Source organism: Nocardia sp. NPDC047654, assembly GCF_043205035.1.
In the GTDB taxonomy this organism is placed as follows: Bacteria; Actinomycetota; Actinomycetes; order Mycobacteriales; family Mycobacteriaceae; genus Nocardia.
In genome coordinates this window covers 1-57,216 of sequence record NZ_JBIDDF010000026.1, presented here as the reverse complement: position 1 = coordinate 57,216, position 57,216 = coordinate 1, and the positions used below count along the sequence as shown (strand labels likewise).

The 57,216-nt window shown below is 67.1% G+C and carries 49 protein-coding genes (1 of these 49 only partly in view); 20 read left to right on the top strand and 29 right to left on the bottom strand.

Annotated elements, in window-relative coordinates:
- Nucleotides 1-574: the 3' portion of a hypothetical protein gene (locus ACGF7Y_RS34890; protein ID WP_393241716.1), read on the top strand. Its footprint begins 371 nt before the window's first position; only the last 574 of its 945 coding nucleotides appear in the window; the start codon falls outside the window, past its left edge; the stop codon is at nt 572-574.
- Between the two features lie 82 nt (nt 575-656).
- Here the strand turns inward: ACGF7Y_RS34890 and ACGF7Y_RS34885 are convergent, their stop codons facing one another.
- Nucleotides 657-1,073, bottom strand: coding sequence for a VOC family protein (locus ACGF7Y_RS34885; RefSeq protein ID WP_393241713.1), 417 nt, complete (start codon nt 1,071-1,073; stop codon nt 657-659).
- Nucleotides 1,074-1,215: 142 nt separating this feature from the next.
- Nucleotides 1,216-1,701: a DoxX family protein gene (locus ACGF7Y_RS34880; protein WP_393241744.1), complete on the bottom strand. Its 486-nt coding sequence runs from the start codon at nt 1,699-1,701 to the stop codon at nt 1,216-1,218.
- A gap of 816 nt (nt 1,702-2,517) precedes the next feature.
- Between ACGF7Y_RS34880 and ACGF7Y_RS34875 the strand changes: the two genes are divergently transcribed.
- On the top strand, nt 2,518-2,901 hold the full coding sequence (locus ACGF7Y_RS34875) for a group 1 truncated hemoglobin (RefSeq protein ID WP_393241742.1): 384 nt from the start codon (nt 2,518-2,520) through the stop codon (nt 2,899-2,901).
- A gap of 299 nt (nt 2,902-3,200) precedes the next feature.
- Here ACGF7Y_RS34875 and ACGF7Y_RS34870 read toward each other — a convergent pair whose 3' ends face one another.
- Together ACGF7Y_RS34870 and ACGF7Y_RS34865 are read right to left on the bottom strand one after the other, a co-directional pair.
- Nucleotides 3,201-3,665, bottom strand: a complete 465-nt coding sequence (locus ACGF7Y_RS34870; RefSeq protein ID WP_393241710.1) for a YybH family protein — start codon at nt 3,663-3,665, stop codon at nt 3,201-3,203.
- Nucleotides 3,666-3,675: 10 nt separating this feature from the next.
- Nucleotides 3,676-4,260, bottom strand: a complete 585-nt coding sequence (locus ACGF7Y_RS34865; RefSeq protein WP_393241707.1) for an NADPH-dependent FMN reductase — start codon at nt 4,258-4,260, stop codon at nt 3,676-3,678.
- A gap of 134 nt (nt 4,261-4,394) precedes the next feature.
- Here ACGF7Y_RS34865 and sigJ point away from each other — a divergent pair, with 134 nt between their 5' ends.
- Nucleotides 4,395-5,285, top strand: coding sequence for an RNA polymerase sigma factor SigJ (gene sigJ, locus ACGF7Y_RS34860; RefSeq protein ID WP_393241704.1), 891 nt, complete (start codon nt 4,395-4,397; stop codon nt 5,283-5,285).
- Between the two features lie 101 nt (nt 5,286-5,386).
- Here the strand turns inward: sigJ and ACGF7Y_RS34855 are convergent, their stop codons facing one another.
- Both ACGF7Y_RS34855 and ACGF7Y_RS34850 read right to left on the bottom strand, forming a co-directional pair.
- A complete protein-coding gene (locus tag ACGF7Y_RS34855; protein WP_393241701.1) occupies nt 5,387-6,049 on the bottom strand; it encodes a response regulator in 663 nt (220 codons plus the stop codon).
- Nucleotides 6,046-7,128 (bottom strand): sensor histidine kinase, encoded by a 1,083-nt coding sequence (locus ACGF7Y_RS34850; protein ID WP_393241698.1) that lies wholly within the window; start codon nt 7,126-7,128, stop codon nt 6,046-6,048. Before ACGF7Y_RS34850 ends, ACGF7Y_RS34855 begins: the two co-directional genes overlap by 4 nt.
- 194 nt (nt 7,129-7,322) lie before the next feature.
- On the opposite strand from ACGF7Y_RS34850, the gene ACGF7Y_RS34845 reads away from it, so the two are divergent.
- Together ACGF7Y_RS34845 and ACGF7Y_RS34840 are read left to right on the top strand one after the other, a co-directional pair.
- The gene (locus tag ACGF7Y_RS34845) at nt 7,323-7,667 is read left to right on the top strand and encodes a DUF6223 family protein (RefSeq protein ID WP_393241695.1); all 345 of its coding nucleotides are present in this window, start codon (nt 7,323-7,325) and stop codon (nt 7,665-7,667) included.
- A 122-nt stretch (nt 7,668-7,789) separates the two neighbouring features.
- A complete protein-coding gene (locus tag ACGF7Y_RS34840) occupies nt 7,790-7,960 on the top strand; it encodes a hypothetical protein (protein WP_393241692.1) in 171 nt (56 codons plus the stop codon).
- Between the two features lie 172 nt (nt 7,961-8,132).
- Here the strand turns inward: ACGF7Y_RS34840 and ACGF7Y_RS34835 are convergent, their stop codons facing one another.
- Nucleotides 8,133-8,990 carry a LysR family transcriptional regulator gene (locus ACGF7Y_RS34835; RefSeq protein WP_393241689.1) on the bottom strand — a complete coding sequence of 286 codons (858 nt, stop codon included), beginning with the start codon at nt 8,988-8,990 and terminating at the stop codon, nt 8,133-8,135.
- A gap of 97 nt (nt 8,991-9,087) precedes the next feature.
- Here ACGF7Y_RS34835 and ACGF7Y_RS34830 point away from each other — a divergent pair, with 97 nt between their 5' ends.
- Both ACGF7Y_RS34830 and ACGF7Y_RS34825 read left to right on the top strand, forming a co-directional pair.
- The gene (locus tag ACGF7Y_RS34830; RefSeq protein ID WP_393241686.1) at nt 9,088-9,813 is read left to right on the top strand and encodes an SDR family oxidoreductase; all 726 of its coding nucleotides are present in this window, start codon (nt 9,088-9,090) and stop codon (nt 9,811-9,813) included.
- Between the two features lie 430 nt (nt 9,814-10,243).
- Nucleotides 10,244-10,612: a MerR family transcriptional regulator gene (locus tag ACGF7Y_RS34825; RefSeq protein WP_393241683.1), complete on the top strand. Its 369-nt coding sequence runs from the start codon at nt 10,244-10,246 to the stop codon at nt 10,610-10,612.
- A gap of 82 nt (nt 10,613-10,694) precedes the next feature.
- Here the strand turns inward: ACGF7Y_RS34825 and ACGF7Y_RS34820 are convergent, their stop codons facing one another.
- Entirely contained in the window at nt 10,695-11,804 is a 1,110-nt protein-coding gene (locus ACGF7Y_RS34820) for an FAD-dependent oxidoreductase (protein ID WP_393241680.1), read from the bottom strand.
- Between the two features lie 66 nt (nt 11,805-11,870).
- On the opposite strand from ACGF7Y_RS34820, the gene ACGF7Y_RS34815 reads away from it, so the two are divergent.
- On the top strand, nt 11,871-12,551 hold the full coding sequence (locus tag ACGF7Y_RS34815) for a TetR/AcrR family transcriptional regulator (protein ID WP_393241677.1): 681 nt from the start codon (nt 11,871-11,873) through the stop codon (nt 12,549-12,551).
- 79 nt (nt 12,552-12,630) lie between these two features.
- Here the strand turns inward: ACGF7Y_RS34815 and ACGF7Y_RS34810 are convergent, their stop codons facing one another.
- A complete protein-coding gene (locus ACGF7Y_RS34810) occupies nt 12,631-13,182 on the bottom strand; it encodes a dihydrofolate reductase family protein (protein ID WP_393241675.1) in 552 nt (183 codons plus the stop codon).
- A gap of 318 nt (nt 13,183-13,500) precedes the next feature.
- Between ACGF7Y_RS34810 and ACGF7Y_RS34805 the strand changes: the two genes are divergently transcribed.
- The 4 genes from ACGF7Y_RS34805 to ACGF7Y_RS34790 all read left to right on the top strand — a co-directional run bounded on the left by ACGF7Y_RS34805 (nt 13,501) and on the right by ACGF7Y_RS34790 (nt 22,232).
- The gene (locus ACGF7Y_RS34805; protein WP_393241673.1) at nt 13,501-18,039 is read left to right on the top strand and encodes a HAMP domain-containing protein; all 4,539 of its coding nucleotides are present in this window, start codon (nt 13,501-13,503) and stop codon (nt 18,037-18,039) included.
- Entirely contained in the window at nt 18,039-20,417 is a 2,379-nt protein-coding gene (locus ACGF7Y_RS34800; protein WP_393241670.1) for a SpoIIE family protein phosphatase, read from the top strand. The genes ACGF7Y_RS34805 and ACGF7Y_RS34800 overlap by 1 nt, the downstream gene beginning before the upstream one ends.
- Nucleotides 20,418-20,884: 467 nt before the next feature.
- Entirely contained in the window at nt 20,885-21,274 is a 390-nt protein-coding gene (locus ACGF7Y_RS34795) for a MerR family transcriptional regulator (RefSeq protein WP_393241668.1), read from the top strand.
- Between the two features lie 115 nt (nt 21,275-21,389).
- Nucleotides 21,390-22,232 (top strand): dienelactone hydrolase family protein, encoded by an 843-nt coding sequence (locus ACGF7Y_RS34790; RefSeq protein WP_393241665.1) that lies wholly within the window; start codon nt 21,390-21,392, stop codon nt 22,230-22,232.
- 110 nt (nt 22,233-22,342) lie between these two features.
- Here the strand turns inward: ACGF7Y_RS34790 and ACGF7Y_RS34785 are convergent, their stop codons facing one another.
- Both ACGF7Y_RS34785 and ACGF7Y_RS34780 read right to left on the bottom strand, forming a co-directional pair.
- A complete protein-coding gene (locus tag ACGF7Y_RS34785) occupies nt 22,343-23,458 on the bottom strand; it encodes a hypothetical protein (protein WP_393241662.1) in 1,116 nt (371 codons plus the stop codon).
- Nucleotides 23,459-23,837: 379 nt separating this feature from the next.
- Nucleotides 23,838-24,215, bottom strand: a complete 378-nt coding sequence (locus ACGF7Y_RS34780; RefSeq protein WP_393241659.1) for a hypothetical protein — start codon at nt 24,213-24,215, stop codon at nt 23,838-23,840.
- Between the two features lie 358 nt (nt 24,216-24,573).
- Between ACGF7Y_RS34780 and ACGF7Y_RS34775 the strand changes: the two genes are divergently transcribed.
- On the top strand, nt 24,574-25,746 hold the full coding sequence (locus tag ACGF7Y_RS34775) for a type III polyketide synthase (protein WP_393241656.1): 1,173 nt from the start codon (nt 24,574-24,576) through the stop codon (nt 25,744-25,746).
- Nucleotides 25,747-26,071: 325 nt separating this feature from the next.
- Here the strand turns inward: ACGF7Y_RS34775 and ACGF7Y_RS34770 are convergent, their stop codons facing one another.
- On the bottom strand, nt 26,072-26,377 hold the full coding sequence (locus tag ACGF7Y_RS34770; RefSeq protein WP_393241654.1) for a hypothetical protein: 306 nt from the start codon (nt 26,375-26,377) through the stop codon (nt 26,072-26,074).
- 367 nt (nt 26,378-26,744) lie between these two features.
- On the opposite strand from ACGF7Y_RS34770, the gene ACGF7Y_RS34765 reads away from it, so the two are divergent.
- Nucleotides 26,745-32,210, top strand: coding sequence for a carboxyl transferase domain-containing protein (locus tag ACGF7Y_RS34765; RefSeq protein WP_393241651.1), 5,466 nt, complete (start codon nt 26,745-26,747; stop codon nt 32,208-32,210).
- 103 nt (nt 32,211-32,313) lie between these two features.
- Here the strand turns inward: ACGF7Y_RS34765 and ACGF7Y_RS34760 are convergent, their stop codons facing one another.
- The 3 genes from ACGF7Y_RS34760 to ACGF7Y_RS34750 are packed head-to-tail and all read right to left on the bottom strand — an operon-like array spanning nt 32,314 to nt 36,241.
- Nucleotides 32,314-33,552, bottom strand: a complete 1,239-nt coding sequence (locus ACGF7Y_RS34760; RefSeq protein ID WP_393241649.1) for a VWA-like domain-containing protein — start codon at nt 33,550-33,552, stop codon at nt 32,314-32,316.
- Nucleotides 33,549-34,790, bottom strand: a complete 1,242-nt coding sequence (locus ACGF7Y_RS34755) for an AAA family ATPase (protein WP_393241646.1) — start codon at nt 34,788-34,790, stop codon at nt 33,549-33,551. Before ACGF7Y_RS34755 ends, ACGF7Y_RS34760 begins: the two co-directional genes overlap by 4 nt.
- A 59-nt stretch (nt 34,791-34,849) precedes the next feature.
- Nucleotides 34,850-36,241 carry a hypothetical protein gene (locus ACGF7Y_RS34750; RefSeq protein ID WP_393241643.1) on the bottom strand — a complete coding sequence of 464 codons (1,392 nt, stop codon included), beginning with the start codon at nt 36,239-36,241 and terminating at the stop codon, nt 34,850-34,852.
- 177 nt (nt 36,242-36,418) lie between these two features.
- Between ACGF7Y_RS34750 and ACGF7Y_RS34745 the strand changes: the two genes are divergently transcribed.
- The gene (locus tag ACGF7Y_RS34745; protein ID WP_393241640.1) at nt 36,419-36,712 is read left to right on the top strand and encodes a hypothetical protein; all 294 of its coding nucleotides are present in this window, start codon (nt 36,419-36,421) and stop codon (nt 36,710-36,712) included.
- On the opposite strand, the gene ACGF7Y_RS34740 is transcribed toward ACGF7Y_RS34745, so the two are convergent.
- The 3 genes from ACGF7Y_RS34740 to ACGF7Y_RS34730 form a co-directional block, all read right to left on the bottom strand.
- Complete coding sequence (locus ACGF7Y_RS34740) at nt 36,680-38,170, bottom strand: glyceraldehyde-3-phosphate dehydrogenase (RefSeq protein ID WP_393241739.1); 1,491 nt, start codon at nt 38,168-38,170, stop codon at nt 36,680-36,682. The genes ACGF7Y_RS34745 and ACGF7Y_RS34740 overlap by 33 nt on opposite strands.
- A 181-nt stretch (nt 38,171-38,351) precedes the next feature.
- A complete protein-coding gene (locus ACGF7Y_RS34735) occupies nt 38,352-38,999 on the bottom strand; it encodes a hypothetical protein (RefSeq protein ID WP_393241637.1) in 648 nt (215 codons plus the stop codon).
- Between the two features lie 379 nt (nt 39,000-39,378).
- Entirely contained in the window at nt 39,379-40,458 is a 1,080-nt protein-coding gene (locus ACGF7Y_RS34730; RefSeq protein ID WP_393241634.1) for a saccharopine dehydrogenase family protein, read from the bottom strand.
- A 198-nt stretch (nt 40,459-40,656) separates the two neighbouring features.
- Here ACGF7Y_RS34730 and ACGF7Y_RS34725 point away from each other — a divergent pair, with 198 nt between their 5' ends.
- Nucleotides 40,657-43,539: a tetratricopeptide repeat protein gene (locus ACGF7Y_RS34725; RefSeq protein ID WP_393241631.1), complete on the top strand. Its 2,883-nt coding sequence runs from the start codon at nt 40,657-40,659 to the stop codon at nt 43,537-43,539.
- Nucleotides 43,540-43,603: 64 nt separating this feature from the next.
- Nucleotides 43,604-44,062, top strand: a complete 459-nt coding sequence (locus tag ACGF7Y_RS34720) for a DUF6294 family protein (protein WP_393241629.1) — start codon at nt 43,604-43,606, stop codon at nt 44,060-44,062.
- A gap of 93 nt (nt 44,063-44,155) precedes the next feature.
- Here ACGF7Y_RS34720 and ACGF7Y_RS34715 read toward each other — a convergent pair whose 3' ends face one another.
- Both ACGF7Y_RS34715 and ACGF7Y_RS34710 read right to left on the bottom strand, forming a co-directional pair.
- A complete protein-coding gene (locus ACGF7Y_RS34715; protein WP_393241626.1) occupies nt 44,156-45,724 on the bottom strand; it encodes an esterase-like activity of phytase family protein in 1,569 nt (522 codons plus the stop codon).
- A 71-nt stretch (nt 45,725-45,795) separates the two neighbouring features.
- Nucleotides 45,796-46,626 carry an HAD family hydrolase gene (locus tag ACGF7Y_RS34710; RefSeq protein WP_393241623.1) on the bottom strand — a complete coding sequence of 277 codons (831 nt, stop codon included), beginning with the start codon at nt 46,624-46,626 and terminating at the stop codon, nt 45,796-45,798.
- A 123-nt stretch (nt 46,627-46,749) separates the two neighbouring features.
- On the opposite strand from ACGF7Y_RS34710, the gene ACGF7Y_RS34705 reads away from it, so the two are divergent.
- The gene (locus ACGF7Y_RS34705; RefSeq protein ID WP_393241620.1) at nt 46,750-47,220 is read left to right on the top strand and encodes a DUF1360 domain-containing protein; all 471 of its coding nucleotides are present in this window, start codon (nt 46,750-46,752) and stop codon (nt 47,218-47,220) included.
- 383 nt (nt 47,221-47,603) lie between these two features.
- Here ACGF7Y_RS34705 and ACGF7Y_RS34700 read toward each other — a convergent pair whose 3' ends face one another.
- Nucleotides 47,604-48,815, bottom strand: coding sequence for a cytochrome P450 (locus ACGF7Y_RS34700; protein ID WP_393241617.1), 1,212 nt, complete (start codon nt 48,813-48,815; stop codon nt 47,604-47,606).
- 362 nt (nt 48,816-49,177) lie between these two features.
- Here ACGF7Y_RS34700 and ACGF7Y_RS34695 point away from each other — a divergent pair, with 362 nt between their 5' ends.
- Nucleotides 49,178-49,600: a hypothetical protein gene (locus ACGF7Y_RS34695; RefSeq protein ID WP_393241614.1), complete on the top strand. Its 423-nt coding sequence runs from the start codon at nt 49,178-49,180 to the stop codon at nt 49,598-49,600.
- A gap of 49 nt (nt 49,601-49,649) precedes the next feature.
- On the opposite strand, the gene ACGF7Y_RS34690 is transcribed toward ACGF7Y_RS34695, so the two are convergent.
- On the bottom strand, nt 49,650-49,859 hold the full coding sequence (locus ACGF7Y_RS34690) for a molybdopterin-binding protein (protein ID WP_063051246.1): 210 nt from the start codon (nt 49,857-49,859) through the stop codon (nt 49,650-49,652).
- Between the two features lie 63 nt (nt 49,860-49,922).
- Nucleotides 49,923-50,276 (bottom strand): hypothetical protein, encoded by a 354-nt coding sequence (locus ACGF7Y_RS34685; protein WP_393241611.1) that lies wholly within the window; start codon nt 50,274-50,276, stop codon nt 49,923-49,925.
- Between the two features lie 663 nt (nt 50,277-50,939).
- Here ACGF7Y_RS34685 and ACGF7Y_RS34680 point away from each other — a divergent pair.
- A complete protein-coding gene (locus ACGF7Y_RS34680) occupies nt 50,940-51,377 on the top strand; it encodes an XRE family transcriptional regulator (protein ID WP_393241609.1) in 438 nt (145 codons plus the stop codon).
- 83 nt (nt 51,378-51,460) lie between these two features.
- On the opposite strand, the gene ACGF7Y_RS34675 is transcribed toward ACGF7Y_RS34680, so the two are convergent.
- From ACGF7Y_RS34675 to ACGF7Y_RS34650, 6 genes are all read right to left on the bottom strand, one after another.
- The gene (locus tag ACGF7Y_RS34675) at nt 51,461-52,492 is read right to left on the bottom strand and encodes a hypothetical protein (RefSeq protein WP_393241606.1); all 1,032 of its coding nucleotides are present in this window, start codon (nt 52,490-52,492) and stop codon (nt 51,461-51,463) included.
- A 4-nt stretch (nt 52,493-52,496) separates the two neighbouring features.
- Entirely contained in the window at nt 52,497-53,036 is a 540-nt protein-coding gene (locus ACGF7Y_RS34670) for a hypothetical protein (RefSeq protein ID WP_393241603.1), read from the bottom strand.
- 288 nt (nt 53,037-53,324) lie between these two features.
- The gene (locus ACGF7Y_RS34665; RefSeq protein ID WP_393241600.1) at nt 53,325-54,110 is read right to left on the bottom strand and encodes a MerR family transcriptional regulator; all 786 of its coding nucleotides are present in this window, start codon (nt 54,108-54,110) and stop codon (nt 53,325-53,327) included.
- A gap of 17 nt (nt 54,111-54,127) precedes the next feature.
- Complete coding sequence (locus ACGF7Y_RS34660) at nt 54,128-54,922, bottom strand: CPBP family intramembrane glutamic endopeptidase (RefSeq protein ID WP_393241736.1); 795 nt, start codon at nt 54,920-54,922, stop codon at nt 54,128-54,130.
- Between the two features lie 41 nt (nt 54,923-54,963).
- A complete protein-coding gene (locus ACGF7Y_RS34655; RefSeq protein WP_393241597.1) occupies nt 54,964-56,367 on the bottom strand; it encodes a serine hydrolase domain-containing protein in 1,404 nt (467 codons plus the stop codon).
- A 366-nt stretch (nt 56,368-56,733) separates the two neighbouring features.
- A complete protein-coding gene (locus ACGF7Y_RS34650) occupies nt 56,734-56,955 on the bottom strand; it encodes a hypothetical protein (protein WP_393241594.1) in 222 nt (73 codons plus the stop codon).
- Between the last annotated feature and the right edge of the window lie 261 nt (nt 56,956-57,216).

The window sequence follows — 57,216 nt, the reverse complement described above, 5'->3', positions numbered from 1 at the left end:
CCTCCTCAACGGGGTCTCCTGGATATATGTCGTGACACCGCTCAACAAGGGCTTGTGCGTGGCACCGGTGTCGATCATCGCTGGAGTGCTGATCTTCTGGCTGCTGGTCGTGCTGCGTCGTCAGCGTCTGCGTGAAAGCCTCCCCGCGACGGCGCCGCCGCCGTCACAGGCGGCAGCGGTCGCCGAGTGGGTGATCCTGTTCCTCATGGTCGGCATCAACTTGTTCTGGATCGCCACCGATTACTCGGTCGCGGTCGGTCAGACCCGGGCGCGGGAATGGGCCGCGCAACTGCCCACCAGTTCCCAGGCCGTCATCTACAGCGAAAAGGAGCTCCACCTTTCCGGGCCAGATGTCCGCATGGCGTCCTGCGGCACCGATCCCGCCACCGGATCCGCCTACCGGTTCCGCTACGACGGTCTGGCGCCACTGAGCCGCATCGGCGACCACTACATCCTGGTCCCCCGGACCTGGACACCCGGGCGCGGCGCGGCCATCGTCCTGCCCGCGCAGAGTCCGGGCGCGATCCGGTTCGAGTTCCGGCTCGCGGGCGATACGGTCCCCGCCACCTGTTGAGACGGCTCAGACCGAGACGACTTCCATGCGCCATGTGTGCCACCGCGGATGCCCGGGCCGAGGCTTTCCGGGAAAGGGGCGATCACTGCTTGCGTACGACCAACTCCAGCGCGATGTTGTCCGGGTCGCGGAATTCCAGAATGTACATGGCACCGAGATCTTTCACCCCCTCGTGCGGGATGCCGAGTTCGTCGAGCAAGGCAGCCGCCGAATCGAGATCCGACCGAGTGGCGAGGGCGAAGGCGAGGTGGTCGAGTCCTACTCGATCTTCATCGAACTCGTCGCTGGCGACAGGGCGAAGCCCGAGCAGTGCATCACCCATCTGGTAGATCACACCGCCGAAGAGGAACCCGAATCGCGCACGGGTGGCTTCGTCCGCGTCCGCAGGACACTCCCACGCGATCGGCCATCCGAAGACGGCGTCATAGAAGGCCCGGGATCTCTCGATGTCGGTCACTGTCAAGCGAACATGGTCGAACGAACTGGTGGAAATCGGCATGATCAAGATCCTGTCATGATCACCTTGCCTCGTTGAGGCACGGCTGCGGGACCTGGCGAGGGACTATGCCGGCGCGATCCTCGCGCGCGAAGCGTTGCGGGCCGCAATGCAGGGACCGGCGTGGGGTGGACGAGCCTCGGAGTCACCGGCTTGATCGTCGGCGTCCTGGTGGTTCCGGCCGTGTGAGCCGGGCGTCCAGTGACCAGCGGCCGGGCCCGGCCCACAGCAGGTAGATCAGCCCGAGCAGCATCGCGACATCTGTGCGCGCGTCGTGGGCCATCCCCCAGATGCCTTCTACTCCTTGGAACCCGCCCGGGCGCAGCTCACGCAACTTGGTCAGCACGATCGCCAGGACGATATCCACCAGTAACGGCAGCGTGGAAAACCGGGTCAGCAGTCCGATGACGATCAGGAGGCCGCAGGTGATCTCGACGACGCCGTCGAGGTTCGCGAAGAAGGTCGCCGCCGGGATACCGATCTTTTCGAACCGGCCGGGGCCCAATTCGTCCGGATAGAGGAACTTCTGGATCCCCTCACTGAGGAATATCAGCCCCACCGCCAACCGGATACAGATCGCTGCCGCCGGGCCGTCCGCACCGAGGGCACGCCGCCATGACCAGCGATCCATTCCCGCCATCGGCGCTCGCCTCCCGATATCGTCTGCCGATACCACGCGCGAGCCTACCGAGCGAGCACCACGCGGACGGCCGATCGCGCGGCCCCGATGCCGGGGCGTTATGGTCCTCCGCAGTCCACGCGGCGATCGCAGGTCCGCACCACCGCCCATGGAGCCGGGTCAATTCGCACACCGCCGTCCGGCCCTCGCACCGCCGTGGTCAGTGCCGCGGGTACCTAGGCGTGGACGACTTCGCGCTTCGACACCGGACACCGGAAGGCGCGGCACCCTGCGCTGCGGTCCCGCCGAGCCCGGCCGGCAGCGGGTATCACCCTACTGTCAGGCATCGTGATTTTCGCCGCCCGCAGCACCAGCGTTCCCTACCAGCATAGTGAATAACTTACTTGACTGGCACGCCATTCTGTGAGATATGTACCGAACCATGCACTTTATGTCGATCTACCAGAGCTTTCGTGTGGTTTGCAATCGAGCGTCACGCCGGGTGATCAGCGCTCGTAACAGTCGACTACTCTACGGAATAGGCATTAACATAGCTGGGCGGCATCGAGTGCGGCGAAGCGAGCAGGGCGACGCTCTGGTGTGCGACCGCCCTGGCGCCGTGCGAGTACGGAGGTTGGCGTGAGCGGCGACGTCAGAACCGAAGGTGTTACGGAATCTTCGAGTTCTCAGCGGATTCAGCGAGATACCACCCTGACCGGCCCCCACCGTTCGTCAGCTCCGAATCCGTCGTCATTGCCGACATGCCGAATCGCCATCTCCGAACGCACATCTGACCGCCCGCAATCCGAGGAGCCCACCGTGGACACAATGTCGGCCACGCCCTACGACCGCACCCTGTACGCCCGGGCAGGGGGCCACGCTGCCCTCGAAATCGTCGTAGAAGACCTCTACGCCCGCATCCTGGCCGATGAGGAACTGGCGCCATTCTTCACCGGCGTCAACATGCCGCGAGTGAAGGGCCGCCAAGTCGAGTTCTTCGCCGCCGCACTGGGAGGACCGACACCGTACACCGGGCCGCGGATGAAGCAGGTCCACCGAGGCCGAGGCATAACCCGGCACCACTTCGACCGCGTCGCCGAACATCTGACACAGTCCCTCCAAGCTGCTGGCACGCCACCAGCTATTACGGCCGAGATCATCGCGGCGGTCGCTCCCCTCGCCGACGACATCATCTCCAAAGCGATCGAATAGCTTGCGCCACTCGTTCGACGGCCTGCCTGCTCCGCACATCACCTGGGGCTACGTCATCCGATCACCCGCCGGCACCCTGCTGTCCGTGGAGGCCGCCGGTTCGGCCGACGCTACTGGTCGCAGCGGGCAGACTCGACGATCGACACCGCCGGCCGCGGGGGCCGATCAGAAGAAGCAAGGCGTCGTTCGAGGCCCGGGGCCGCGGTGGTGGGCGGCCCCGGGCCTTCGATGCGACCGGATATCGGCACCGCAACGTCTCGAGCGATGCGTCAGGTTCTCGACAACGTCTCTGCGACCCGTCACGGCTCGAGGTCGACTACGCCTTTGCCGCTGGAGATGTCGAACGGTACCGAGACCTGGTCGTGAGCGATCAGCCAGGTGTTGTCGATCTTCCGCATGCCGTACGTGACCCGGACCCACATACCACTCGTTGCCGCTCCGTTCTTCAGCGTGCCGCTGAGCCGAGCGAAGGCGTGCCCGAACGCCACATCCCCGCCTACGCTGAACGTCAGGTCGCGGACCTCATAGGTCACACTCTCGAAGAACAGGAACACCCTCGCCCAGTTCTCGAGTTTCGCCGCTATCCCGACGTGCTGGAGCGGCGGCTCGACATCGAAGGACACGACGTCGGGCGTGTACAGCTGCTTCAGCACCTCGAGATCCTTGACTCGCAGTCCTTCGACCGCCTTGTCGATTGTTCGGCGAAGCTCGACTTCATCCGCCTCGGTGCGGTCAGCTGACTGAAAGTCGTTGATTCCGGTCATAATCGGCTCCTCAGGAATTCATGAGAGTGGTTTCGGTGCCGGTCCGCAGCGGCGCCAATGCGGTGCTCCAGGCGATGAGCTGATCCAGCGTCTTGTCGAGGGCGGCGGCATGGTGGTCGCGCGGTGCGAAGGTGGTGTAGTTCTCGAAATCGGTGAGCACCGAGATGGTGACCTGATAGCCGACGTCGGCCATGCCCAGCGTGCCGCAGACCGTCCGCAACTGCACCACCGCGCGGCCGCCGCCGCCCGCGCCGTAGGAGACGAATCCGACCGCCTTGTCGGTCCACTCCGCGAACAGGTGGTCGAAGGCGTTCTTCAGCACACCGGGGACCCCGCCGTTGTACTCCGGGGTCACCACCACGAAGCCGTCGAACGGGGCGATCCGCTCGGCCCAGGCGCGGGTATGCGCGTTGCTCGATGGGCCGAACATCGGCGCCATCGGCTCGTCCAGATGTGGTAGCGGGTGGTCGCGCAGATCGATCAGTTCGAATTCGGCGTCACCGCGCTGCGATGCCGTTTCCAGGACCCACCGGGCGACCTGCGAGCCGTTGCGGTTGGGTCGGGTACTGCCGAGGATGATGCCGATCCTGGTCATTTACGGAACTCCTGCTCTGCTGAAGGTGTCACAACCTTCCGACGACGCAGCCGTCCGGAATGTCAGGCCGCCTCACAAATCGGTTCGCTGATTCGTCGGTTTCGGTGAGGACGCACATATCGAAGGAGACGACCATGACCGACCCGCACCTGCGCGCGGTGATCAGTGAACGCCGACAGCTGATCAATCTCGCCTACCGTCTGCTCGGCTCCCTGGCCGAGGCCGAGGATGTGGTGCAGGAGACCTACGCGCGCTGGTACGCGCTGTCGGAGGCGCAGCGCGGGAAGGTGGAGGCGCCCGGCGCGTGGTTGACGACGGTTGCCAGCCGGATCTGCCTCGATCTACTCGGCTCGGCGCGCGCCAGGCGGGAACGGTATGTGGGCGAGTGGATTCCGGAGCCGGTACCCGGCCGGTCCGAATGGCTCGATGGCCCCGACTCCGTCGATCCCGCCGACCAGGTCACCCTCGACGAGTCGATCAGCATGGCCTTTCTCGTCGTGCTGGATTCCATGACTCCGGCCGAGCGCGTGGCGTTCGTTCTGCACGATGTCTTCCGCTACTCGTTCGCCGAGGTCGCCGAGATCGTCGGGCGCACCCCCGCGGCCTGTCGCCAGCTCGCCTCCAGCGCCCGCCGCCGCATCGATACCACGCGGGGTCCGTCGAGCACCGAACGCGCCGAAGTGGTCCGGGATTTCAAACGAGCTTGGGAGACAGGGGATATCGAGGCCCTGATCGGGCTGCTCGATCCACAAGCGACCGCGACGGCCGACGGCGGCGGCCTGGCATTGGCCTTCCTCGACCCGATCCACGGCAGCGAAGAGATCGCCCGCGCCTGGATGGAAATCGCCACCCACGGCCCTGCGGTGACCCTGCTGGAGCGCACGGTGAACGGCCAGCCCGGCCTGGTGGCACGGCTCGACGACGCCATCGTCACGGTCTACGCTTTCGACATCGCCGACGGCCGGATCACCCGCATCTGGGCGATCCGGAATCCGGAGAAATTGCAGCCCTGGACGGCCGGATGAATCGAACCCCTGCGGTCGCAACGCCCGGCCGGCTGTGGCCCCGAGCAGCGATGGCTTCGAGGCACGGGCTGAGCGGACGGCCGAGCGAGGCGAGGTGGAGGTCAGGCTCGGCCCGGGGTCACCAAGCCGGACTCGTAAGCCAGGACGACCAGTTGAGCGCGGTCGCGGGCGTGGAGCTTGGTCATCGCCCGGTTGACGTGGGTCTTGGCGGTCAGCGGGCTGATCACCAAGTGCTCGGCGATCTCGTCGTTCGACAGGCCCCGGGCGACAAGCGTGACGACTTCCCGCTCGCGGTTGGTCAGCCCGGCCAGACCGGGAGCCTCACCGGAGTCCAGTGGCCGGCTGACATACCGGGTGATCAGCTTGCGCGTGATCGACGGCGCGAGCAGTGCGTCACCCCGGGCCGCGACCCGGACGGCGTGCAGGAAGTCCTCCGGATGGATGTCCTTGACCAGGAACCCGGCCGCACCGGCGCGCAGGGCGTCGAAGACGTGCTCGTCCAGGCCGTAGTTCGTCAGTATCACCACGTGCACCACGGTCAGGGCCGGGTCGGCGACGATGCGCCGGGTCGCCTCGATGCCGTCCACTACAGGCATCTGGATGTCCATCAGTGCGATGTCGGGCAGGTGTTCGCGGGCCAGCTCGACGCCCCGCGCGCCGTCGGCGGCCTCGGCCACCACTTCGATATCGTCCTCCACGTCGAGCAGCGCACGGAAACCGCTGCGGATCAGCGGCTGGTCGTCGACCAGCAGGACGCGGATCAAGGCGCCCGCTCCACGGGCAACTCGGCACAGACGGTGAAACCGCCCCCGCCGCGGGGCGCCGTGTGTAACCGGCCGCCGAGGGCGGTGACCCGCTCTCCCATTCCGAGCAGCCCCACACCCGGCACCGGCATGGTGTCCGGTGTGGCTCGGCCGTCGTCGTCCACCCGGATCACCAGGGCGTCGGGGCGGTGTTCGATATGGACCGACGCGGTGTCGGCGGCGGCGTGCCGGGTGATGTTGGTCAGCGACTCCTGGACGATCCGGTAGGCGGTCCGGTCCACGGCCGCAGGCAGGGCCGCACGCTGCCCCTCGACCGTCAATCTCGCGTCCAGGCCGGTCGCGCGGACCCTTTCCACCAGCTCCGGCACGTGATCGAGCCCGTGCAACGGTGCGCGGTCGTCGCGCAGGGCCTCCAGGGTGGCCCTGAGTTCCCGGGATGCCTCGCGACCGGCCGCCAGGATCGCCAGCAGCGCCTCTGGCACGTGCGCGCCGCGCTTGCGGGCCAGGTGTACGGCCACCTCGGCCTGCACCTTGATCACCGAAATCTGGTGGGTCAGCGAGTCGTGCAACTCGCGAGCGATGTGCAGCCGTTCCTCGTCGGCCCGCCGCCGTGCGGTCTCCTCGCGGGTGCGCTCGGCCTCCTCGGCCCGCCGCTCGGCCTGCCGCAGCGCTTCACCCGCCGCGCCCGCGGCGACCAGCCACGCCAGTTGCAGCACGCCCCGGGTCTCCGCGAACGCCTCGCCCATGAGCAGTCCGCGCGGCGAGATCAGCAACGCGAAGGGCATGACGAGCACCATGATCACCGACCCCGCCACGGCCGCCACCCGGTGCCCCGCCCGGAACGCCGCGTACACGGCGAACAAGAATGCGACCGCGGGCACGTCGACCCCGAGGGCCTGGTACGCCAACGCGGTCAGCCCCGTCACCGCCAGCACCATGACCGGCGCTCGGCGGCTCGCGGCCGACGACAGGCCGCCTGCGACCAGCAGCACCCACCCGACCGCGGGCCCGGACAACCCCGAGACGAGCTGGAATACCGCGATGCCCACGGCGATCGCCCAGTCCCGAAGCCGTTCCATGGGTGCACCCTAACCCCATGTCCGCGTGGGGACGTCGTGCACAGGAATGATCACCGTCTACTGCGCAAGCAGTACTCCCTCTGGTTTCCTACGCCCGCGGCGGCAGCGTGAAGTGCCTGCGCGCGCAGGACGACCGGAAGCGGGTGCGGCGGAGAGGATGGGCCACGTCCCAGTCGTTGGAGAAGGAGCATGTCATGTCCGTTTCTCATGTACTCGCCGCCTCGGAAATCCTTGTCCAGTCGGGCGCCTCAGGGTTGACCGCCGGGCGTTTCTGGTCCCTGGTGGGTGTCGCGGTGGGACTTGTCGGGGTCGTCACCGGCGTGCGCGCCCTCATCCACCACACTGGTCGCCGCTCCGCGACGACCGCGCTGGCCGCGGGAGTGACCGGCCTGGTGATCGGCGGGCTGGTCGTGGCCGCGGCCAAAGGCGGTCCCGGCACCGGGTACGGGATCGTCGGCGGCTTCCTGGCCCTGGCGGTCGGGCTGGTCGCCGCCACCCTCGGCGCGGTCGCCCTCAACAGGAACCCGCAGTCCCGTTGACCGCCCGGGCGGGATCGTGGCCATCCCGGTAAATCGGCGGCGAGCACGTTTCGATCCGTCACGGGTTCCGGCAAGAAGCACCCGGGCCCGGGTCCGGCGAGGACCGGTGATCCTCGCATTCGGTGGGCCTGCGGCCGCTTCGGCAGAAGGAAAACGACAATGCCCGCTACGACAGCGATGACGGACGCCCCGAAGGACGCGACGGCGAAGGCGTGATCGGCGGCGGCAACCCTGCCGACTGCCTCGGGGTGGAACGAGCCGAAGAAGACCGCTCCGATAACGGCAACGCCTAGCGCTCCGCCACACTGCTGGGCCGTGGACAAGGCCCAGACGCGACGCCGGCCGACGCCGGCTCGAGGCGGCGCAGCACCGCGTTGAGCGCGGTGTAGACCAAACCCACGCCGAGCGCCGACATACCGAGCCAGCTGCATCGTTACCGACAAGGCCAGGTAAGGGCCGAATCGGCTAGAGGCGAGTAGCGGTCCGAACGAGATCGGCGACGGCTTTGGACCGGCTGTGCGGTGGCCACGCGATCACAGTCGTGACGGCCGGGGCGTCCAGCACCGGCACGGCGGTGTGGTCGCCGCGCAGATGGACTCGCACGGACTCCGGCAGGATCGCCACCGCCCTTCCGAGCGCGATCAACTGGAGCAGCTGAGTATGGTCGCGAACCTGCGGACCGGGGCCGTCGGGGTAGGTGCCGTCTCGTCGGGGCCAGCGCGGCATCGGTAGACCGGGCAGCGCGGTGACCTCGGCCATCTGCACATGAGTCCGATCGGCGAGGAGATGCCCGGCCGGCAGGACCACGACCTGTTCCTCGGTGCACAGCTCCTCGGTGTCGAATCCGGCCATCGCATCGAACGGCCGGTGCAAAAGAGCTACGTCGGCCCGTCCGTCGCGGAGCAGTCGCTCCTGCTCACCGATCCCGCACAAGAGCACATCGACGGTGACCGCGCCGGGCTCGGCGGCGTAGGCGTCGAGGAGTTTGGACAGCAGTTCGACGGACGCTCCCGCCTTCGTCGCCAGGACTACGCCGGCCCGGCCGGTCGCGGCGAGGGCAGCGCGGCGGGTGCGTCGCTCGGCGGCCTCGACCGCATCCAGCGCCGCCCGCGCCTCCCCGAGGAGCACCGACCCGGCCTCGGTCAGGGTGACAGCGCGACTGGTTCGGCGCAGCAGTTCCACCCCGAGTCGCCGTTCGAGCCGACCGATCGCCCGCGACAGCGGGGGCTGCGCGATCCCGAGCCGCTGCGCCGCCCGCCCGAAGTGCAGTTCCTCGGCGACGGCGACGAAGTATCGCAGCTCCCGCGTCTCCACGACGCCCATGGTATCCGTCGCCCACCAGCATCGATACCCGAGCGGTATCGCTTGCCACCCACTCGGTCTTGGACGCTGCGCCAAGGCCCGGAACAGGATCGACCGTATGAGTGAACAGACGATCGCGCTGGTGACCGGCGCGAACAAGGGCATCGGGTACGAGATCGCGGCCGGCTTGGGCGCCCTCGGTTGGAGGGTCGGCGTCGGCGCCCGGGATGAACAGCGCCGCGAAGCCGCCGTGGCGAAGCTGCGGGCGGGCGGCGCCGACGCGTTCGGCGTACCGCTCGACGTGACCGACGACGCGAGCGTGGCAGCCGCCGCCGAGCTCCTCGCGGATCGCTTCGGACGCCTCGACGTGCTCGTCAACAACGCAGCCATAACCGGTGGCATGCCGCAGACACCCTCCGCCGTCGATCCCGCGACAGTGCGGGCCGCCGTGGAAACCAACGTGATCGGCGTCATCCGCGTCACCAACGCGGCGCTACCGCTGCTGCGGCGCTCGGCATCACCACGGATCGTGAACATGTCCAGCACGGTCGGTTCCCTCACCCTGCAGACCACTCCCGGCGCCGATACCGGCCCGATCTCCGCGGCCTACTCGGCGTCGAAGACGTTCCTCAACGCCGTCACCGTCCAATACGTCAAGGAACTGCGCGACACCAACATCCTGATCAACGCGGCATGCCCCGGCTTCACGGCAACCGACCTCAACGGATTTCGAGGCGTCCGCACACCGGCGCAGGGCGCGGCGATCGCGGTGCGCCTCGCGACCCTGCCCGACGACGGACCGACCGGCGGGTTCTTCGATGACGCAGGAGTAGTGCCGTGGTGACATGCCGGGAATGGCCGACCGGACACCGAGAAAGAGCCTTGTCCGGGTAGGAAGAAATCTCCAGCGCAGGATGTAGACATTCTGGGCGGCTTGATATACAGTCGCTGTCGTTGGAGATGAAAGTCTGGTTGGCCGGGCAGGTGACCTGCACCGGAAGCAAGATTGACCATCCCCTCCGGCGGAGAAGAGAACCTGGTGCAGTCGGCCGGACCGTCGGAGGGGATGACGAGATTCCGCAGACCGACCGGCAACCCAGGAGGTGGTCACTGAACAGCTCTTCCCAGATTCCGCGTCCCGGCCTGTTGCCGGGCGCACTGCCCGACGTCGGCCCTACCGCCGACCGACGGAATTGACGTGAAAACCCCCTCGATATCCTGGGCCCCGGCGCGCGACGCGCCGGGGCCTGTCGTCGTATGAATCCAGAGGTGTTGTGCAGCAACCGAACACAGACCCCACCGACCCCATCGACGCTTCCGGTGCCGCTGAGAGGCTCGATGACGAGGACTACCCCGCCTACAGCATGGGCAGAGCCGCGGAAATCCTCGGCGTCACCCCGGCCTTCCTGCGCGGCCTCGACGCCGCCGAACTGCTGACTCCGCAGCGCTCCGAAGGCGGGCACCGCCGCTACTCCCGCTACCAGCTGCGGATCGCCGCCCGCGCCCGCGCGCTGGTCGATCAGGGCACACCGCTGGAGGCGGCGTGCCGGATCATCGTCCTGGAAGACCAGCTCGCCGAAGCCCTCGAACTCAACGCCGAGCTCTCCCGGCAAGACCCACCCGCACCGGACGCCGACCGCTGAACTGCACCAGCCGCCACACGGGAGCCGAGTTCGCGCTGCCACCCCGTGGTAGCCGACTTCACGAGCCGTATTCGGTGACAGCTCAGCCAGGTTGGAAGAACGCGAGCATCTTCTGTGCGGCATCCGGCGACATCAGCAAATCTTGCAAGTCCGCGGACATCCGGGCAGCAGCGCTGGTGCGTTCGAACATCTCGCGTTCGTACTCCTCGACCGCGGCGGGAACGTCGTCCGGGTGCGCGGCAAGCGCGAGACCGAGCAGGGCGCCGTCGAGCAACGCCATGTTGGCGCCCTCTCCCACCGGCGGCATCAGGTGCGCGGCATCGCCGACCAGCGTGACATCCGGCTTCGACGGCCAGGTCAGGCCGACCGGGAGAGTGGTGATCGACCGCGGCGCGATCGTGTCGTCGCAGGCGGCGATCAGGGCGATGAACCGTGCATCCCAGCCGGAGAGCAGGTCGATCAGCCGCGCCCGCGCGGCGGCCGGGTCGTCGAACGGGATCCCGCTGGTCGCGAACCAGTCCTCGGCGGTGTTATAGAAGCTGAGGCCGATTCGGACGCGGCCGTCGCCGTTGCGCTGTGCCGCCAGGGACAGTCCGTTGCCGAGCACCCAGTAGTTGCCGCGCCCGACCATCGCCGCGAGGTCGGGGTGCGTCCGGTCGATGTCGGGAATGCCGAGTTCGACGACGTTCTGGCCGATATGCGCCGGGCGGGCATCGGTGAGCAGCGCGCGGACGCGGGAGTTCGCGCCGTCGGCGCCGACCAGCAAGTCATACGTCGTACTGCTGCCGTCGGCGAAGTGCAGCAGGCCCTGATCGGCGGCCTCGAATGCGCGCCCCCAGCGCACCATGTCTCCGGGAAGGGAATCCAGCAGCAGATTGCGCAGATCGGCACGGTCGACCTCGGGTCGATCGAGCGGGGCGTCGTCTGGCGTGTCCTCTTGGAGCAGCAGCGTGCCATCCGGCTCGAGAAGACGCATGTCCTGGCCTTCACCACGGGCAATCGCGTGGAACTGGTCGATCAGACCGGCCTCACGCAGCGCCCGCTGGCCCGAGTGGATGTCGAGCATGCCGCCCTGACCGCGAGCGCCGCGTGAGGGTTCACGTTCATACACGACGGCGTCGATGCCGTTCACGTGCAGCACCCGGGCGAGGGCCAATCCGCCCAGTCCGGCTCCGATGATGATTACGGTCACGGCCGCCTCCAATTCACTGTATTGATCGATACACTGTATCGAAGAGGGCAATGTATTGTCAGCGGCATGTTGGTCTGGGAGAGGCCGGAGCCGCCGGATCGGCCGGTGCCCGCCCCACTGAGCCGGGAGCAGATCATACGAGCAGCGATCCGGCTCGCCGACGCGGACGGCTTGGCGGCGGTGTCGCTACGCAAGGTCGCCGCCGCACTGGAGGTGGGGCCGATGCGGCTGTATGGCTATATCGCCACCAAGGAGGAGTTGCTCGACCTGATGGTCGATGCGGTCTACGCCGAGATCCGGCCGGCCGGAGACAGTTGGCGAGAGGTGCTCCGCTCCCTCGCCGAAACCACCCGTCAGGCCGTTCAACAGCATGAATGGCTCGCCGACCTGATCGGTGGGCGGCCCCAGCTCGGGCCGCACGCGCTGGCCAGAGGAGAGGCTGTGGTGGCCGCGATGACCGGAGTCGACGTGGATGCCGTCATGCCGATAGTCGCCGCGGTCAATGCATACGTGATCGGCGCGGTGCGCCGGGAGATCACCGAGCGGCGCGCTGAGCGGGCCAGCGGAATGGACAAGCAGCAGTGGCAGGCCGCCTTCGGGCCTTATCTGGAGCGGACCTTCGCCACCGGCCGCTTCCCCGCCCTCGCCACGGTGATACGCGATGGCGCCCACCTGGACGCCGACCAAACCTTCCGCATCGGCCTCGAGTTCGTCCTCGACGGCATCCAAGCCCGCATCTCGAGCTGACGCGCGCGAGAAACCGGACGAGCGCCTCGCGACGTGTTCTCCGTTCTTGCCGTATCGGCCTGCTGCGGTCGAACGGACCTCAGTCGGCGAGATAGCGCAGCATCACCACGGTGTCGAAGTGCCTCGTCTCGGCCAATCGGAGCCGGATGCGCTCGTCCAGCGCGGGGAACATCGGTGTGCCACCGCCGAGCGCCACGGGCGAGAGGAACAGCTGGTACTCGTCGATGAGCCCGTGTGGCATCAGCGAGGCCGCCAGGCTCGCGCCGCCGACCTCCATGACGCCGTCGCCTGCGGCCTTGAGCCTGCGGACCTCCTCGACCGCGTTCTCACTCACCAGCGTGCTGTTCCAGTGGACCTCGGTGAGCGTCCGGGAGAAGACGACCTTCGGCTTCTCCGTCCAGAGCCCGCTGAACTCACGCTCGATGCGCGGCGCGTCCTCGGGCACGTGCGGCCAGTACTCGGCCATCAACTCATATAGGCGACGGCCGTGCAGCGAGACCTCGATGTCGCGGTAGCGGTCGTTGTGGAACTGGTGCAGCTCCTCGTCCGGGTTGGTCCAGTCGATGCTGCCGTCGCGATCGTTGATGTAGCCGTCCAGGGACACGGTGAACCCGTAGATCAATCTCCTCATGACCGAATAGACCTCCTACGCGCTCGAAACTCATCGGCGCTCATTCAGGGGTCCGCAGTACGAGCAGCGCCATCGGCTCTGTCACGTCCATGGCCTCTGAGGGCATCATCGTCGGGCCGACCGGGCCGCTCACGTGAAGGCCGCCGAAGCCGGATGATGTCGCGACTCGTATTCGAGGAACGTAGTGTTACCGGCGGGAACCGTCGGCGCAGCACCATGGGTCGGTGTCTCGTCGTCCACGGGTATCGGCGAGCTGGGTTCCCACTCGGACCGGCTGGATTTCCAGTTTCGAACCGGTGCACCAGAGCGAGGATGGCAATGACGGATACAGCGGCGGCAGCCGTCCACACTGTGCCGAAGCAGGACGCTGCGACCCCGGACCAAGGCGAGCTGCATCAACTGCTCGCCGGATTGACCGCGGTGCGCGACGGCGATTTCCGGACCCGGCTGCCCACGGACGCCGACGGGCTGCTGGGTGAGATCGCGACGGTGTTCAACGGCATGGTGGACCAGCTGTCACTGTTCACCTCCGAGGTCACCCGCGTCGCGCGCGAGGTCGGCACGGACGGGCGACTGGGCGGTCAAGCCGAGGTGCCCGGCGTGTCCGGGACCTGGAAGGACCTGACCGATTCGGTGAACGCGATGGCAGGCAACCTGACCAGCCAGGTGCGTGACATCGCTCAGGTCGCGACAGCCGTGGCGCGCGGAGACCTGTCGCAGAAGATCGACGTGGACGCGCGCGGGGAGATCCTCGAGCTGAAGAACACGGTCAACACGATGGTCGACCAGCTGTCCGCCTTCGCCGACGAGGTGACGCGGGTAGCGCGCGAGGTGGGCTCGGAGGGCCGGCTGGGCGGACAGGCCGAGGTGCCCGGCGTCGGCGGCGTATGGCGCGACCTCACCGCCTCGGTGAACTTCATGGCAGGCAACCTGACAGACCAGGTCCGCAACATCGCCCAGGTGACGACCGCGGTGGCGCGCGGCGATCTGAGCCAGAAGATCACCGTCAGCGCGCGCGGCGAGATTCTGGAGTTGAAGAACACCATCAACACGATGGTCGATCAGCTGTCCTCGTTCGCCGACGAAGTCACCCGCGTGTCGCGCGAGGTGGGCACCGAAGGCATCCTCGGTGGTCAAGCGGACGTCAAGGGCGTCTCGGGCACGTGGCGCGACCTCACCGACTCGGTCAATTTCATGGCGGGCAACCTGACCGCACAGGTGCGGTCGATCGCCCAGGTCGCCACCGCCGTCGCGCGCGGCGACCTGACCCAGAACATCACGGTGGACGCGCGCGGCGAGATCCTCGAGTTGAAGAACACCATCAACACGATGGTCGACCAGCTCTCCGCGTTCGCCGACGAGGTCACCCGCGTCGCGCGCGAAGTGGGCACCGAGGGCCGGTTGGGCGGCCAGGCCGACGTCAAGGGCGTCTCGGGCACGTGGAAGGACCTCACCGAGTCGGTCAACGTGATGGCCGACAATCTGACGGCACAGGTGCGCTCGATCGCCGAGGTGACCACGGCGGTCGCGCGCGGCGATCTGACCCAGAAGATCCGGGTCGATGCGCGCGGGGAGATCCTGGAACTCAAGGAGACCATCAACACGATGGTCGACCAGCTCTCCGCCTTCGCCGACGAGGTCACCCGCGTCGCCCGGGAGGTCGGCACCGAGGGCAACCTCGGCGGCCAGGCCACCGTGCGTGGCGTGTCGGGTACCTGGAAGGACCTCACCGACAACGTCAATGTGATGGCCTCGAACCTGACCGGTCAGGTGCGCTCGATCGCCCAGGTCGCCACGGCGGTGGCCCGTGGTGACCTGAGCCAGAAGATCACCGTGGAGGCGAAGGGCGAGGTCGCGGCGCTGGCCGGCGTGATCAACACGATGGTCGATACGTTGTCCGCGTTCGCCGACGAGGTTACCCGCGTCGCGCGCGAGGTCGGCACCGAAGGCATGCTCGGCGGCCAGGCCCGCGTGCCGAACGTGGCGGGAACGTGGAAAGACCTCACCGACAACGTCAACTCCATGGCGAACAACCTGACCAACCAGGTGCGCAACATCGCCCAGGTCACCACCGCGGTCGCGCAGGGCGACCTGACCCGCAAGATCGACGTGGACGCGCGCGGCGAGATTCTCGCGCTGAAGACCACGATCAACACGATGGTCGATCAGCTTTCCGCGTTCGCGGCCGAGGTCACCCGCGTGGCCCGTGAGGTGGGGTCGGAGGGCCGGCTGGGCGGGCAGGCCGAGGTGGAGGGCGTCTCGGGGACCTGGAAGCGGCTGACCGAGAACGTCAACGAGCTGGCCGGCAACCTCACCCGTCAGGTCCGCGCGATCGCCGCGGTCACCAGCGCCGTCGCCGAAGGCGACCTGACTCGCTCTATCACCGTCGAGGCGTCCGGCGAGGTCGCGGAACTGAAAGACAACATCAACTCGATGGTGGAGTCGCTGCGCGAGACCACCAAGGCCAACCAGGATCAGGACTGGTTGAAAACCAACCTCGCTCGCATCTCCGGACTCATGCAGGGTCAGCGCGACCTGCACGTGGTGGCCGAGCTGATCATGGCGGAGCTGGCACCGTTGGTCTCCGCGCAGTTCGGTGCGTTCTATCTGGCCGACGACACGGCCGAGCGGCCGGAACTGAGGCTGATCGGCTCCTATGGCAGCCCGGAGGAGCCGGGCAGCCGGTCGCGGTTCACCTTCGGTCAGTCACTGGTCGGGCAGGCGGCGCGCAGCCGCAGCACGATCGCCGTGGACAACGTGCCCGGCGACTACCTCACCATCTCCTCCGGGCTGGGACAGACCGCGCCGGTCAACCTCCTCGTGCTGCCGATCGTGGTCGAGGACCAGGTGCTCGGGGTGATCGAGCTGGGCTCGCTGCACCGCTTCACCCGCATTCACCAGGATTTCCTCGACCAGTTGATGGAGACGGTTGGCGTCAATGTCAACACCATCATCGCCAACGCCCGCACCGACGAGCTGCTGGTCGAATCGCAACGCCTAACCACCGAACTGCAAGCTCGTTCGGAGGAGTTGCAGGTGCAACAGGAGGAGCTGCAGCGGTCCAACGCCGAGTTGGAGGAGAAGGCGGCGCTGCTGGCGACCCAGAATCGCGACATCGAGGCCAAGAACCTCGAGATCGAACAGGCGCGCCAAGAGCTGGAGACCCGCGCCCAGCAGCTCGCGCTCGCCTCGAAGTACAAGTCGGAGTTCCTGGCCAACATGAGCCACGAGTTGCGCACGCCGCTGAACAGCTTGCTCATCCTCGCGCAGCTGCTGGCCCAGAACCCGACCCGCAATCTGACGCCCAAGCAGGTCGAATACGCGGGCATCATCCACTCGGCCGGCTCGGACCTGCTTCAGCTCATCAACGACATCCTCGACCTGTCCAAGGTCGAGGCGGGCAAGATGGACGTCACACCCGAAGCCGTACCGTTGCGCAAGCTGCTGGACTACGTGGAGGCCACCTTCCGGCCGATGACCACCCAGAAAAGCCTGGGCTTCCATGTCACCACCGCACCCGGTCTGCCCGCGGATCTGCTCACCGACGACTCGCGGTTGCGGCAGGTGTTGAGCAACCTGCTGTCCAACGCGGTGAAGTTCACCGAGAGCGGGTCCGTGGAGCTGAGGATCGAGCCGGCGGGGTCGGGTGATCTGCCCGTCGCCGCGCGGCGGCACGGTCCGGCCGTCGCCTTCCGGGTGATCGACACCGGCATCGGCATCACCGAAAATCAGCTGGAAACCATTTTCGGCGCGTTCCAGCAGGCCGACGGCACCACCAGCCGCAAGTACGGTGGCACCGGCCTCGGCCTGTCGATCAGCCGTGAGATCGCCTACCTGCTCGGCGGCGCGATCACCGCCGAGAGCACTCCCGGTAAAGGCAGCACGTTCACTCTGTATCTGCCTGTCGCCCGGCCGGACTTTCAGGAGGCGTCACCCCTGGAGCGGGAGGATACGCAGCAGGCCGGCAGCCACCCCGAACACATTGCCGCACCTGTCGCGCCGCAGCAGCACCGCAGACTGCTGGTCGTGGAGGAACGCCCGCAGGGATTGTTGTCCCTGGTCGCGCAGAGCGCGGTGGCCGACCTTGCCGACAGCAACGATCCACGCGGCCCGGTCCAGGTCGTCACCGCCATCGGTGTACAAGATGCGGCGTCGGCGATGGCCGCCGAGGTGTTCCACTGCGTGGTGCTCGAGCTGGACATGCCCGATAGCGCCGCGCTGCGGCTGCTGGAGACTATGGACGGGGACCCGGCGATGAGCAACGTCCCGGTGCTCGCGCACAACAACCGTCGACTCGACTCCGAGCAGGAGCGCCTACTGCAGGAGCGCACCGCGCGCCGGCCGTTGGAGTTGCTGTCCAGTCTGGACGAACTGCGGGAGCGGATCGCTCTGCACGTCACCGCCGAGGCGCCCGGCGACGTGCTGCCCCTCGTCCGTGGCGAGGAGTCGCCGATCGCCGCGCCGCAGCGGCCGGACGGTAAGCTCGCCGGTCGCACGGTGCTGATCGTCGACGACGACGCCCGTAATCTGTTCGCGCTCAGCAGCATTCTCGAGCTGCACGGCGTCACCGTGCTGCACGCCGAGAACGGACGCGAGGGTATCGACATGCTCCTCGCGCACTCGGAGACGGATCTGGTCCTGATGGACGTGATGATGCCCGAGATGGACGGCTACGCCGCGACGGCGAAGATCCGTCAGATGCCGCAGTATCGAGACCTGCCGATCATCGCCGTGACGGCCAAGGCCATGCTGGGCGACCGGGAGAAGAGCCTCGCCTCCGGCGCCAACGACTACGTCACGAAGCCGGTCGACGCCGACGCCTTGCTCGCGTGCATCCACCAATGGCTGGGCGCCTGATGACCGACTCGGACGCCACCGGCGCCACAACCGCAATGACACCGAACGCGGACTCGGCCGCGGAGCCCACCGTCACCCGCCTCGCGGCCACCGTGGAGCGGTTGCGTACGGAGATTCAGCGCGCTCAGGCCACCGCCGACGGTCGAGCGCTGATCGAGATGGCGAAGGGCGTGCTGGTCGAGCGGCTACGGTGTGGGCCCGCCGCGGCGGCGCGGCAGCTCGACGCCCTGGCCGAGCAAGCGGGTGTCACCTCGTTGGAAGTGGCCGTCGATCTGGTCAACCAAGCCGCGCAAGACAAAGTCACCGCGGTGGTGGACGAGTTCCTGCTGCGTACCGCGACAGCGGAGAAGTCATCGGCGGCGGTGCGATTGCGTACCGCGGAGAGCGGGTTGCTCGCGGCGGGCGACACCCAACGCGTCGCGCAATCGGTGCTCGAACACGCGGTGGCCCCGCTGGGTGCCACGGCAGTGGCTATCTGGTCGGCGGGCCTCGACGCATCGCTGTCCCTGGCCGGTTTCGCCGGCATCGACCTACCAGAGGCCGAGCGGTGGCGGTACGTGCCACCCGGGGTGGTGACCCCGGCGCGGCTGGCGCTGGTCGAACGCCGGGCGCAGTGGATCGAGGATCTTCGTGTGTCGGGGATTCCGTCGATCGGTGACCGCGACGGCGGCCGGGCAGCGATCCCCGCCGGCACCGGTGGCAAGTTGATCGGCGTGCTGGAGGTGTGCTGGCCGCAGCCCCTCGAACCGCAGCCACCTGGAGTACACCGGCAACTCGAGGCGCTGGCAGAGCTGTGCGCGCACACTCTGGAGTCGGACCTGTCCACCGCGGGCTCGCCGGTCCTGCCCGACGCCGCCGACCTCGTACTATTGGCCGACAGCCTGTTCGACCCGGCCCTGGTGCTGCTACCTCACCTCGACGACGACGGCGCGCTCGCCGACTTCCGTATCCACCACCTCAACAGGTGCTTCGTCGACCCGGCCGGCCGCCCACGCGGCCTGATCGATGGCACATTGCTGCTCGAGGTGTACCCGATGGCCGCGGGCGGGGGCCAGTTGTTCGAGCGGATCGAGCACGTCTTCGCTACCGGTGAGACCTACCGCGCCGAGCGGGTGATGTTGACCGAATTGGTCGGCCAGGTACCGCTGACCGTTCCGGCCGCGCTCAGCATCAGCCGTCACAGGGATGCCGTGCTCGTGGTGTGGCGCGTGGAGGACGAGACGGCGCGGCTGGCGGCGCTGCTGCAACACGCTCAGCGCCTAGGACGTGTCGGCGGGTTCGAGGAGAACGCAGCCACCGGCGAAATCACGTGGAGCAGCCAGCTGTACGCCCTCTACGGCCTGGAGCCTGCCGCCGACCCGATCCCGGTCGCGCAGCTGCCGAGTCACGTCCACGACGACGACTCGGAAGCGGTACGGGGATTCCTGCGAACCCTGCTGCGCTACCGTCGCTCGGCCTCCACGGCGTTCCGTCTGATCCGGCCCAACGGCGACGCCCGTCATATTCGGATCATCGCCGAACCGGTGGTCGACACGGCGGGACACCTGCTCGCCATCCGTGGCGCCTACCAGGACATCTCCGCCCAGCACTGGACCGAGGTCGCGCTGTCGGCCACCCAAGACCGCCTCGCGCACACCGAACAGCAGGCCGCCGAACAGAGCAGGCTTGCGCTGCAACTCCAGCACGCGATCATGCCCGCCGCGCAGCCGTCCATCGAGGCGTTCGGTCTGCGCATCGCGGTGCGCTACCAGCCCGCCGACCAGGACTATGTGGTGGGCGGCGACTGGTACGACGCGGTGACGCTGCCGTCCAAGCAGATCCTGGTGTCGGTCGGCGACATCACCGGCCACGGCATCAAGGCGGCCACCGGCATGGTCGTACTGCGCAACGCCCTGCGCGGCCTCGCGGCCACCGGCGCCAAGCCGGGGCAGATGCTGACCTGGCTGAACCTGGTGGCACATCACCTGACCGACGACATCTACGCCACCGCCATCTGCGGCCTCTACGACCCTCAGACTCGGATACTGCGATGGGCTCGTGCGGGCCACCTGCCGCCGGTGCTGGTGCGCGCCGGCCGGGCGTCCGCCCTGCCTCCCCCTGACGGGATGCTGCTCGGCGCTGTGGCGGAGACGACGTACGAGGAAGCCGAACTCCAACTGGAGCCGGACGACATCTTCCTGCTCTACACCGATGGGTTGATCGAGCGCCGCGACCGGCTCTTGGACGACTGTGTGGAGCGGTTGCTCGCCATGTCTGCCCAGTTCACCGGAAGCCTGGAGGACCGGCTGGACCATCTGCTCGATCACAGCGACGCCAACACCGACGACGACACCTGCGTGTTGGGCATTCAAGTGGGACCGGGCGACGGCATCGGGTGAGCGGCCGGTCAGCCGCGGCGGGTGTACGACACTCCCGGAAAATCTACCGTGGCGACAGTAGACATTCACCGTAGGTGCGGGTAACTTCTGTGGGGCGAACGAAGAAGTAAGTCTCGAGTGGCACGGGAGATGACGAACTGCCCGTGAAGGTGAAGACGGCGGGCGCGGCTGCGGGACTGTGACATTCGGCGGTCCCGCCGCCCGCCGGGCATGCAAGGTGAAGTGCACGAAGAAAATGAAGTACCCGTGAACAGAAAGGAGGAGTTGCCTACCGTCGCGTCGCCCACCGGCGTGTGTAGCTCGGGCGGCGACCGAAGCTCGGATACTTGTCGGAAGATGGTCAGTAATTCCCCTTAGTGCCCCGGTGCCATCAGGCACCGGGGCACTCGTCGCATGGAGGCACCACGATTTCTGAACCCACGACCTCGAACGAGAAGTTCGACGACGAGGACTACCCCGCCTACACGATGGGCCGGGCCGCGGACCTGCTCGGCACCACCCAGGCGTTCCTGCGCAGCCTGGACGAGGCGAAACTGATCACCCCGCAGCGCTCCGCCGGTGGGCACCGCCGCTACTCCCGCTATCAGCTGCGCATCGCCGCGCGCGCCCGCGAACTCGTCGATCAGGGCACACCGCTCGAGGCGGCCTGCCGGATCATCATCCTCGAAGACCAGCTCACCGAAGCCCTGGAACGAAACGCGGCATTGAACCAGGACCGCGACGAACGCTTCGAACCGGAGACTGCACGATCAACAGCAGGCGTAAGCCTCGGGGCCGCTAGCCCATCGCCACTATCGAATGCCACGACAGTGGATATCGGCTCAGCACCGGCACACTCCCGCTCCCGCTGTCGATGACGAACTGCTCACGCTGATGCCCCGGTCGACGCGGAGCGTCGCGGGAACATTCGTCCTATAACCGGCGACGTCGGCCGGTCGATAGTGATGGTCCACTTTCGAGGAGGACCCCACCATGGCCGATGACACTCTCGACGACTTCCAGCGCGATGCCTTCACCTACGAAGGCAAGACCCGCACCCTGTTCCGCAAGGGCTCCGGACCCGCCGTGATCGTCATGGCGGAATTTCCCGGCATCTCGCCGCACGTCTTCGACTTCGCGCGGCGAGTCGCGGCCATCGGGTGCACGGCGGTCGTTCCGCACCTGTACGGCAATCCCGGCCGAGATCCGAGTCCCGCGGCGCACGGACTCGCCTCGGCGCTGGCGAACGTCGCCGGACAGTTCGGCCCGATCTGCGTCAGCCGAGAGTTCGTTGTGCTCGCGACCGGACGTACCTCGCCGGTCGTGCAGTGGCTGCGAGCGCTGGCCGAGCACGAGCACCACCGCTGCGGCGGACCGGGCGTCGGCTCGGTCGGAATGTGCTTCACCGGCGGATTCGCACTGGCGATGGCGGTCGACGACCGATTGCTCGCACCTGTACTGTCCCAGCCCGGACTGCCCCTCGGACTCACCTCCCGGCAGAAGTACTCCATCGACCTGTCCCCCGCCGACCTGGCCCGCGTCAAAGAACGCTGCGCGGAGGGATTGCCGGTCATGGGGCTGCGATTCCGCGGCGATCGTCGTTCGCCCGCCGAACGATTCGAATTCCTGCGCGATCAACTCGGCGACGCGTTCACAGCTATCGAACTCGATGACGCAGACGCCAATCCCGATGCCGTGCTGAGCCCGCATTCGGTCCTGACCGAACATCTCATCGATGAACCCGGCCAGCCCACCCAAGCTGCGCTGCACCAGGTTCTGGACTTTCTCGGAGGGCGACTCCTGGCCGATCACCGACCGATCGGCCGGAATCCGTAGCGACGACGCACTGCGCATGGTGCAGTCCGACTCCGATCGAGGTTCGCCGAGAACATGGCAGCTGTTCACCGTTCCCGACGGTATGTATTCGGCGGGGTCCGCTCGGCGGGTCAGCCTACCGCCACCTCGGCGGCGTCAGCGGTCGCCACGGTCGCGGCAGCGGCCAGCTCGGCGTCCTCGACGGTGCATCGGCCGAGACCGCATGCCGTCGCCACGCCGTATGCGGTCCGGCCTGCGGCTGCTTCGAACATGGCCAGGCTACGAATACTGTCTTGCGCTCCCTCCGGCGACACGACCCCTGCGATGACGCGCCAGTCCTTGTCCAGCCGGCGCAGCGGCCGGTAGAACGCCGGGTCCACCGGGGCCGGATGAGCACCGTAGGCGCAGGGGATGTGCGCGGGCGGCAACGGCACCGCGCGAGCGCGCAACTCGCGTGCGAGGGCGTTCAAGAGTTCGACCGCAGGCGCGAGATCACGCGGGGCGAGAAGCTCTTTGTGCCGGTAGTCGCCATAGCAGAGGTGCACGATGGTCTGTGCGCCGATATCGTGCGTCCGCGCGAGGAAGCCTGCCAACTGTCGTGCGACCAGACGGCCGATCGGTACCCGCATACCGAACCGCGCCGCTTTCACCAGCGCGAGCTGAGCGATCGGCGACTCCACCTGCCAGGTGATCAGATCACCGTGATCCGCTGTGAGACGGGCCATTTCGGCCAGCGTGGCCTCGACGAAGACCGGCAGGTTGCGCAGCGCGGGAGTCACCGTGCGAAGGTGACGCAGCGCGCGCCCGAGCGGGAGGCCGTCGGCCACCGCAGCGCCGCCGAACACGAACAGCGCCAGGTCGAGCGGATTCGGTTGACTGATCTGCAATCTGGTGTCGGCCAGTTCGGGGTGCCTATCACGCAGTGCGCGGAAAGCGGTGACGGCCGCGGCGATGCGGTCGACCCGGTCCATCGCCACGTGCCGGGGTTCGAGGACGGCGCCCCGGCGAATGCCATAGACGCGCATGTCGGCGTAGTCGGCGAAGTCACCGCTGCGCACCACTTCGAAGACGTCGTCGTGTTTCTCCCGCGCGCGCAGGTACTCCACGACCCACGTGGGATCCAGATCCCGTGGAACGCCGGTAAGCCGGTGGCCTCGGCTGCGCTCGACGAACCACTCCAGCACCTCGCGGTCATCGGTCGTCAACGGTGCGGGCAAGCTGCCCACGAAGTGCACGAGTCGCGTCATCGCCTGTCCAACACGTAGTCCTCACAAACGGGCCAGCCGTCCGCTCCCGCTCGCGACCCCGATCCGTCGGTCATCGAGCAGCATAGGTGGATCGATAGCCAGAAGTTCGCCACTGCTGGGAATGCCGCGACAGCGAACTCCCGCGAGCCGCTACGGCACAACGCCTCTCGAACCCCTGCTCGGCTCTGACCCGATCGCCGGCCCCGAGGACCCACGCCGCCCTGATCCGGCTGCGCGACACGGGGGCCGTCGTGGAGCATCCGGGAGGCGCTCGAACAGTTCTGCTACCTCGACGACGGAGACCGCGGGTTGATCGCGGCGCGGCGCCGCGACTACAACCGGCTCGGGTCAGCCGTGCGGGTGGTGATCGTCTCGGCTGTCATCCGGCAGGGTACGAGTCGAGCCACCAGACGTCGTGTGTAGTCCAGAGTGAACCGTGCCCAGATACACGCAAGCAGACGTTGTCGTGAAAACTCACCATCAAGCTCCCGTCGTCATCGACGGTGACGTCGTGAACGGTCAGGTTGAGTACATCGGACAGGCGTAGCAACCTGAGTTTTTCGTCGTCCTCTTCCCCTGAGCCCAGGACAGCGGGGTCCGGTATCACGGTAAAACTGCTGTCGATGTAGAGGCGGACTTCCCGCGGAGATGCTCCGTCACGATTATCGGCGAATGTCACGTACGGCCACGCTTGCCGAATGCCGATTTCAACGACGAAGCGTTCGCGCAGGAGGGCGGGGGCATCGTCGCGATTCATGACTGATTCTCGGCGGCCGTGAGGTCGATGCACTCCACGGTCCGGGTCGGCTGAATCAGGAAGAGCATCCAGGTCCTATCTGTCGATGCAATGTGGTCGTACGACGAGAATCTACGGTCCGTCGCGAGTATCGAGTGGGCTCCCGGGTCAGCGACCCTCTCGCTCGTCGCACAAGGAAGTCTTCGGGTGGCCGCCGACCGCGGAACACCTACGGTGTGAGCCCGGCTCCGGCTTCGGTGTGGCCTTGGGCCGTCGGGGTGGGGATTCGCACCCCATGGGTGGGTAGTTGCCGCATATTTGCTCTCCGATGATTGGAGTGCACATCGCCCAAGCGTTCAAGTAAGGGAGAACGGGCTCTATGACATCTGCTCTCGACCAGGCACTTCTCACCCGCACCGCCGCGCAAGCGCGCGAGAACATCCCTATCTCGGCGCCACCGACGACGACCGTGCCCGTCATAGAAGCGATTGCGACCGGTTCGCCCAGCCTGGTCCTAGACCAATCCGTCGCGGCGGAGTGGATGGCTGGGCAGTTCACCGATCAGCAGCAGCAGGACCGGATCAGACGCATCTTTCGCAAGACCATGATCGACACCCGGCGATTCGCGGTCGACCCGCTGGATGCCCGAATCCACGCACCCCGTGGTGCAGCAGCGACGATCCAGGACCGCATGCGCCTGTTCTACCGCCATGCCGTTCCACTGGCGGTCGATGTGGCGCGGCGCGCGCTCGACCGTGTCGACCCGGCCGACGTCGGACTCCTCGTCTTCGCCACGAGCACCGGCGTTATCGCGCCCGGCGTCGACGTCGCGGTCGTCGAAGACCTCGGACTGCCTCGGTCGGTCGCTCGCCTGGTGGTCAACTTCATGGGCTGCGCGGCAGCGATGAACGGAATTCGCGCCGCCTCGGACTTCGTCCGGGCCAACCCGCACAAGAAGGCGATGGTCTTGTGCATCGAGCTCAACTCGGTGCATGCCGTCCCTGTCGAAGACGTCAACGACGCGGTGATCGGTAGCCTGTTCGGGGACGGCTGCGGCGCGGTCGTCATCGGGGCGAACCGAGGCGGCGAGCGGACCGAAGCCGGGACGATCGTCATCCGGGACCAATTCACTCATTTGTTCGAGGCCACCGCGGACGGCATCGCGGTCGCCGTCAACCACGACGGCATTACGTGCGAGCTGTCGGAGAACGTACCCCGGTACATCTACAACGGCGTTGCTCCCGTCGTCGGAGACGTTCTGCGCCGCAATGGATTGCGGCAGTCGGACATCGATGTGTGGGCAATCCACCCGGGCGGGCCGAAGATCTTGCTCGAGTCCGCGCGGTCGCTCGGCCTCCCACCGGAAGCCTCGTCGACGAGCTGGAAGGTTCTCGGTGAGTACGGAAACATGTCGAGCGTCTCGCTGATTTTCGTGCTCGAAAGGATCGCCGCTCAGACCGGGGCCGACAAGCCGATCTCGGCAGGCATCGCGTTCTCGTTCGCGCCGGGAGTGACGATCGAAGGATTCGTCTTCGACCTCGTTCGCCGGTGATCGTGCTGTCCGGCGGCCATCCATCGAAGGCACGAGGTGCTGTCCGGCACCCCGAGCCGGGCGGTGGCGGTGTCATCCGTCGAAACGGCGGCGCGGTCGAGCTTCTCATCCTGTTCGGTCTGCAAGGGGTGCGATCACACGTACGCGCCGACCCCGAACGGTGAACTCGACCACTTCTTTCGCCGGGTTACGACCACTCCGGGCGCACTCGACCATGCGCCGGATCGGCTCTCGGTAGTCAACGGGCCAGCCCCGCGAGCCGGGTAGCAAAAGCGAATGGGCCTTGCCGGAAGCGGCAAGGCCCATTGGCCGAGCAGTCGACCGGCTATTGCATCGGCGCGGGTCCGCATTCCTTGCCCATCACGTCGGGCAGGTGAGCCCATCCGGACGAGCAGCTCACGAGCTCGCCGCCGTTCACCCGGAACGGCTGCGTGATCTCTCCGCTCATCGGTGCACCGTCGGACGCCGTGCAGTCCAGAGCGGTCACCCTGCCCTCCCACACCGGCGAATGGGACGAACAGTTGTAGCTCCACATCTCCTGCGCGGAGACGGTGGGCGGACAGAACAACAGCGCCGCCGCCGCGGCGAAGAACGGGGGAAGACCCAGACGAACGAGGCGTGTGGCTTTCATGACGATCTCCTTGTCCTGGTTCCGTGCGATCTGAATCGGTAACCGTCCCGGACGGGCCGTCCGAGCGGTATCGAGCAGAAACTGCGTGGTTGCTCAGGAGAGAACGTGCACACTGCGGGAGGAACGCTACGCGGAGGTGGCCAGGCCGGGTGCGGAATGCCGATTGCTGTGATCATCCGGATATGACGGGATCAACCGGATATGACGGCCGCCCACCGGCGCCTCGAGCGGGCACTTCGAAACTCTACGTGCGGGTAACACCCGCACGCTGTGTAGATATCTGGGATAAAGGTGCACACTACGCGAGACCGGGGGTTGCACACCCCGCCCGACCGGGCCAACGCTTAGGAGAGGAAGGAACCGGCAAGTGTTCAGCCGCATTGCCATCGTGAACCGGGGTGAGGCCGCCATGCGCCTCATCCACGCCGTCCGAGATCTGGCTGCGGAGACCGCGCTGCCGATCGAAACCGTCGCCTTGCACACCGACGTCGACCGCCACGCGACGTTCGTGCGAGAAGCCGACATCGCCTACGACCTCGGCCCGGCGTCCGAGCGCCCGTACCTGGACCTGAAGGCGCTCGAGCGTGCGCTGGTGGAGACCGACGCCGACGCCGCCTGGGTCGGCTGGGGATTCGTCGCGGAGGATCCGGCGTTCGCGGAGCTGTGCGAACAGATCGGTGTCACCTTCATCGGCCCCAGCCCGGAGGCGATGCGCAAGCTCGGCGACAAGATCGGCGCGAAGCTGATCGCCGAGGAGGTCGGCGTGCCGGTCGCGCCCTGGAGCCGCGGTCCGGTCGAGACCGTGGACGCCGCCTTGGCGTCCGCCGCCGAGATCGGCTACCCGCTGATGTTGAAGGCGACCGCCGGCGGCGGCGGACGCGGCATCCGGGTGATCACCGATGAGGCCGAACTCGTCGACGCCTATGAGCGCACTCGCCAGGAGGCCGCTCGGGCGTTCGGCAGTGGTGTGGTCTTCCTGGAGCGGCTCGTCACCGGCGCCCGGCATGTCGAGGTCCAGGTGATCGCCGACGGCCAGGGAACCGCGTGGGCGCTGGGTGTCCGCGACTGCTCGGTACAGCGGCGCAACCAGAAGATCATCGAGGAGTCGGCGTCACCGGTGCTGAGCCCCGAGCAGGCAGCCGAACTCAAAGCCTCGGCCGAGCGGCTGGCGATCGCGGTCGGTTACCGCGGAGCGGCGACCGTCGAATTCCTCTACCACCCCGGTGACGATCTCTTCGCGTTCCTCGAGGTCAACACCCGCCTGCAGGTCGAGCATCCGATCACGGAATACACCACCGGTTTCGACCTCGTCCGGGCCCAGCTGCTGGTCGCCTCGGGAGGAAGGCTCGAGGGCGAACCCCCGGTCGAGCGCGGGCACGCCATCGAGGCCCGGCTCAACGCCGAAGACCCCGACCGCGACTTCGCCCCTGCCCCGGGCCGCATCGCGCGCCTGAACCTGCCTGCCGGTCCGGGTATCCGCGTCGACACCGGCGTCAGCGAGGGCGACACGATTCCCGCCGACTTCGACTCGATGATCGCCAAGATCATCGCCTACGGCCGCGACCGTGACGAAGCGCTGGGCAGGCTGCGCCGGGCGGTGGCGCAGACCCGGGTGGTCATCGAAGGCGGCGCGACGAACAAGAGCTTCGTGCTCGACCTGCTCAACCAGCCCGAGGTGATCGACGCCAGCGCCGACACCGGCTGGATCGACCGCGTCCGCGGCGAGGGTCGCCTCGTCTCGCATCGCCACTCGGCCGTCGCGCTCGCGGCCGCCGCCATCGAGGCCTACGAGGAGGAAGAGCGGGTTCAGCGGCACCGCTTGCTGTCCACCGCGTCCGGTGGACGTCCCCAGGTACAGCACGAGAGCGGTAGGCCGCTCGACCTGAAACTGCGCGGTGCGAGCTACCGCGTGCGCGTCGCGCGCATCGGTGCCCATCGGTTCCGCATCGGCATCGAAGCCTGCGGCGAAATCCGCACGGCCGACGTCGACCTCGAGCGCTTCGATCGGCACACCGGGCAGATCGTGGTGAACGGCGCCCGCTACCGCTTGACCATCGGCACACACGGGCCGATCCACCTGATCGACGTCGACGGTGTGACGCATCGGATCAGCCGCGACGAAGGCGGCGTCGTCCGCTCCCCCGCACCCGCCCTGGTCGTCGCCACGCCGCTGGAGGTCGGCGCCGAGGTCGAGGCGGGCGCGCCGGTGCTCGTGCTGGAGAGCATGAAGATGGAAACGGTGCTGCGCGCGCCGTTCCGCGCTCGCTTGAAGGAGTGCGGCGTCTCCGTCGGCACCCAGGTGGAGACCGGTGCGCCGTTGCTGCGGCTGGAGCCGATCGCCGAGGACGACGAGGCCGAGGCCCCCGCGGCGACCGAGTCCGTGGAACTGGACCTGCCCGGCGAGCCCGGGCAGGTCGCGCCGCACGAGCGCACCACCCGCGGTCAGCAGGACCTGCGCAGTCTGCTGCTCGGCTTCGACGTCGACCCGCACGACGACCGCCGGGTGCTCGACGAATACCTCACCGCACGCCGGGCTGCCATCGCGGACAACCGCAGGCCGCTGGCCGAGGAACTCGAGCTGGTGCAGGTCTTCGCCGACCTCGCCGAACTGACCCACAACCGGTCGTGGGACGAGGACGGCGGCCAAGGCCATGTCCACAGTGCCCGCGAATACTTCCACACCTATCTGCAGAGTCTCGACGTCGAGCGGGCCGGGTTGCCCGAGTCCTACCAGGCCAAGCTCGCCCTGGCGCTCGGGCACTACGGGATCACCGATCTGGAGCGCACCCCCGACCTGGAAGCCGCGGTCTTCCGGATCTTCCTCGCCCAGCAACGCCCGTCCGACACCGCCGCGGTCATCACCACACTGCTGCGCGAGTGGCTGCGGGAGCCGGTTCCGGACCGGGCGCTGCGCGAGCCCGTCGGTCTCGTGCTGGAGCGGCTCGTGGCCACGACCCAGGTGCGCTTCCCCGTGATCGCCGATCTCACCCGCGGCCTGGTGTTCGCCTGGTACGGCCAGCCCCTGCTGCGGCGTAATCGCGCCCGCGTGTACACCAACGTCCGCAGGCACCTGCGCCACCTGGACGCGCACCCGAATTCCCCCGATCGCGCCGAGCGCATCTCCGACATGGTGCGCAGCACCGAACCGCTGGTGCGACTGCTCGGCCAGCGATTGGAGCGCGGCTACCCCGACCACACCGTCATGCTGGAGGTGCTGACCCGCCGGTACTACGGCAACAAGGGACTCACCGGCGTGCACACCCACGAGGTGGGCGGCTGCACATTCGTGATCGCCGAGCGGGCGGGCTCGAGCCTGGTGTCCACCGCGGTGAGCTTCGACGCGCTCGACACCGCGCTGCGCGGGCTGACCGAACTGGCAGCGGGCGCCGCGTCCATCGACGCCGACATCTACCTCAGCTGGGAGAACCAGCCCGGCGACTTCGACGCGATGGCGGCGGCGTTGCACGAGGTCATCGGCACCCACCAGTGGCCGAGCCAGGTGCACCGCATCACCGCCACGGTCGCGGGCAGCGGCGGCGCGGTGATGCACCACCACTTCACCTTCCGCCCGTCCGCCACCGGCATGGCCGAGGAGCGGCTGATCCGCGGCCTGCATCCCTACATCGCGCAGCGGATGCAGCTGGAGCGGCTGCGCAAGTTCGACCTCACCAGGCTGCCGTCCTCGGACGACGACGAGATCTACCTGTTCCGGTGCGTCGCGAAGGAGAACCCGGCCGACGATCGTCTCATCGCGTTCGCGCAAGTGCGCGACCTGGCGGCGCTGCGCGAGCACGACGGCAGGCTGCTCGCGCTGCCCACGGCCGAGAGCACCATCGCCACCTGCGTCGACTCGATCCGCCGGGCGCAGTCGCAGCGCCCGTCGGCGAAACGCTTCAACACCAACCGCATCGTGATGTACATCTGGCCGCCGATCGACGTCACCCGGGCCGAACTCCAGACCATCGGCGGACACGTGCTGCCCACCGCCGCGGGCGCGGGGCTGGAGGAGATCCTGCTCATCGCGCGGCAGCGGGACCCGGGCACCGGCGAGCTGACCAAGATCGCCGTCCGCATCTCCTTCGGCGCCACCGGCAGCACCGAGGTGACCGTCGGCGAGCCCACCGACGAGCCGGTCGAACCGCTGGACGAGTATCGGCAGAAGGTGCTGCGGGCGAGCAGCCGCAATACCGTGTACCCCTACGAACTGACCGGTCTGCTCGGTGATTTCGCCGAGTACGACCTCGACGCGAACCACACGCTGGTACCGGTCGACCGGCCGAAGGGACGTAACACCGCGGCCATCGTCGCAGGCGTGGTCACCACGCCGACCGAGCGGCATCCGCAGGGCGTCACGCGGGTCGCGCTGCTCGGTGATCCGACGAAGTCGCTGGGCGCGCTGTCGGAGCCGGAGTGCCGCCGCGTGATCGCCGCGCTGGACCTCGCCGAACGGATGCAGGTGCCGTTGGAGTGGTACGCGCTGTCCTCCGGCGCGCGGATCTCGATGCGGTCCGGCACGGAGAACATGGACTGGGTGGCGGCGGCGCTCAAGCGCATCGTCGAGTTCACCCAGGACGGCGGCGAGATCAACATCGTGGTGGCGGGCATCAACGTCGGCGCGCAGCCGTACTGGAACGCCGAGGCGACGATGCTCATGCACACCAAGGGCATCCTGGTGATGACGCCGGACTCCGCGATGGTGCTCACCGGCAAGCAGGCGCTCGACTTCTCCGGCGGTGTGTCGGCAGAGGACAACTTCGGCATCGGCGGCTACGACCGGGTGATGGGCCCCAACGGGCAGGCGCAGTACTGGGCGCCGAACCTGACCGCCGCGCGGGATGTGCTGATGTCGCACTACGATCACACCTACGTCGCGCCCGGCGAGCAGGCGCCCCGGCGAGCGCAGACCAGTGACCCCATCGATCGCGATGTCTCCGACTTCCCGCACGTCGCGGCGGACAGCGACTTCACGACCGTCGGCGAGATCTTCTCCGCCGCGAAGAACCGGGACCGCAAGAAGCCGTTCGATATCCGGACCGTGATGCGGGCCCTGTCCGACCAGGACCACCCGGTGCTGGAGCGGTGGGCGGGCATGGCCGACGCCGAGACCGCGGTGGTGCAGGACGCGCATGTCGGTGGCATCCCGGTGTGCCTGCTCGGCATCGAGTCGCGGGGTGTGCCACGACGCGGCTTCCCGTCCACCGACGGCCCGGACACCTACACCGCGGGCACGCTGTTCCCACGGTCGTCGAAGAAGGCCGCGCGGGCGATCAACGCGGCCAGTGGCAACCGGCCGCTGGTCGTCCTGGCAAACCTGTCCGGCTTCGACGGCTCGCCCGAATCGATGCGGAAACTGCAGCTCGAGTACGGTGCCGAGATCGGGCGCGCGATCGTGAACTTCCGCGGCCCCATCGTGTTCTGCGTGATCTCCCGATATCACGGCGGCGCGTTCGTGGTGTTCTCGAAGGCGCTGAACCCGAACATGACCGTGCTCGCGCTGGAGGGCTCGTTCGCCTCGGTGCTCGGTGGCGCTCCGGCCGCCGCGGTGGTGTTCGCCGGCGAGGTCGACACCCGCACCGCGGCCGATCCGCGGGTGCGGGAACTGGAAGCGCGTGCCGCGAACGCATCCGGCACCGAGCGCGCGTCCTTGACCGCGGAACTCGACGAGATCCGGTCGTCGGTCCGGACCGAGAAGCTCGCCGATGTGGCCGCGGAATTCGACCGCGTGCACGATATCCGGCGCGCTGTCGAGGTCGGTTCGGTCGACGCCGTCATCCGCGCCTCCGAACTGCGCCCGCGCATCATCGAGGCCATCGAGGCGCGCTTGGCCGGGTGATCCGATCGCCGTGGCCGTACGTCCGGCGAGTCCTCACCTCGAGCGGTGGCGACTTGCCGGACGTACGGCCATTTCGGTCAGGTAGACCCGCATCAGCGGGCACCTACCCGATATCGACTACCCGAGCCCATGCGGGCGGCTCGTCGGGCACGTAATCGGGATCCTGTTCGCGCCACGAAGTGTCGTTCTGCCGCCGGAACAGGCCCACCACTGTCCGGCAGGGTGGTCGTCTGGCCGGCCAGGGTGTCTGGCCGTCGGTCAGGATCACGAGGGCATCGGGGCGGGGTTGGGTTCGCAGCGCTTTGGTGATCCCGGTGCGCAGGTCCGTGCCTCCGCCGCCCACCAGCGGTATTCGCTCGGCACGACACAGCGGGTGCACGATCCTGGCCGCCGCGTCACACGGCAGCACGGTGACCAGGTCACGGCGTCCGCCCACCGCACGGGAGATAGCCGCCACTTCGAGCAGCGCGCTGCCCAGTTCGGTGTCACTGACCGACCCGGATGTGTCGATGAGCACCGAGACCCGAGGTGGCGTTCGCCGCAGACTCGGCAGCACGACGCCGGGCACCCCGGCCGAGCGCCGCGCCGGCCGGCCATAGGTGTAGTCCTCACCCGCACCGGCGCCGCAGACCGCTGAGCGGACGGCCGCTCCCAGCAGATCGCGCCATGGCTGTGGCGGGTGGAACGCCTCTGCCGCCCAGCGCTGCCATGCTTTGGACGCGTTCCCCGGACGGCCGATGATGCCCTGCGCCACCTGGAACCGGACGGCGTCCCGTTCCTGTTCACTCAGGCCGTCCGCACCGTCGGACCCCAGCTCCCACTCGCGTTCCAATCCGTCGGCGCCGCTACCGCAGTCGAGCCAAGCTATGCCCTGCGTATCCGGCCCGAGCCGGAACCTGCGCAGGTAGTCCTCCATGAGCTCCCCCTCGGGCAACCCCAACGACGCGGGCGTGACAGCGTCGCCGGGCCGGGCCAGCCCGTCGCCGAATGCGTCGTCGTTGATTTCACAATCCGCGGCGATGTTCATCCGCAATCGTTCCGCCGGGCCGGTCAGCTCATGTTGCCGGGCGAATCGGTCACTGCGACCGTGATGGTCGCGCAGCAGATGCGACACCTCGTGCACCCACACGGCGGCCAAATCCTCCACCGAAGTCAGGTCCACGAAGGCCGGCGAAACGTAGCACCGCCAGTGCCGGTCGACGCCCATCGTCGGTACTCGTCGCGACTCGACGACGCACAAGGCGAACAGAGCGGTCGCCAGATACGGCCGCACCCTGGCGGCGTGCAGTCGGGCGGCGAAGAGCTTGTCGCGGTCCAGTCTTCCCGGCGCGTTCGCGGTCATCGGCCTGCCTTCGTGGTGACGCGGCCGGCTGCCCGATCCGCTTCCCGGGACACCGACACCACTCCGGCGAGTTCCTCGATCGCCGCGGGCACCTCCCAGTCTTCTCGGCGCAGCGTGGCGAGAGTGGTTGCGGGAACGACGATCAGATCCGGGGCGCCGGTCGCCGAAGCCTTGACCAACAGCGCCCATGCCGCATCCCAGCGGGATTTCTCCGGGCGTTTACGAACTGCCGCCACAACGCCGTCGAGAACGGCCTGGCGCAGATCCCCTCGCTCGGGCAATGCGGCGCCCGCCGGATCGGCGAGCAGCGCCTCGGGGTCCGGGAGGTCCATCCGGTCCAGGCCGGCCAGCAGTTCGAAGCCCGGTCCGTCTCCCACAGTGCCCCGGACCAGTAGGGAAAGCACATCCCGGGACGAACCGGCCGCGGTGGCGAACGCGATCAGCCACAGCGTCATCTCCCAGCTTCGAGGCGACGGCCAAGGACCACCCCGGCGGGTGTCCGTGCTGGGGATCTGATGCACGAGAGCGGGACGAGCCGCGAGAAGTGTACACACCGCGCGGCGGGCGAAAGCCACGGCCTCGCTCAACCTCTCCGGAGCCAACTGCGGCAGTGTCGCGTGCGGCCAGGTCCCGCCGAGGCCGCGGACGACGACGTCGTGATCGTGGACCCATTGCAGATGCACGAACCTGTTGGCCAGCGGCGGGCTCAGCTCCCAGCCATCGGCCGCCGAGGATCGCGGGTTGGCCGCGGCCACGATCCGGACACCCGGGGGCAGTTGGACGGCGCCGATCCGCCGCTCCAGGACCAGCCGGAGCAGAGCGGCTTGCACAGCGGGCGGCGCAGTGGACAGCTCATCGAGGAACAGAAGCCCGCGGCCGGCCCGGACGAGCCGTACGGCCCAGTCCGGCGGAGCCATCGGGACTCCCTGTTCGGCGGGATCGTTTCCGATGACGGGCAGGCCCGAGAAGTCCGACGGCTCATGCACACTCGCGATGACCGTGGTCAGCGGAAGGTCCAGGTCGGTGGCGAGCTGGGTCAGGGCCGCGGTCTTCCCGATCCCCGGTTCACCCCACAGGAGAACCGGCAGGTCGGCGGCCACGGCCAGTGCCAGGGCCTCCAGTTGGGTGTCGGAGCGTGGTTCGGTGGTTACCTCGCGCAGCCGGGTCAGCAACTCCTCTGCGACGTCGAGTTGGGAGGGGTGAGCTGGATCGGCGGACGTGCGGACAGCAGAAAGCATGTGATCACCTCGAGGGTTGGTGGAGTGAGTCGAGTGGACCTGGGACGGAGGTCGCCAGGTCAGTGGAAGGTCGCGTTGCGCGGATGCGCGCGGCGATCGCGTGGACGGCGAACCAGGGGAATGCGGCCGATTCCGGGTTCGGACAGGCCTGCCCGGAACAGTCCGTAGGTGATTCGCCGTTGCGCGGATGTTTCGAGTTCGCCGCGCAGAGCACCATCGCGTAGTAATGCGTCGGGACCGAGCAGTCCCTCCACGATGGCCAGCGCACCGGTGGTATCGCCATGGTCCAAACGTTCACGGACGCCTGCCAGACAATCCGGATGACGGTGCGCCTCATCGATTGCTTGCAGGCAAGGCAACGGAGTGCCGGTCAGGGCGACCAGCAGTTCCTCTCGCCGGATCTCGGCCTGGTCGTGGTCCAGCGCGGCCAAAACACCGTCGACCAGCCCGATCCGGTGCTGTTCCCCCTTGCACTGCACGATGCGCGGCGGACCTGCCCGCTCCGGGACGCGGGGCGGATCGCTCGGCGAGTAGTCGGATACCAGTGCCGCGGCGACCAGCGGATGCAGCCGATCGACCGCTATCGAGCCGGTACGGATCAGTTCCAGATCAGGCAGCACCCAGGTCGCCGCGTCGGGCAGGACCGGCAGCGCGGAGACGCCGCCGACCGGGTATCCCGACGCGATCCGCACCACGGGCGGCCCGCCGCCGTCGCCGGTGTCCAGGTCCAGAACCAGCCGCCGTCCGCCGCCGAACCGTACGACGAAAGTACTGCTGGGCCGTCCCTCGGCGTGGCGCAGAATTTCCGCCTCGGCCGCCCATCGGTCGACGGCGCAGCGGCGGACCTGCCGCACCGTGGCAAGCAACCGGGAGTCCAGTATCGGGCGGTTGTCGGCGGGCCACTCGGCACCGGACCGGACGCCCAGCTCATCGACTCTGCGCGCGTCCCACAGATGGCGATGCAGATCCAGGCGGAAACGGCGGTCGGGACGAGGATGCGGATGCAGGCCGGTGCCGGTTCCGTCCCAGAGCGCGAGGCTGATTCGCTGACCGGCATCCGCCCACGCCGGCGCGGTCCGAACGACGAGGTGCACGGGACGTGCGCCGCCGCGCTGGTCCGGTGCCGCGTCGTACCGCGCCAAGGCGATGGTCAGACCCGGTCGCAGCAACCCGTCAGGCGCCACCCTCGGCAGATGCCAGCGCAACAGGTCAGGAGCCAGGTGGCGCAGATCGGCCCGAATTCGAGCCGCCAGTTCGTGCCCGTGGCTACGCGCCACCGACCGCAGGGTGAAATCGACATCGAAGCCTGCCGCGGCGCACGCGCCCGCCCAGTCCCCCACCCGACGGCGGGCGGTAGCAGTCTCGATCATGGAGGGCGGCACGGCGAATTCACGCACACGCTGCCAGAAGGAAAGGCGGGAGTCGTCCTCATTCGCGATGTGAGTGAGCATCAGCACTCACCTTGCACGAATGGAACCCCCAATCTTTGAACAGAATGAGTGATCATCGCGCCGATCGTACAGTCCCTTACCGACACCGGCCAACCGAGGGAGTACCGGCGGCAGCTTCACCTAGTCGGCCCATTCGTTTCGCCCCTTGCTCAACACCTCCGAAACATGCTGTCACAGTTGGCGATTGGCAGCACGCCGGTGAAACTCGCACAGGCAGAAACGATCCCCGGTGAGCCCGAGGCCGTGCGCGGCGGCCATTCACCAGGGCGGTCGCCGCCGGTAGCTCGCGGTCGCCTGTACCGCGAGCACCCCGAACGACTCGGATTCCGCCTCGACGCCGGCTTCACGGTGGACGACGGCACCTACCTCACCCTTGACGATCGCGGCCGGCTCGTCGACGACCGAAGCGCAACCGCCCCACAGCCTCGGCTGCGCGAGTTACCGCGCGTCCGTGGCAGTCAACACACGTGAGTCGGTGGCGTGGTCCAGCCGCGCGGCGACCCGCGGGTAGGTCGGATACTCGATGCCCGAGATGTACTGCACCGTCCGCACGACCTGGCACGAGTAGCCGAATTCGTTGTCGTACCAGACATACAGGATCGCGGTGTCGTCCTCGACGATCGTGGCATTGGCATCGATGATCGACGCTGCGCGCGATCCGATGAAGTCACTGGAGACGACGTCCGTGGCGGCGGTGTAATCGAGGTTCCGGCTCAACGGCCCGGCAAGCGAAACCTGACGCAGGTACTCGAGCACATCACTTTTCGTCGTCTTGCGCTCCAGCTGCAAGTTGAGGATCGCGACCGATACGTCGGGGGTGGGGACACGAATCGAGTTGCCGGTGATCTTGGCCTTGAAGTCCGGCATCGCCTTCGCGACCGCGGACGCGGCGCCGGTTTCGGTGAGCACGAGATTGAACGGCGCGGACCGGCCGCGACGGTCCGCCTTGTGGTAATTGTCCAGGAGGTTCTGGTCGTTGGTGAACGAGTGAACCGTCTCCACGTGCCCGCGGATGATGCCGTACTCGTCATCCATGGCCTTGAGCGGCGGAACAATCGCGTTGGTCGTGCACGAGGCGCATGAGAAGATCCGCTGCGACAGGTCAAGGCTGCGGTGGTTCACGCCGTGCACGATATTCGGAACGTCGCCCTTGCCGGGTGCGGTGAGAACAACTTTCGCGATGCCGGGGCGCAGATGCTGCGAAAGCCCGGAACGATCACGCCACCTGCCGGTGTTGTCGATCAGGATCGCGTCGTTTATCCCGTACGCGGTGTAGTCGATCGTCGTCGGATCATCGCTGTAGATGAACTTGATCACGTTCCCGTTCGCGGTGATCGTGTCATTGCCGGTGTCGACCTTGATCGTGCCGTTGAAGTGGCCGTGAACCGAGTCCCTGCGAAGCAGCGACGCGCGCTTGGCCAGATCGTCGTCGCCTCCCTTGCGAACCACCACGGCACGCAGGTTCAATCCGTTGCCCGATCCGGCCTTCTCGATGAGCAGGCGCGTGACCAGACGACCGATGCGGCCGAAGCCGTAGAGGACGACGTCCCGGGGGCCTGGCGACTGAGCCTTGTTGCCGTTGGTCACCTCGGCCAGCACCGCCGCGGTGAACTCGCGGATCGACAGTCCGCGATCGTCGGTGCGATAGGTCATGACCAACTGACCGATATCGATTTTGCAGGGGCCCAGATCCAGCTCGCTGAGTACTTGCAGGAAGGGAAGGGTCTGGTCCACCGACAACTCTTCGCCTTCGATCTGCCTCGCGAAGCGGTGCGTCCGCAGGATGCTGATCACCGACTTGTTCACCAGTGACCGGCTGTGCAGCAGGATCGTCACCCCTTTGCGCCGATACAACGTGCCGATAATGGGAATCATCGCCTCGGCGGCGGCTTCCTGGGCGTTCCAGCGGTCAAGTTGTTCGGTAGTCAACGCAGTCCTCGGATTCCTCGATATTCTCGCCGTATCGATGCTAGTGAGGGCCGCGATATCACTGCGATCGGATACCCACCGGTGAGATCGCCAGGTCGTGACGTCGATGGAAGCAAGCGGTTGGGCGCAGACCGGCAGGCCGTGGAAGTGCTCGCGACCCGTCGGCGCATACAGTGCGTATTCAGCAGGTGACGTCCACTTCGGCGGCCTTCTCGAACGACACATGCACATGGTCGTAGTGATTGGCGGTCGGGCTCCCGCGGTCTTCCAGGTACGACCAACCGCTGCCGTCGTTGTACCGCTGCCGCCAGATCACGTACGTCACACCGAAACGCTGCTTGTTGGCCAGCACGAATTCGGCGATCGCGTCTCCGCGCGCGGAATCGGATGTCATGAGATCGAGCGCCAGGCCGGCACCGTGGTCGCCGTCGGCGCGGCCGACGGCGCCACCGACGTCGGTGAGGCCGAACGTCTTCTTGAGCAGGTTGCCCACCCTTGCCACATGCGGCCTCGTACCGGCGAGTTCCGTCGAGCACGGGACGGAGGGAGGCGGTGGAGGCGGGTGCTGTTCGGCGTTCTTCTCCGATGGTGGTGGTGGCTCGACTGCCGCCGCGGCCTGCGCCGGCTGAGTCATCGGCGGAACGACGGTCGGGACCGGGCCGGTTTCGACGGCGGTCGGCGGCGGCGAATCGACCGCCGCGACGTGCTGAGCGGCCGGGCCCGGTCGTATCGCCGCCCACAGCACGAGGGCGAGAGTTGCCGCGACACCGCACACAGCCAGAGCGGTGAGCTTCCGGGCTGCGGTTCGTTTGCGGTGTTGGCCAGGCATTATGTCGGTTACCGGTTACTGTCGAGAACAGGTCACCGATACATTACGAAATGGTCGCGGAAATGTCACGCGGGTTGGCGTCGGTACGGCGCCCTGCCTCGGTTGCCGCCGCCGACCGGACGCAGTCGAGGGTGAATCCGGGGCCGATCAGCACCCACGGCAAGCGGGCAGGCCCGAGGTGCGGCCGGTCGACGAACTCGCAGTTCACCGTGACGGTCGTCGATGCCGGGCAGCCACCCGCTCAGCGGTTGCCCGACCACCACCGACATCGGCGCTCAGCGCATGCGCGTCGCGTACCACTCCTGCGGGCCGCCGCTGGAGATGTCCGCGCACGTCGTGGCGCGTGGAGGCTGTCGAGTGGGTCGGCGGCGGCGAACTTCTACCGGCTGAACCCCGCATCGGCCGCGGCGGCGGTGAGCGCCTCCAGACCGAACGCCTCGACCGGGCCCAACGCACCGACGCCGAGCAGGCCGCCGTCCAGTGCGGCCTGTGCACCCCAGGCGAGGATCGCGCTGGTGAAGTCGTAGGGATCGACCCCGGCCAACGACACCGACGCCACGACGCGGCCGGTGTCGTCCAATGCCTCGGCGACCGCCCAGGAGCGCGTGCGGGCCCGTGCTTCGCGCCCCGGGCCGCCGGTCGAGCCCTTCACGACGCGTTCCAGCGCGCCTTCGGCCAGCCGTTTCACCGGCTCCACCCGTGCGACCGCGCCGGTGAGCAAGGAGCCGGCCCGCAGGGCACGAGCGGCCGCGGGCGGCAGGCCGAGGTAGACGTCGGCCTCGCGTAGGTGCGGGTAGGCGCGGCTCAGCGCGAGATGTTCCGATCCGGGAATCGATACTCCTGTACGCGGGCGGCCGGCGACGTCGAAGGTGCGGATCCGTGAGCCGGTGCGCTCGGGCACGATCCGGCCGCCGCGGAGGGCGAAGCCGTGTTCGAACAGCATCCCTGCCATGGACGCTCGGGTGCCCCCGCTGGCGCCGGGGCTGGCGATGAAGTAGCCGATGTCCGCGCGGACGGCGTCGGGCGCTTCGCGTAAGGCGAGACCGGCGGCCAGGTTGCCGGGCACGAAGTCGAACCCGAACGCGGTCAGCAGGCCCACTCCCGCCTTGCGGGCCTCGTCGTCGTGGTCGAACACCGTGCGGATGAATGGGCCTTCACCGGTGGAGTCGAAGTAGTGCGCGCCCGCCGCCACGGCCGCGGCCAGTGCGGGTTCGCCGTATCGGAGAAACGGCCCGACCGTCGTCACCAGCACGTCGCCCCGGTCCAGCAGGGCCCGTACCGAGTCGGGCGCGGTCACGTCGGCGACCGCGGTCTCCGCGCCACCGAGGTCGGCGGCCAGTTTCTCGAGCGCGGCGGCACTGCGGGCAGCCAGCACGGGTGCGGCCCCGCGGGCGATCAAAGCTTCCGCGGTCAGGCGGCCGGTGTACCCGGTGGCGCCGAACAACACGATTTTCGGCATTGGCAGTCACCTACGTTTCTATTCGTTGGATGGACAGGGTGACGTCGCAATCACTCCGGACCGAGTGTGGTGTCCCGGCTACAAGATCATGACGGGTGCAGCGGATCCTCGTCCGGACGCGGTGTCCGGCATGTTCGGCACAGTCCTTATCGCCGAGCGCTGTTGTGCCCGTGGGTCGCCCTGCCCGATAGTTCTTCCATGGCGGAGAGGCTGGCTCTGGTTGTCGCGTCGGAGTGCGCGGCATTCCCGCGACTCGGGTTCACCGGTGAGCTGGCCGCGGCGCTCTACGCGGCTTTCACCACGGCCGGCCATTGGCTACCGATCGGAGACGGACCCCTGGTCGACCCCACGGTCATCGAACTCAAGCGCCGTGTCAAAGCCGCGTTCCAGCAGGCCGACGAACTGGGAGCGACGCTGTTGATCGCCTTCATCGGTCACGGGTTCACCGCCAACGACGAGGATTTCTATCTACTCGCCGCCGACTCGGAAATGCCTCTGGATTCCGATTCCGGCTTCAACCTGGTCAATGCCGTAGCCGAGCAATTGGGCAATACGCGGGCACTGGACGGGCTCATCGTCCTCGTCGATGCGTGTGAGGCCGGCACCGGCGCGATCGGCGCGGGGAACCGCTGGGTGCGGATGCTGGAGAAGACCGCGGGTCGGATGGAACTGCTGGTCGCATCGGACGACGGCAACGCATACGACGGATGTTTCAGTCGAACACTGTTGCGCACCTTCGATACCGGCCTACCCGGCAGCGGAACGAATCTACTGTGCGCCGATCTCACGCCGGAGCTGAGCAGCGCGTGCCAACGGCAGACCGCACGGCATTTGTCCTTCAACGGCACTCAGGTGCGCCGCGGGGACCAGGGCCTGTGGCTGGTGCCCAACCGGTCCCGTTCCAGAGACGCGGTGACCGGCAGACCCTCGGCGGGTTTGGTGGATCATCTGGTGCGCAGCGTCTCTTTGACCTCGCATGTGCAGGAGACCCTCGCCGACATCGTCGAAGCAGGCGGCGATCGATTGCAGGCGTTGATCGGACCGGCCGGGGCCGGGAAATCGACACTGATGTCGCTGCTCATCCGGCCGGGCCTGGTGGAGACGTTGGATGCGTTGACCGCCGAATTCGTCACCGCGGCCGTCTTCCTGGACGTCACGAGCACCATCGAGTCGGTGCTTCTGGAGCTGTGCGACCAACTCGGCGCACGGTTCGGCGCCGAATTCGACGCGGTCCGCCGCGCGGTACATGCGGAGCTGACCGACCTGGAGCGGTTCAGCGCCTTCGAAATCGAGATCGTGCGGCCACTGCATCGGATGCGGAAGGCGGGCCGACGCATCCGCATCCTCATCGACGGCCTCGACCAGCCGGAAGAGGGATGCCGCAGCAGCGTCCTCGCCGCCGTCGCCACGTTGACCACCGACGAACGGCTGCGCCACGTGCGGGTGATCGTCGGCATCCGGTCGGGTACCGACGTCGTGGATCATCCGGGTATCGCGCATGCCCGCCGTGTCCACTTGCAACCCCCCACCGTCCGAGAAGTTCTGGCGGAGGTTGTCCTCACCGAAGGCGCCATCCCCCACCAGCTCGACCGAACGCTGCACGAATTGCCCGACGATGTGCGCGGCGGATGGTTGATCCCGCGATTGATCACCGAAATCGATCGGCGCGACGCGAACATCGACGGCGCGGACCTGAGTTCTCTGGTGGCGTCGAGGTTCCACGCGACCCGTCGGCGTCGGGTGCACGAAGAGATCGCGCTGCCGGTCGGCGCGCTGCTCGCAGCGGTCGGCGTCGGCCCGACCGCGCCACTGCCGCTGGTCTGCGAAGCGCTCCATCGGCTCGGGTGGCCGGTCCCGTTGCCGCGACTGCGCGACGTGGTGGTCGACCTCGGCGTGCTCGTCGCACGCGGTCATCCGGGTCTGGATAACGAAAGGGTCGGACTGTCACACGCGGCGTTCACCGGCCCGCTGCGACAGATCGTCTGCGCGCAATGGCCCACCGCGCTGTTCGACGCGCACAGCGCACTCGCCGCCGCGTTCGACGCGGTAACCGGTCCGGATATCGATGCCTACGCGCACACCGCGGCGCCCCGACACTATCTCGCCAGCGAAAACTCCGCTCGCGCCGTAGCTTTCCTGGACGCCGCGGACACTCGCCGGCGTCCGATCGACAATCGAGCGTCCTGGGCCAACTGGCTGGTGGCCTTCCAAGACACATTGCCGCCGGAACACCCGGACCTGCTGGCCGCCCGCGCCCGCTCGGCCCGATGGACCGGCGAGGCCGGTGAGCCGTTCGCGGCGCGCGCGATGTTCGCCGGGCTCGTCGACGATTGCACCGCGATGTTCGGTCGCGACCATCCGCAAACTCTCCTGCCGCGCGTGCAACTGGCCAACTGGCACGTCCAGACGGGTGATCCCGAGGGGGCGGTGACAATGCTCACCGAGCTGCTGGACTTGGAGCAGGACGAACGGGAGAAGCTGCGGATCCGCGCCGATCTCGGCTTCAGTACCGGCCAAGCCGGTGACATCGTCGGTGCGCGTGATCAGTACACCGCCTTCCTGCCGGAACTCGAAAGATTGCTCGGCTCGACTCATCCCGACGTACTGCACTCCCGCGACCAGTACGCCCGATGGGTCGGCGAAGCCGGTGACCCGGAACGAGCGCGCCGGCAGTTGCTGGAACTCGTGCCGATCTGCGAAAGCGTGCTCGGACCCGAGCACACCGACACGATGTGGGCCAAGGACAATCTCGCCAGGTGGACCGCGGCTTGCGGTGACCCGGGTGGCGCCGCTCGTTTGTATCGCGAAGTGCTGGCCACGCGCGAGAAGGTCTCCGGCACAGAGCACCCGTTCACTCTCATGACCCGGCGAAACCTTGCCCAGTTCTACGCCGTGCACGGAAGCTACGCCGCCGCACTGGAACTCGGTTCGGATCTGCCGGAGATCTGGCGGCGGCTCTACGGTCCGAATGACCGGGGAACCATCGACGTGACCAGGGACGTCGCAGAATGGACGGCCCGAGCCCGAATCGACCCGGGAGCAAGCCGGTCCGGTGGGGCAAGCCGACTTGACGGCTATTGACGATCACCGGACGGGTGCCGATAATTTTAGTCAGCGAGACTGACTATTCCTGGGGAGCGCCACGATGACCGCAATGTATCGCCACGTCTTGATCCGGCTCGCCGTGTGCGTCGGCTTGGCCGCCGGAACCGCCGTCGCGTCCATGCCCGCCGCCCATGCCGATTCGGAGAAGGTCTTCACCTGGGACCACGACATCAAGGCCGGCGACTGCACGATGTTCCGTGGCGCGCGCTGGATCTTGCACAACGACGGCATCGCGGAATTCCATGCTCTCGTCACCAGTGGTTCCGACAACGATGCCTGGCTCATGCACGCCGCCCTGTTCGACGCGAACCACGGCTATCTCGGCAACATCATCAACGACAAGCCACCCGGCGGCGATATCGGCAAGTTCGTCATCAATCTGCCTTCCTCGGCTGTCCAATACCCCTGGGATATGGACCGAGACCACCACGACGAGAAGACCTTTTCACCACAGGCATTTCAGGCCGTAACCAGGATCGAGCTGCAGAACCACTGCTGAGCTACCCGCCGCGGGACAGGGCGCGCGCCCCTGGTGATCCGAACTTCGGAGGTGTCGTGCAGCTTGCCGGAACGAAGTGGAGCCTGGTGCGATCTACCGCACCGTGATCGTGATCGTCCGCGCGTGCGTCTCGGCGGGTAGTGCGGTGGTGTCGACCATCAGCACCTCCCCGGTGTCCTGCATGCCGTTGGCGAGGAGTTTCGCCTTCAGTCCGAACGGCGGCTGATCGCCGGTGGCGGCCTCGACGCCGAAGTCGCTGTCGGCGGCGATGTAAAGGGTCTTGCCCCCGTCGCGGGTGGCAACGCCCTCGATCTTGTCGTGGCCGAAGAACGTGCCGTCGGCGTTCAGGCCGTCCAGCAGGCCACCGAGGTCCAGGCCGGACTTCTTGGTGACGGGGGTGACGCCCGCCTTCCGCAGGGTGGCGACGCCATCGGCGGTGGAGACGGCACCGACTGTGAGTTCCAGTGGCTTCCCGTCCACGAGCAGGCCCAGCTCCGGATCGTATTGCGTTCCCTCAACCTTCGCCCGCGGTCCGATATCGGTGGCACCGGTGATGTCGATGGTCCACAACTTCTTGTTCACCTTGGGCGTTTTGTTTCCGTCGCGCTCGTCGACCAGGAAGGTGGTGTTGCTCAGCGCCGTGATCTCGGAGACCGCCAGCTTCTGCTTCGGCTCCTCCAGCGGATAGACGAATTCTCCGACCTCCCGGGTCTTCAGATCCACGGTGACGATCCGGGTCATGGGCACCTCGCGCGTCGACGCGACACCGGGCTCGTTCAATGCGCTCTGCATGATGCCGACCAGGGTGCCGCCGTCCGGCGTGACGGTGAGCCCCTCCATACCCTGGTTGGGAGTGCGCAACGAAAGCTCCTTGGGCAGACCTCGGCCCGGCGCCAGCCGTTCCAGCTCGGTGCCGTCGGCGTCGAAATGCACAAGGAACGGCCCGTACTCGTCGGACACCCAGAAGCTGCCGTCGGGCATGGCGACCAGGCCCTCGGTGTCGAGGCCGTGATCAGTGGGCGGCAGGATGGCGCCGTTGAGGTCGCGCATGGTCTCGCCGGTGCCGGCGGAGATGTCGACCAGGCCGTTGAACGGGCGGCCCGCCGAGTTCTTCAAGGGGATGACGCTTTCCAGCACCGCCTTGGTGCCGACCAGCTTGAACTTGGCGATGCTGGGCGTGAATGTCGGTGCGGGAAAGAGCTTCTCGTTCTTGTCTTTGCCGTCTACATTCGGCCCGCGGTCGGTGAGACCATAGAACTCGTCGGTCGATCCGGGCACCGGCGTGAACGCCGACCCGTATCCGCTGCCCTGCAGGCTCACGCCGCCGAACTCACCGAACGGCGGAATATCGGGGGTGAACAACTTCACGGCGTCGGTGGTGGTCACGGTGATGCTGTCGGAGCCGGTGTACCCGGCCTCCGGCGTATACACCACCGCACCGTCGGTGCGCCGGGTGATCGCGCCGTGCTGCGGATCGGCGATCCCGACCGCGGCGCTGCCGCCGGTCTCGGCCAGCAGATCGTCCAGCGAGATCACCAAGGGCTGATCTCTGGTGGCGGTGAAGTCTGCCTCCGAGCTCGATGACGAGCAAGCCGACAGAACGGCGGTCGCGCACACGGCGACCATGACGAGTGGGCTTCGGGTCCCGCGGTGCGTTCTCATCAGCGATGCGTACCGTCCGAGCCCGATCATCAGTTGGCCTCGAGCTGAACATGAGCCGTCGATCCCCACAATCATCCGATCATTCTGCCGTGACGCCGGCCTCGAGAAGTGTGGACGCCGCGCGCGGTGGTGCGCGCCGCGGCCGGCCGGGCGGTCCGGCGCTCCGCTACGCCGGCCAACCCCTCCGAACCTGGGACATCGGATTCGCCCGGCAGATGATTGGCACCGAGGGCGTTGCCGACCAGGTGGAGTTGACGCCGCTGAGGATCGGTCAAAGAAGGGACGAGCAGGGTCGGCATCCCGACCTCCACGGCTGCGCCATCGCGGGAAGGCCGGTCTCCGACCATGAGGGTTTCCTCGGGGCGAGTGCCGAGTTGCTCGCACGTCACGCGGAATATGGCAGGGTCGGGCTTCTGTATCCCGTGCTCGTTCGACAGGACGAAAGTTTCGATCAAATCGGACAGCCCTGCCTCGGCGAAGAAGGGCCGGATGTCGAAGTGAATGTTGCTGAGCACACCTATCTTGTAGCCCTGCTCGAACAGAGTGGTGAGCGTGGCCGCGGCGTCGTCGGCGAAATGGTTGTAGGTCGGGTCGGAATCCACTGCGAAAAGCGCGTCGGAGAGTTCGGTGTCGAGTCCGGCGTCCGCGAACACCGCGTAGTAGGTCTCCCGGTGACGAGCGGCGCTCGTGTTTCCCTGCGGTGATTGCAGGCGGTTCGGTTGGCCGGCGGCTGTTCGAATGTCCCGCAAGAGGGCGATGGCGGCGGCGTCGTCGTGTCTGCGACCGGCCCGTCGCAGCGCTTCCTGCGTCCAGCGTTGCGGGGAAAGTTCCGAGACGAGAGTGCCTCGCCAGTCGAAGGCGACGGCACGGATGTCGTGGGAGTGCGAACCGGAAGGTGGCATGGAGGTGAAGGCTATCGGCGATATATGTCGTAGTGCAGTGGCGGTCGGGTTCAGGACATCTTCGGGAGTCAGAGCCGCTCGTGCGGGTATGCCCGCTGCATGACCGAAGCCGAAGGACGCCCCATGACCGAGAGCGAACGCTCGATGAGCGGCTACCTGGCCACGATGGCGATGTTCGGCATCACCGTGTCGGTGGTCGCTCTGCTCGGCAGGCTGACCCACCGGCAACTGCCGCGGGCCATGAGCGTGCAGGAGCTGGTCGTCACCGCAGTGGCAGCACACAAGCTGTCGCGTACCGCGACCAAGAACACGATCACCGCACCCATACGCGCCCCGTTCACCCGCCCCACCGGCGACGGAGGCCCCGGCGAGGTGATGGAGCAACCCAAGGCCGCCGACGGGTGGAAGCACAGTATCGGGGAGCTGCTCACCTGCCCGTTCTGCTTCGACGTCTGGGTGATCACCGGCTTCACCATCGGTCACGTGTTCGCGCCCCGCGCCACCCGCATGGTCGCCGACGCCCTGGTCGCGTTGACCGGTGCGGACTTCCTCCACCTCGCCTACGCCAGCGCGCAACAGCTCGCCCAGCGATAGCACCGCGAGCGTCCCGGAGCCCGAGCTGCCCGCGCGAACAGCGAGTAACACGCCCAAACCATCGACAAAATTGCGCGGTCGGCGAAGGCAGGGCCGCAGCGACCACCCGGCGACCTTCCACTGGTGAACGGTGCGATCGGGCCCAGAAAATTTTCGAGAAATCTCCGCCTCGGATGTCGAGAACGTCCGGCCGGCTCCGTCCCAGGGATACGAGCGGCCACGGACATGCCGCTCGACGACGCCGACGCAGGAGCGATCACCATGCGACCGACCGAGATCACCGAGATCCTGAACCGACCGATCCAGCCAGGAGCTGCTGGCGCGCGACCTGACCCGCCTGGCCTACGTCGCGACGGATGGCACGCCGCGCGCCGGGAAACCGTTCAACTCGCGATGGGTCCGAGGAGCACAGGCAGAGCGAGCGGCCCGCAAGTGATGAACTGCGGGCTGAGCGGGATGGCGTCCGGCTCACACGCCAAGCGCAGCCGGGGAAAGCTGTTGAACAGCGTCGACAGCGCGACCCGACTCTCCAGGCGCGCGAGAGGTGCGCCGAGACAGAAGTGCGGTCCTCGACCGAAAGCCAATTGATCTCGGTGATCGTGATCGATATCGAAGACATCGGCGTCCGGATGCCGTCGTAGATCCCGCCCAACCCCGGCGTACCAGCCCACGATCGCGCCTGCGGGAACATCTACCCCGGCGATCGTGACGTCCCGCAGCGCATACCGATTGAACATGACGCAGGCCGACGAACGGAAACGCAGGACCTCCTCCACGACGTCCGACCACCGCTCCTCGGCCCTGGCCTCGGCCAGTTGCGCGGGATGCGAACACAACGCGATGACCGCGTTGCCCAACAAGTGCACCGTCGTCTCGTGGCCGGCGATGATCACCAACCACAACGTCTGGACCAGTTCGTCGTCGGTCAACCCGCTCTCGTCGTTGGCTTGCAACAGAGCGGAAGTCAGGTCGTCACCGGGAGCGCGCCGCTTGCGGCCGAGCAATTCGGTGAGATACGAGAGCATTTCCTGCACGGCCGCCTGCGTCTCCTCCCCTGTGCTGGTGTGCGAAACCACCGTCGTGGTCCAGCGCCGGATCTGCGGTTGTTCGTCGGCGGCCACGCCGAACAGTTCACAGATCACCCGTACCGGAAGGGGTGTGGTGAAACCGGAGACCAAGTCGATCTCGCCGGTGCGATCGCGAAGGTCGTCGATGAGTTCGGCGGCGATCCGCTGGATTCGCGGTTCGAGCGCGGCTACTCGGCCGGGAGTGAACGCTCGAGCGATCGTTGTGCGCACTCGCCGGTGCTCGTCGCCGTCCTTGTTGAGCAGATGGTCGATGTCGGTCAACGCGCGCAGCGGCCAATCCGCGGGAATGGTGCCGTCGTGCAGTGCGGGGCAGTTGCGGGCGTTCTTACTGAACAGCGTGCCGTCACCGGCGAGGATTTCGCTCACCGCCTGGTGACTCACCGCCAGCCAGGCCGAGACGTTCCCGGGCAGCTCGATCGGAACGAGTGGTCCGCGCGTGCGGATTCGCTCATAGGTATCGAAGACGGACTCTCCGGCGGTGGGCAGCCGGCTGACGGACTCGGTCACGATGTCTCCCCATGGATGCGGACAGGTGGGCCGCACGAAGCCGAACGGAGTGCGGTGCCAGTGAGTGTGGACAATCCTTGCTCGGCACCGACGAGGAACCGGAAGTCTGTGCCTCAGAACCGGATTCCGCGACGCAAAACCAATGGAACGTAGTCCCGGCGGATCCGCCTGCCACCCGAGATCGACGACCTCGAACCAAGACGTGTCGCTCGGAGAGTGCTTCGCCATCTCGGATCGGAGGGGGCGCCCGGGTGGAGTCTCACCCCGCCGACCTCGCATGCTTCGCCGTCGAGCGGAGGACGCGCAGATAGAGTGGATCTCGTCGCACCGCAATTCCATGCGTCGACTGCGGAGGTGAACCGTTGCGCTCCGCATCCGACACCGGCGCGGCCGACATGCTCTTCATTCGATACCAGGCGGCAGCGCCCAACCGTCGCGGTCGGTACCCGGGAGTCTTTGCCTTGGTCAACGGCCTGGCTTGGGCGGGGCGCCTCACCGCACAGCAAGAGCAGTTCCGGTACCGTGAGAATGACTGGTACCACAACAATCTCGTTGATCCCGGACGCCTCGATCCCTCGCCCTACGACCGAGACCGCCATCCGGAGGCCGAAGCGTGGTTCAAGTCCTCGGCCACGCACTTGATCGCACGCGTAAACGGCTACCTCGCGATTCTGGACGACCACGGCATCGAATGGTCCCGCCTGAACTCCGATGCTCCGGGCCGGATCATCTACGACGATCCTTACCAGGTCATCGTGGAGCGTCGACGGCACGCGGCGGGCTGAGAAGTCGGGCGAGCCCGTGAGGCCGGATTCGCCGATTCAACAGCAGCGACTATTCGACGCCGAGCGTCACCTCTGTCGCCTTGATGAGCACTTTGACGGCCGAGCCCTCGGCGAGTTCCAGGTCGCCGACCGCGTCACGGGTGATCGCGGAGGTGATCTCGTCACCGCCGGTGAGCCGGACGCGCACCACAGCCATGGCTTCGCCGCGGGTGATGGAGATGACGGTGCCGTCGAGTTGATTGCGGGTGGATAGCTGCATGCCCGTGATGGTACGCAGCCCGACCGCGGGTGGTGGGGATTGCCGACTGACATTCCCGATACCTCACCGCTGGATGCCCCCGGTGACCGGTTGTTCCGCCAGCTTCTCCATTACGGCGCGCAGGTCGTTCACCAGGGCGCGTGTCCCCTCCATCAGCGCGACGGCCTCACGCGTCATGGTGGTCACTTCGGCGAGTCGCTCGTCCACCGCGGCGAGGGTGGTCCGAGACGCCACCATTGTCTGCGCTGCCGTGGTCAATGTGGTGCTGACGACGTCCAGGGTCGCCTCGGTCCTGGCGAAGGTGTCCTCCACCCGGCACAAGACCGATTCCACGTCGACGAGTGTTCGTTCGGCCCGGCCGACCATCTCGAACGGCCCCTTCGTCAGCAGTCCCATGATGTCTTTCGTCCTTCCCATCTCAGCCCACCATCCGCTGCGCGGCATCGTGGACGTCCACGCCACCCGGCCGGTACCGCTGCACCGCCGATGGCCCCATAAGTCGCGTCGATACAATCGGCGAAACCAGGACTGACATGCCACCGTTCGGGCACATCCGATTCGAAGTGGCGTCGGCTGGGCAGACCGACTCACGGGCACCCCGGTCGACACATTCATCTGAATGGCTATAAGCCACGCGATTGCCGATGCAGTTGCTGTCCGCGCGGTAATTCCTCGATAACTGTTCGGTCGCGCATGGCATCGCGATTGTGTATGCCAAATGCTTCTACCTATTCCCTAGTAAAGTTCCAGCGATCAGCGCAGCCGTCGAAGCCTCATAGATATACTACAGTATAGGATTTATGCTTCGGCACATGCAGTACAACGGCCCGGAATATGACTCGAGTCACACTGTTGGCATCTACTCGTCCAGCGCCCGCAAGCCGTAACCCATACGCTCCGTGGTGGAGTCGTGTACCGTCCCGCCGATCCGCCGCAGAGTTGACCTCGTCCGAGCACTCGCCGTGTTCGATGCCGACGACGCAAGAGCGAGGCGCCGAGTGGCGGCAGCCCATGATCAGAATTTATGCTGTAGCATAACTGCTGATCGAAGAAGAGGTGCGAGTCGGGAAGGAGCGCGGTATGGGCGATCACGCCTTCTCCGACCGACTCGAATACTTGTTCCGAACAATGCCGAATCCCGCGGGCAGACGCTATACCGCCGAGGAGATAGCGCGCCGTGCCACCGACCTCGGCTACCCGATTTCGGCGGTATACGTCGCGCAATTGCGGTCCGGGCTGAAGCAGAATCCCTCGCTCAAACATGCCACCGGACTGGCCGCGGCATTCGACGTGGACATTCGCTTCTTCACCGATGAGGAAGCCTGGCAGCGCGGCCGCCAGGAGATCGAATACCTGCGGCTGAGCACGGCACCCGGTCTCGAAGCCGTGGCCTTCCGCGCGATGGACCTGTCCCAGCAGTCGTTGGCCTCGTTGATCGACTACCTGAAGTTCCTCCGCGTACAAGAAGGGCTTCCCCCGGATCCGCCGGATCTGCCTGAACCCCATCATGATGCGTAACGATGCCCGACCGGAGGTCCTGTTCGACAGCAGTTCCGCCGCGAGCATCCCGGTAATCACGGTCGGTGTGCGCCGGAGCCCGGCTACCCGTCCGCGCGGTTTGCGCTCAGGATCGAAGGGGTTCGGGCGGCGAAAAGCTTTGCGGCAGTGAGTTCGTAGGCCGCGTGGCGGGGACTGTCGCGCACTGCGGCGCGGATCGATTCGTGGTCCAGCCGGTAGGCCGCGGCCAACGCCGGCGCTTCGCGTTGCAGCAGTCGGAGGGCGTCACTGACCTCGATCAACATATCGGTCACGCGCGTTTCCGCGCGCCTGCTCACCCGGGAGCGGAATCGCACCTGCGGGTAGCGTTGCGTCAGCCAATGGTGCAGGGGTGCGAGTCGTTCGATGTAGGAGCGGGCCAGTCGAGCGCTTCGAAGTATCCCCAGCACGACAGGACCGGTTGTGCCGACCACCAGCAGAACACTCACCACGACTTGAAATGAGATGGTGAGGCGTTGCGCCCACAGCGGCGGCATGGCCGGCCACAGACCGACGACGACGAGCACCCAGATCTCGTACCCGACGAGCAGGACGCACACGCCTGCCAGCACACTCAAAAGGATTCGCCGCCATTGCCGCTCGCGCACGCCGGCGCGAGCCACCGCACCCGCCAAGGTGGACATCGCGTGGATCACCACGATCGCCTGGACGGCCCAGTACAGTTGCATCCGCGGATTCCCGGAGAATTCCCGCGCGAAACCCAGTCCATCCGGCTGCTGCGGCGAAGTCATGAAAAGCGAGACCAGAACTACCCCGACAGACCCGTATACCGCGCGTGCCACAAGTACCCGTTGTCGCGTCAGCGGATCGGCCGACAGATGGTTTCGCCAGTACAGGGTGGTCAGGACTATTGCGGTCACAGCGCACAGGTTGCTCAACAAGTATGCGGTGTTGACGCGGATTGGCGCGAACACGCCCTGGAATGCCGGAGCTAGCAAGAGGTAGCTGAGCGCGACCAACCCGAGGATGGCGATGGGCCTCCATTGTCCCCGAGCGCCTTGCGGTGCCAGCTGCCATGCCAACGCGCCGACACCCACACCGATGAACACCGAGATCGCCCCGGCGAACTGTGCCACTCGCCTACTCGATCCGAGTGCGCGGAAAGCCCAGCGCCGCGAGCAACCCGGCAGACTCACCGGTGTCTGCGTCACTCCACAGGATCGTGCGCAGGGTTTGCCTGGCGAAGTCCTCGGCTTCGCGCTCACTCCCGGTGTCGTAGGCCGATCGGTATCTGACGTGCGCGAAGCGCGCGATGGCTGTGGGACCGAGTATGGAACACAGCGCTTGGCCCGCGTCGACCCGATGCTCGACCGAGGCGTGGCCGTACAGGATGTGACCCGCTTCGTGCAGCACGGTGTTGATGCGGGCGATCTCGGGCAGGTCGGCATCGAATTCGATGAGATCTCCCGTGCGGGTGCGCAGCCATCTGCCCGCCACCGATGGTGGCAGAGTGGAGCTGGCGGCGATGCGAACCGGGATACCGCTGGCGGAGGCCAGGATTCGGCCGAACGCGGTCAGTGTGAACGGTTGCAGCTGGGCGGTGCGCCGTTGGACTTCGGTGCGGGTTCGACGCTGCGCGCGACGGGTCGAGTTCGATTTCCAAGTACGGATCGTCGCCACCGCCCATCCTTTGCCAGACTCCGTCTGCATGATTCTGCCGCAGCACGCGGTCAGGCGTGATGCGTCCGTGCCCCAATTTTCCAGGGCATGCGCGCTGACACCGGCGCCCACAGCTGCCGCCCCACCGGCAGGGCGGCCGACGGCCAGAACGATCACCTGCCTGTAATGCCGGCGTCCCGATGAGCTTCTGCGGCGCCATCGAGATGGACATCGACGCCCAACTCGCGGCAGCTGGTCCGACTGGCTACCACCCGTTGCGGGTCGGTGACACGTTGTTCTGATCCGCGGTCAGTGGACGTCTGGTGTGGGAAGACGAATACCGGCGGAGCGGAGCTTGGTTTCGACCAGCGCGAGCGCACGGGCGGCGGCTGATCCTTGCTCTTCGCCGTGGTGGGCGATCAGCTGGTATCGGGTCGCGGCCTCGGTGCGGGCTTGCAGACCGGTCACGATTTGCAGATGGGTGGGGTTGGCGAGGTAGTGATCGGCCATCGCGGTGGCGAGTTCGTCGATGCGGGGATCGTCCGGTTCCCACGCCGCGGCCTGAGCGGCGCGTTGTATCAAGGCGACGTAGCGGGGGTCGTCCAGGGCGTGTTCGAGGTGGGTGAGATAGTCGTCGAAACCTTCTGGGACCAGGGCCCTGGCCAGCACCCAACCCTCCCTGGTGGACGCCACCTCGCCGCCGGGAAAACCGAGGCCGGCCATTCGCTGCAGCAGCGCCACCGCGCGGTCTCCCAGCAGCGCACGGTCACCGTCGGCGAGCCGGCGCAGTGTATCGCGCCGCGCGATCAACTCCTCGATCCGTGCGGTGAGCTTCTGTTCGGCGTCGGTGAGCGCGGTGGCGAACGAGGTGGCGTCGGCGTCGAGCATGGGCCCGATTTCGGCCAGCTGCACCCCGGCGGCGGCCAACGTCCGGACCTGCACCAGCCGCAACAACTCGGCCGATCCGTACCGCCGGAAACCGGAGCTGTCACGGTCGGGCTCGGCGACCAGGCCGAGCTTGTGGTAATGCCGCACTGTCTTCACGGTGACGCCGACGAATGCCGCCGCCTGCCCGATCGTGACTCCGTTCCTCATCTGCTCAGCCTTCCTCATCAGATGAGCTTCAGCGCAAAGGCAATGGTGCCGAGCGTCGCTACGATAGAGGTCACGCCGACGTGCATCCCGATCGAGATCCGGATGTCCTTGTGCTGCCAGGTCAACCAGTACCCGGGGAATGTGAAGATCACCCGCGATACGAACACCCACGGCGACCAGAAGTGGTAGAGCGCGAACAAGACCGTGTTGCATAACGGCGCCCATCCGCCCAGGTGAGCGATGCGGGGCAGCAGGAAACCGCGGAAGTACAGCTCTTCGATGAGCGGCAGGGAGATTCCGGTCAGCGGCAGACAGATCACCATCGTCGCGAGCAGCATCGAGTGCGGGTATCCGTGCAGGTCGAGGTAGGTGTTGTTGCCGCTGCCGCCGGTGTTCGCGTACGGAAGCCAGGTGAAGAAGTCCTTGAAGAAGTTGTTCAGCGGTGCCAGCGCGAGCCCGAGCCCCATCATCCACGTGATAAGTGCGATGACGATCGCCACCAGCTTCCCACGCGGGACTGGTCTGTCGGTGTAGTGCAGCACTCCGTGCAGCGAGAAGCGGCCGTTGCGCCGGCGGCCCAGCCACAGCAGCCCTGACAGGACCGGTAGCAAAACCAGGCACAGCGCGATCGCCCAGCCCATGAAGGCCGGATAACCGATGACCTCGACGAACGGTTGACCGATCAGCAGGTAGGCGGCGACGATCAGGCCACCGGGGACAAGATGCAACACGACCGACAGGGACAGGGAGTGGCGTTCGCCCAGCAGCCGCTCGACCGTTCCGTTCGGTCGCATGTTTTCCAAGGTGGGCATGACCAAGGTTTCCTCGAACAGGTGTGGCCCCGGGTCGCGTGCTAGTTGGCGGGATTGGTCCGACCGCCGCCGAACACCTGAGTGAGGAGCCTTTGCTGTGCGTTCTGGAACGGCACACCGATGGACATGACGGAGTCGTCCACACAAGTCAGCGAGGCGGTCATGGTCTTGGCGCCGTCGGGGGTGCTGTACATCAGCGTCGCGTAGCCCGCGTGGCCGCCGTTGTGAGTGATGACGATGCCGCCGTCGGGACCCATGTCCCGCACGAACACGCCTAGGCCGTAGTCCATGGTCGGGATCCCCGTCGGATGCGGTGTGCACATCTGGGCCAGCAACTCGGCCGGCAGCAGTTCACCGCTCAGCAGTGCTGAGATGAACGTGTGCAAATCTCGGGTGGTCGAGATCATGTCACCGCCGCAGGGGTTCCAGGAGGGGTTGTGGCGGGTGACATCGACGATCTTCTCCTCGCCATCCTCCTCGTACCGGTAGTAGGCGTGGGCATGCGGCTCGGGGATCTCCGGCGACGTCTCCGGCACCAGGGTGCCCGACAGCCCGAGCGGGCCCAGGATCCGCTGCCGCATCTCCTCGGCAAAGGATCGGCCGGTGACCTTCTCGATCAGCAGCCGCGCCAGCACATAGTTGGTGTTGGAATAGCTCCAGCCCGTACCCGGCGCGAAACGCGCCGGCTTGGACAGCGCAAGCTCTACCAGCTCTTGCGGTCTGTAGGTCTTGAACCGGTTGTCCACCCACTCCTTGCCCAGAGGGGTACCTGGCGCGGGGATCCCGAGCACCACCGTCCCATCCTCGTAGAGCTCACCGGTGAAGTTGAAAACTCCGCTGGTGTGCTGCAAGAGCATCCGCACCGTGATCCGCTCGTCCAGACCGAACTCGGGCAGGTAGTCCCCCGCCGGGGTGTCCAGCCCGATCTTGCCCTCGGCCACCAATTGCAGCACCAGGGTGGCGGTGAAGGTCTTGGTGTTACTGGCAATCCGGACATGTCCGTCGATCGGCGGCTTGGCGGTCTCGCCCAACTCGGCCACCCCGGCGCTGCCGACCCACTCGCCCCGCTCATCGTTCACCCGCAGCGACACCCCGACAAACCCGGAATCGACGATCTCCTCGATCACCTTCTGCAGCTCCGGGCGATCCTGCCCGGCAACGGTATTCGGCACGGCGGGCTCGCTGTCCGCACCAGCCACCCCTGCGGCGTCGAGGGCGGCAGCGACCTTGCGGGCCATATCGGCCGTTATGGTGCTGGGCTTGTCCAGCTCGACCTCGGCGGCTTCGAGGGCGAGGAGAATGGTGTCGCGGAAGTTGTCGGCTTCTGCCGGAGCTTGCTTGCCGAGCAGTCTCATGGCTGCGGTCAGCGCCGGCAGTACCCGGTCGGCTAGTTCGGCGACGGTGTTGCCCTTCAGTTCGATGTCTTCGGCGTTCGCGGCGAGCACGTGCCCGACCAGACCGGTCGCTGACGTCAGCGCGATGGTGGCGTTCGTAGCGGCCCTGCGGGGCGAGCCGGTCGTGGCGGCCATCAGCGACACGGCACCGTATGCAGCGGTCCGCAGGGTGCGCTCGTCCTGGATGGAAAGGGTGGACGACATGGCGGTGTACTCCTCGAAATCGTTTTGTCCCGGTCGGCTTCTTGTCGCTGCGAAGAGCGTCCACCCTGACCCAGGGTCAACTTCAACCGTGATCTAGCTCATAGGCTGGGTCCGACGGTGTTTCCGTAAGACGATCGCCCACCGGAACACCCCCACCCACGGGGACCGGCTCAGCTCGATGGTGTTCCGTAGAAGTGTTCCGCTCGACCCTCGCTATCCGGAACCATCCAGGGTGTGGGTGAGCCGTTCCGGGTCGGATACTGCCGCTGCTCCACCGACGAACAGGACGTCGAAATCCAGATCAAACAGCTCCTCACGCTCGGGGCGCCATGCGAGCGACCTTCGTCGACAAGGAATTTCCGGCGCCACCAGCAAGAACCGCACCGGCCCGGACAACGCGCTCGCCTCGGTCACCTCGGCCGCAGCGGTCATCATCCGCCAGGTCGTGCTGACCGCGACGAAGTTCGACCGGTCCGCCCGCGACATGGCCAGCGCGATCCTGACCAGCCTGCGCGAACGCGGCGTGCTGTTCGGGGCTCGGCAATGCGGTCTACGACTGACAGAGAGGATGTGGGTGAGCACCTCCCGCTGGGGTCTGACTCATCGACTGACTGACTTGGGGTCTTCAACGGGATTTGTCGGCCTGGGCGGGAGGTGCTCGTGTGCACTCACTGGGTGTGGCGTTGTGACTTCATA

Excerpts from the sequence above, each read along its gene's own strand:
- ACGF7Y_RS34715 (WP_393241626.1), bottom strand. The coding sequence starts at position 45,724 with ATGAGAACGCACCGCGGGACCCGAAGCCCACTCGTCATGGTCGCCGTG.
- ACGF7Y_RS34865 (WP_393241707.1), bottom strand. The coding sequence starts at position 4,260 with ATGACCAGGATCGGCATCATCCTCGGCAGTACCCGACCCAACCGCAAC.
- ACGF7Y_RS34835 (WP_393241689.1), bottom strand. The coding sequence starts at position 8,990 with ATGGGCGTCGTGGAGACGCGGGAGCTGCGATACTTCGTCGCCGTCGCC.
- ACGF7Y_RS34760 (WP_393241649.1), bottom strand. The coding sequence starts at position 33,552 with ATGACCGCGAACGCGCCGGGAAGACTGGACCGCGACAAGCTCTTCGCC.
- ACGF7Y_RS34720 (WP_393241629.1), top strand. The coding sequence starts at position 43,604 with ATGACCGCAATGTATCGCCACGTCTTGATCCGGCTCGCCGTGTGCGTC.
- ACGF7Y_RS34870 (WP_393241710.1), bottom strand. The coding sequence starts at position 3,665 with ATGACCGGAATCAACGACTTTCAGTCAGCTGACCGCACCGAGGCGGAT.
- ACGF7Y_RS34850 (WP_393241698.1), bottom strand. The coding sequence starts at position 7,128 with ATGGAACGGCTTCGGGACTGGGCGATCGCCGTGGGCATCGCGGTATTC.
- ACGF7Y_RS34665 (WP_393241600.1), bottom strand. The coding sequence starts at position 54,110 with ATGAGGAACGGAGTCACGATCGGGCAGGCGGCGGCATTCGTCGGCGTC.
- sigJ (WP_393241704.1), top strand. The coding sequence starts at position 4,395 with ATGACCGACCCGCACCTGCGCGCGGTGATCAGTGAACGCCGACAGCTG.
- ACGF7Y_RS34685 (WP_393241611.1), bottom strand. The coding sequence starts at position 50,276 with ATGGGAAGGACGAAAGACATCATGGGACTGCTGACGAAGGGGCCGTTC.
- ACGF7Y_RS34750 (WP_393241643.1), bottom strand. The coding sequence starts at position 36,241 with ATGCTCACTCACATCGCGAATGAGGACGACTCCCGCCTTTCCTTCTGG.
- ACGF7Y_RS34875 (WP_393241742.1), top strand. The coding sequence starts at position 2,518 with ATGTCGGCCACGCCCTACGACCGCACCCTGTACGCCCGGGCAGGGGGC.
- ACGF7Y_RS34660 (WP_393241736.1), bottom strand. The coding sequence starts at position 54,922 with ATGCCCACCTTGGAAAACATGCGACCGAACGGAACGGTCGAGCGGCTG.
- ACGF7Y_RS34680 (WP_393241609.1), top strand. The coding sequence starts at position 50,940 with ATGGGCGATCACGCCTTCTCCGACCGACTCGAATACTTGTTCCGAACA.
- ACGF7Y_RS34795 (WP_393241668.1), top strand. The coding sequence starts at position 20,885 with ATGGGCCGGGCCGCGGACCTGCTCGGCACCACCCAGGCGTTCCTGCGC.
- ACGF7Y_RS34815 (WP_393241677.1), top strand. The coding sequence starts at position 11,871 with ATGTTGGTCTGGGAGAGGCCGGAGCCGCCGGATCGGCCGGTGCCCGCC.
- ACGF7Y_RS34770 (WP_393241654.1), bottom strand. The coding sequence starts at position 26,377 with ATGAAAGCCACACGCCTCGTTCGTCTGGGTCTTCCCCCGTTCTTCGCC.
- ACGF7Y_RS34800 (WP_393241670.1), top strand. The coding sequence starts at position 18,039 with ATGACCGACTCGGACGCCACCGGCGCCACAACCGCAATGACACCGAAC.
- ACGF7Y_RS34690 (WP_063051246.1), bottom strand. The coding sequence starts at position 49,859 with ATGCAGCTATCCACCCGCAATCAACTCGACGGCACCGTCATCTCCATC.
- ACGF7Y_RS34830 (WP_393241686.1), top strand. The coding sequence starts at position 9,088 with ATGAGTGAACAGACGATCGCGCTGGTGACCGGCGCGAACAAGGGCATC.
- ACGF7Y_RS34705 (WP_393241620.1), top strand. The coding sequence starts at position 46,750 with ATGACCGAGAGCGAACGCTCGATGAGCGGCTACCTGGCCACGATGGCG.
- ACGF7Y_RS34650 (WP_393241594.1), bottom strand. The coding sequence starts at position 56,955 with ATGATGACCGCTGCGGCCGAGGTGACCGAGGCGAGCGCGTTGTCCGGG.
- ACGF7Y_RS34885 (WP_393241713.1), bottom strand. The coding sequence starts at position 1,073 with ATGCCGATTTCCACCAGTTCGTTCGACCATGTTCGCTTGACAGTGACC.
- ACGF7Y_RS34790 (WP_393241665.1), top strand. The coding sequence starts at position 21,390 with ATGGCCGATGACACTCTCGACGACTTCCAGCGCGATGCCTTCACCTAC.
- ACGF7Y_RS34775 (WP_393241656.1), top strand. The coding sequence starts at position 24,574 with ATGACATCTGCTCTCGACCAGGCACTTCTCACCCGCACCGCCGCGCAA.
- ACGF7Y_RS34710 (WP_393241623.1), bottom strand. The coding sequence starts at position 46,626 with ATGCCACCTTCCGGTTCGCACTCCCACGACATCCGTGCCGTCGCCTTC.
- ACGF7Y_RS34785 (WP_393241662.1), bottom strand. The coding sequence starts at position 23,458 with ATGACGCGACTCGTGCACTTCGTGGGCAGCTTGCCCGCACCGTTGACG.
- ACGF7Y_RS34810 (WP_393241675.1), bottom strand. The coding sequence starts at position 13,182 with ATGAGGAGATTGATCTACGGGTTCACCGTGTCCCTGGACGGCTACATC.
- ACGF7Y_RS34755 (WP_393241646.1), bottom strand. The coding sequence starts at position 34,790 with ATGCTTTCTGCTGTCCGCACGTCCGCCGATCCAGCTCACCCCTCCCAA.
- ACGF7Y_RS34880 (WP_393241744.1), bottom strand. The coding sequence starts at position 1,701 with ATGGATCGCTGGTCATGGCGGCGTGCCCTCGGTGCGGACGGCCCGGCG.
- ACGF7Y_RS34805 (WP_393241673.1), top strand. The coding sequence starts at position 13,501 with ATGACGGATACAGCGGCGGCAGCCGTCCACACTGTGCCGAAGCAGGAC.
- ACGF7Y_RS34845 (WP_393241695.1), top strand. The coding sequence starts at position 7,323 with ATGTCCGTTTCTCATGTACTCGCCGCCTCGGAAATCCTTGTCCAGTCG.
- ACGF7Y_RS34735 (WP_393241637.1), bottom strand. The coding sequence starts at position 38,999 with ATGCCTGGCCAACACCGCAAACGAACCGCAGCCCGGAAGCTCACCGCT.
- ACGF7Y_RS34725 (WP_393241631.1), top strand. The coding sequence starts at position 40,657 with ATGGCGGAGAGGCTGGCTCTGGTTGTCGCGTCGGAGTGCGCGGCATTC.
- ACGF7Y_RS34780 (WP_393241659.1), bottom strand. The coding sequence starts at position 24,215 with ATGAATCGCGACGATGCCCCCGCCCTCCTGCGCGAACGCTTCGTCGTT.
- ACGF7Y_RS34730 (WP_393241634.1), bottom strand. The coding sequence starts at position 40,458 with ATGCCGAAAATCGTGTTGTTCGGCGCCACCGGGTACACCGGCCGCCTG.